Raw genomic sequence first — 56,970 nt, forward strand, 5'->3', positions numbered from 1 at the left:
GACGCGTGAGCCTCAGAGCGGGCTGATCTCGGGGATAGGACCACAGGCACATCGCTGAATGGAGCGACGCAACAACACGCTTTAGCGTTTCGCATAGCGCCAAAGTTCCACGCAATCCAACCCTTCTGCAGTCATCCCCGCCTTGTGCGGGGATCCATGTAGCCTCTGTATCGACCGCGAAGTTTGCGGTGCCCGACCACGAAAGCTGGATCCCCGCACGAGGCGGGGATGACCCCGGTGTGATGTTCGTTCGCCGACATCGAATGCCGGGAACGACGCGTGAGCCTCAGAGCGGGCTGATCTCGGGGATAGGACCACAGGCACATCGCTGAATGGAGCGACGCAACAACACGCTTTAGCGTTTCGCATAGCGCCAAAGTTCCACGCAATCCAACCCTTCTGCAGTCATCCCCGCCTTGTGCGGGGATCCATGTAGCCTCTGTATCGACCGCGAAGTTTGCGGTGCCCGACCACGAAAGCTGGATCCCCGCACGAGGCGGGGATGACCCCGGTGTGATGTTCGTTCGCCGACATCGAATACCGGGAACGACGCGTGAGCCTCAGAGCGGGCTGATCTCGGGGATAGGACCACAGGCACATCGCTGAATGGAGCGACGCAACAACATGCTTTAGCGTTTCGCATAGCGCCAAAGTTCCACACAATCCAACCCTTCTGCGGTCATCCCCGCCTTGTGCGGGGATCCATGTAGCCTCTGTATCGACCGCAAAGTTTGCGGTGCCCAACCACGAAAGCTGGATCCCCGCACGAGGCGGGGATGACCCCGGTGTGATGTTCGTTCGCCGACATCGAATGCCGGGAACGACGTGAATTCAAACGATGGGCCTTTAGAGGAACTGGTTCGTCAAGGCCATGGCCCCAAACGGCGAACCCCAAATACAAAAACCCCGGCGTTGCCACCGGGGTTCTGCATTTCAGAAGACCTGTGCTGATCAGGCCTTGAGGATCGAGCGGCCGGCATAGCGGGCCTGAGTGCCCAGTTCCTGTTCGATGCGCAGGAGCTGGTTGTACTTGGCAAGCCGATCGGAGCGGGCGAGCGAGCCGGTCTTGATCTGGCCGCAGTTGGTGGCGACCGCCAGGTCTGCGATGGTCGCATCTTCGGTTTCACCCGAACGGTGCGACATCACGGCGGTGTAGCCAGCCTTGTGCGCGGTCTCGACGGCATCGAGTGTCTCGGTCAGGGTGCCGATCTGGTTCACCTTGACGAGGATCGAGTTGGCCGTGGCGCTGGCAATGCCCTGGCGAAGGCGTGCGGTGTTGGTGACGAAGAGATCGTCGCCGACGAGCTGGACGCGGTTGCCGCAGAGCTCGGTAACGGCCTTCCAGCCAGCCCAGTCGTCTTCGGCCATGCCGTCCTCGATCGAGATGATCGGGTAGCGGGCGCTGAGATCGGCGAGATAGGCGGCCATCTGGTCGGAGTCCAGCGTCTTGCCTTCGCCTTCCAGAACGTACTTGCCGTTCTTGTAGAACTCGGTCGAAGCCGCATCGAGGGCGAGGTAGATGTCTTCGCCCGGCTTGTAACCGGCCTTTTCGATTGCCTTCATGACGAAGCCGATGGCTGCATCAGTGGATTCTAGGTTCGGCGCAAAGCCGCCTTCGTCGCCGACGTTGGTGTTGTGGCCAGCGTCCTTCAGCGCCTTCTTCAGCGTGTGAAAGACTTCCGCGCCCATGCGCAGGGCCTCGGAGAAGCTCTCCGCGCCGACCGGCATGATCATGAATTCCTGGAAGTCGATCGGGTTGTCGGCGTGAGCGCCGCCGTTGATGATGTTCATCATCGGAACCGGCAACAGACGGGCAGATGCGCCACCGACATAGCGGTAGAGCGGCAGACCCGAAGACTGGGCAGCGGCCTTGGCAACGGCCAGCGACACGCCAAGAATGGCGTTGGCGCCAAGGCGGGCCTTGTTCGCGGTGCCGTCCAGCTCGATCATGGTCTGGTCGATATGGATCTGGTCTTCCGCATCGAGGCCGCCGATCGTATCGAAGATCTCGCCATTGACCGCATCGACGGCCTGCAGCACGCCCTTGCCGAGATAGCGCGACCCGCCGTCGCGCAGCTCGACGGCCTCATGGGCGCCGGTCGAGGCACCGGAGGGAACGCCGGCGCGGCCAAAGGCGCCATCTTCCAGAAGAACATCCACTTCAACAGTCGGGTTGCCGCGGCTGTCCAGGATCTCCCGGGCCGTGATGTCGACAATGGCGGTCATATGCATCTCCCTGTGATGAGCCCGCAGGTTGGAGGCTGCGGGAAATTATCTGCGCGGGCTCTCCCGCAAACTGACGGCGAAGGATCAGACCCGAGCGGCTTTTACCACACGGTCGATGTCACGCACCTGACGCAGCAGCGCTTCGAGATCCTTGATCGGCACCATGTTCGGACCATCGGACGGTGCGTTGTCCGGATCGTCATGGGTCTCGATGAAGAGGCCAGCAATGCCGGCAGCGGCCGCGGCTCGGGCCAGCACCGGCACCATGGTCCGGTCGCCGCCCGTCGAGGCGCCCTGCCCGCCCGGCTGCTGCACGGAATGGGTCGCGTCAAACACGACCGGCGCGCCAGTCCGCGCCATGATCGGCAGCGCGCGCATGTCAGTGACGAGCGTGTTGTAGCCGAAGGATGCGCCGCGTTCGGTCAGGAGCACATTCGGATTGCCGCTCTCAACGATCTTGTCGAGGACGTTCTTCATGTCCCAGGGCGCCAAGAACTGCCCCTTCTTCACGTTGACAACACGGCCCGTGCGGGCTGCGGCGATCAGAAGATCGGTCTGGCGGCAGAGAAACGCCGGGATCTGTAGGATGTCGACGGCTTCGGCCACCGGCGCGCACTGGTCCTCGGTGTGGATGTCCGTGATCACCGGCATGCCGAAAGTCTCGCGAATCTCGGCAAAGATCGGCAGCGCCTCCTTGAGGCCGATGCCACGCTTGCCCTTGAGCGACGTGCGGTTGGCCTTGTCGAAGGAGCTTTTGTAGACAACGGAAATGCCGAGTTTGCCCGCAATCTCCTTCACCGCCGCTGCCATTTCCAGCGCGTGGTCGCGGCTTTCCATCTGGCAAGGCCCGGCAATGAGGCTGAACGGCGCCTGGTTGGAGAAAGTTACATTTCCAACGGTGACGTCCGTGTTGGCACTCAGCATGGGGGATCCTTCAAGCTATCCTTTTGTCGGAGACCCGACGAAGGTTGCATACCCGCCTTTTCGGTCGCCCGCAACTCAAGAACTACGCCACAAAGAAGGCACTTTTAGCAGTCTCAGTCATCGAATATGACTACGGAAGAATCGGCGGTTGTCAGAACGTGTGGTGGTCCTCACATCAGTCGCCAGGCGCAGGAGATTGAAGAAAATGTTCAGGCCAATCCGCAAGGCAATTCTGCCGGTCGCAGGTCTGGGAACCCGGTTCTTGCCCGCCACCAAGGCGGTGCCGAAAGAAATGCTGACCATCGTCGATCGCCCGATCATCCAGCATGTGGTGGATGAAGCGCGCGAAGCTGGCATCGAGCACATTGTTTTCGTGACGGGCCGCAACAAGCAGGTCATCGAAGATCACTTCGACATGGCCTATGAGCTGGAAGACACCCTGCGCCGCCGCAACAAGATCGCAGCCCTCGAGCTGCTGAACTCCATGCGCCCGCAGGCCGGTGGCACCAGTTTCACCCGCCAGCAGGAGCCGCTCGGCCTTGGCCATGCCATCTGGTGCGCCCGCGATATCATCGGCGACGAGCCTTTCGCCATCCTGCTGCCGGACGTGATCGTCAAGTCTGAGAAGAGCTGCCTTGCCCAGATGGTCGAGGTCTATAACCAGACCGGCGGCAACATCATCGCCGTTGAGGAAGTGCCGGAAGACCAGACGCACCAGTATGGCATCGTCAAGCTGGCCGATGGCCCGCGCAAGGCCGCCATGCCAATCACCGGCATGGTCGAGAAGCCCGCGCCAGGCACGTCTCCATCGAACCTCATGATCACCGGTCGCTACATCCTGCAGCCGGAAATCTTCGGCCTTCTGTCCAGCCAGGACAAGGGTGCCGGCGGCGAGATCCAGCTGACCGACAGCATGATCAAGCTGATGGGCCAGCAGTCCTTCACCTCGCTCGCCTTCGAGGGCCGGTCCTATGACTGCGGCTCGAAGATCGGATTCCTCGCCGCCAACCTCGCCTTCGGTCTCGACCAGCCGGATCTGGCCGCTGACCTGTTGCCGATGCTGCAGGACGTGATCAAGGCCAAGACCGGCGCGTGACGGCACGGCCCTTGCCTTGGCAGAAGGCCGCATTCTAAACAGATCGGGCCGGGCCGGCACAACGGCCCGGCTCTTCGTCTTTTGAGAGCACCCCAGCAGAGGCGGTCTTGCCCATGTCCTCCCCCGATGCGCGCCCCACCCTTGCAATCATTGGCCTCGGCTATGTTGGCCTGCCGGTGGCGGTCGCCTTTGCAGCGGCGGGCTATCCGGTCATCGGCTTCGACATCAACGCGCAGCGGATCGGCGAGTTGCGGGATGGACATGACCGCACCGGATCGGTTGCCAGTACTCAGTTAGCCAACGAAACATTACGTTTCACCGGCGAAGAAACGGCATTGAAGGCGGCCGATGTGGTGATTGTCGCCGTGCCAACGCCGGTTGACCGGGCGAAACGTCCCGACTTCGGCCCCTTCCTGTCGGCAGCCCGGGTCGCAGGCCGCAATCTGAAACCTGGCGCGATCATCGTCTTCGAATCGACCGTCTATCCGGGGGCCACGGAAGAACTGGCCGTGCCCGAGATCGAGGCCGCATCCAGCGGACGGCTGCACACCGATTTCCATGTCGGCTACTCCCCCGAGCGGATCAACCCCGGCGATACGGAACGTGGCTTTGCCGACATCACCAAGATCGTCTCCGGCAGCTCCGAGGCCGTCACCGACCGGCTCGTCGCGCTCTATGGCAGCGTGGTGACGGCCGGCATCCACCGCGCGCCGTCAATCCGCGTGGCCGAAGCGGCAAAGGTGATCGAGAACACCCAGCGCGATCTCAACATCGCCCTGATGAACGAGCTGTCCGTCCTGTTCCACGCCATGGGCATCGACACGCGCGATGTGCTGGCGGGGGCGGCTACCAAGTGGAACTTCCTGCCATTCCAGCCAGGCCTTGTCGGCGGCCACTGCATCGGTGTCGATCCCTATTATCTCACCCACAAGGCGCATGAAATCGGGCTGACGCCGCAGGTGATCCTGGCCGGGCGCGGCACAAACGAGCACATGCCGGCCTTCGTCGCCGGCAAGATCATCCAGGCCTGCGTCCGACTTGGCAGGACCATGCCGCCGAAGATTGCCGTGCTCGGCCTGACCTACAAGGCCAATGTGCCCGATACGCGCAATTCCAAGGTCGTCGACCTTATCACCGAGCTGCAATCCTTTGGCGCGGATGTGCGGGTGCATGATCCGCTGGCCGACGCAGACGAAACGGCACACGAGTATGGCCTCCGCCTGTCCGCGCTGGAGGATCTCGCAGGTGCCGATGCGGTGGTCCTCGCGGTCCCTCACCGGGGTTTTGTCGCTGGCGGCTGGGACTTCGTCAGCGGCCTCCTGCAAGACGGCAAGGGCCTCGTGGCAGACCTGCCGGCAACACTGGACCGGACGGCATGCCCGGCCGGGATCACGCTGTGGCGCCTTTGATGGGGACAGTCAAGCAAACGTGATCTCTGGCAAGATCCCGTAGAGGAATTCAGGCGTATGCTGATTTTGTGTCACCTCGAAGGAGACCAGTCATGCGCATGGGTACCTCACTTCTTGCTTTGGTGGTGTGCGGATTTCTTGGATTATCTGCAGGTTTAACGAGTGTTCGCGCGGAAGGCGGCCTTGATGGTGCCGAGTTCCGCAAGCTGATCCAGGGACAAATGGCGGCCTTCCGCCGCAATGATGCGGCTGGCGCCTTCGCTTTTGCCACCAGCGGTCTCCAGAAACAGTTCCAGAGCCCGGATATCTTCATCGCCATGGTGAAACAGGGCTATCTGCCGGTGTTCCAGCCGAAGGACGTGAGCTTCGGACGCCTTAAGGAAACCCCACAGGGCCCGGTGCAAGAGGTGTTTGTCACCGGACCTGACGGTGACAACTGGGTCGCGCTCTACAGCTTTGCCCGGCAGGACGACGGAACCTGGGGCATCTCGGGCTGCGTCCTGCGCAAAGACAGTGGCTCGGCCGCCTGACGCCCAGACGCCCAGACGCCAAGCCTGTCAGAGCGGGGCGATGTCGCCCCGCGCCCAACCGTCCTTGACCGATGCACGGTAGTCCTGGAACCGGCCTGCCTCAATGGCATCCCGCATGCCCTGCATCAGCTGCTGATAGTAGGCAAGGTTGTTCCAGGTCAGCAGCATGGCCGCCAGCCCCTCGCCGGCCTTCACCAGATGGTGCAGATAGGCACGTGAATACTGCCGTGCCGCCGGGCAATTGCTTTCCTCGTCCAGGGGACGGGGATCGTCAGCGTGGCGGGCATTCTTCAGGTTGATCTTGCCACGGCGGGTAAAGGTGAGACCATGGCGGCCGGCGCGGGTCGGCATGACGCAGTCGAACTGGTCGATGCCACGGGCGACGCTCTCCAGAATGTCTTCTGGCGTTCCAACGCCCATCAGGTAGCGCGGCTTGTCGACGGGCATGGCCGGGGTTGTGACCTCCAGCATCCGCAGCATAACCTCCTGCGGCTCGCCGACAGCCAGACCGCCGACGGAATAGCCTTCGAACGGCATGGCAGCCAGGCTTTCGGCGGAGCGCACCCGCAGGTGCGGCACGTCACCGCCCTGCACGATGCCATAGAGCCCCTGCCCGTTGTCGACCCCGCCCATGGCCTCGAACTTCGCCCGCGACCGCTCCGCCCAGCGAAGCGACAGCTGCATCGCGCGTTCGACTTCCTTTTCCGGGGCTGGCAATGCGATGCATTCGTCAAGCTGCATCTGGATGTCAGAGCCCAGCAAGCCCTGGATCTCGACGGAGCGTTCCGGCGTCAGGTGATATTTCTGGCCGTCAATATGGCTCTGGAAGCGGACGCCGGTCTCGTCGAGCTTGCGCAGCTGCGCCAGCGACATGACCTGGAAGCCGCCGGAATCGGTCAGGATCGTATGCGGCCACTGCATGAAATGATGAAGTCCGCCGAGCCTTGCCACCCGTTCGGCGCCTGGCCGCAGCATCAGATGATAGGTGTTGCCGAGGACGACATCGGCACCGAGCGCGCGCACCTGATCGGTGTACATCGCCTTCACTGTCGCCTGCGTGCCGACCGGCATGAAGGCCGGCGTGCGCACCTGACCGTGCGGCGTGGTGATTTCACCGCGCCGGGCCATGCCATCGGTCGTGATCAGTTGGAACGAAAAACGCTTCGGCGCATCGGTCATGAATTCAGCTCTTCCTCGGATGCGATGCTGCCGCTGGCGGGAAACAGCAGCGAACTGTCGCCGTAGCTGTAGAAGCGGTAGCCTGTCTCGATTGCATGGGCATAGGCCGCGCGCATCGTGCCGAGCCCGCTCAGCGCGGACACAAGCATGAACAGCGTCGAACGCGGCAAGTGGAAATTCGTCATCAACGCATCAACCGCGCGGAAGCGATAGCCCGGCGTGATGAAGATGCGGGTCTCACCGGCAAAGGCAGCAAGCCCGCCCTGCCCCCGGGCCGCGCTCTCCAGAATGCGCAAGGACGTCGTGCCAACCGCAACCACCTTGTTGCCCCGCGCCCGCACCGCTTTCAGGGCGGCTGCCGTCTCTGCGGAGATCTCGCCCCATTCGGCGTGCATTTCATGCGCGTCGGTGTCGTCTGCCTTGACCGGGAGGAAGGTGCCGGCGCCGACATGCAAGGTCACGGTGTGACGTTCGATGCCCCGCGCATCCAGCGCGGCAAACAGCCGGTCGGTGAAGTGAAGACCGGCGGTCGGGGCGGCAACGGCTCCTTCCCGCTCGGCGTAGATTGTCTGATAGTCAGTGCGGTCCTGCGCATCCTCACCGCGCTTGGCCGCGATGTAAGGCGGCAGCGGGATATGACCGACGCCATGAATGGCGGCTTCAAGATCGGGCCCGGCAAGGTCAAACACGAACAGGATCTCGCCTGTTTCCTTTTTCTCGGCCACGGTGGCATCGAGCACGCCGGACAGGCAGGCTGTGCCTTCTGTTGACTGCCCGAAGCGGACGCGATCCCCCACCACAAGCTTCTTGGCCGGCCGGACGAAGGCCCACCAGCGATCGGGACCGGCGCGCAGATGCAGCGTCGCGCCAATGCCGGCAACCGCGTCTCCGCGTGTCCGCGTGCCCTCAAGCTGTGCCGGGATGACCTTGGTGTTGTTGAAGACCAGCGCATCGCCCGGGGCCAGAAGCGATGGCAAATCGAGCACGCCGAGGTCTTCCAGTTGCGCGTGTTCTGACGGGCGCACGACAAGCATCCGCGCCGCATCCCGAGGACGCGCCGGCCGCAAGGCAATCCGCTCCGGCGGAAGATCGAAGTCGAAGTCGTCTACGCGCATGTCTGTAAGTCCAGCCTGATCAGGCAAAAGCACTCGAAACCGGTTGCCATCAGCCAAGCGGGCGCGGCGGTTGATCCGCCACGCCCGCAATCGTGAAACCGTTGACCGGCAGATAGGCCAATCAGGCGTCTGCTGCAACCTTCAGCGAGACGATCTTGTCCGGGTTCTTGACCGGCTCGCCGCGCTTGATCTTGTCGACGTTTTCCATGCCGGAGGTGACTTCACCCCAGACCGTGTACTGATTGTCGAGCCAGGGCGCATCGGTGAAGCAGATGAAGAACTGGCTGTCGCCCGAGTTCGGATCCATCGCGCGGGCCATTGAGCAGGTGCCGCGCTTGTGCTTTTCCTTGCTGAACTCGGCCTTGAGCTTCTTGCCGGAGCCGCCAGTGCCGGTGCCCTGCGGGCAGCCCGTCTGAGCCATGAAGCCATCGATCACGCGGTGGAAGACGATGCCGTCGTAGAAGCCTTCGCGCACCAGTTCCTTGATGCGGGCGACATGGGCCGGAGCCAGGTCCGGGCGCATCTCGATGACGATCGGGCCCTGGGTCGTCTCCATGAGCAGCGTGTGCTCGCTGTCCTTGTATTCAGCCACTTCGTTCTCCAGTTCTGTGGTCTGTGATCCGGAGGCAAAGACGCCTCCTTCTGTGGCCCGGCAATCCGGTCCACGCGAAAAATCAGCTGGCGTCGGCCGCCAGTCGCATCTTGATGATCTTGTCCGGGTTGGTCACAGGTTCGCCGCGCTTGATCTTGTCGACAAACTCCATGCCGTCCACCACTTCGCCCCAGACGGTGTACTGGCCATTCAGCCAGTCGCCGTCGTTGAACATGATGAAGAACTGCGAGTTGGCGCTGTCCGGATCGGAAGCACGCGCCATGCCGAGCACGCCGCGCTTGAACGGCGCCTTGGAGAACTCTGCCTTCAGATCAGGTTCATCCGAGCCACCGGTGCCGGTGCCGGTCGGGTCGCCGGTCTGGGCCATGAAGCCGTCGATCACGCGGTGGAAGACGACACCATCGTAAAAACCGGCCTTGGCGAGCTTCTTGATGCGTTCGACATGCGCAGGGGCCAGGTCAGGGCGCAGGCGGATGGTCACCCGGCCGTCCTTCAGGTCGAGATAGAGCGTGTTCTGCGGATCGAGGGTTTGGGCACTTGCGGCAGCCGGCAGGAATGCCAGGGGCAGCAACAGGGCGATGAGAGCAAAAAAGCGCTTCAATCGAAACTCCATTAAAGGGCAAGGCGGCGCAGGGTCGCCGCAGGGTCAGGCGCTGGCGCGGGCCACCAAGGGACCTGCCACATGCGCGGGAACGAAAGCGGTGATGTCCCCGCCCATGCGCGCGATCTGGCGGACAAGCGTGGCGGTGATGTGGCGGACTGGCGGAGAAGCGGGGAGAAACACGGTCTTGATATCGGGCGCCAGAGTCCCGTTCATGCCCGCCATCTGCATTTCGTAGTCGAGGTCGGTGCCGTCGCGCAGACCGCGGACGAGAACAAGAGCCCCCTCTTTCCGCGCGACGTCGATCACGAGTGTGTCAAAGGCGATCACCGAGATACGGGCCGTCACATCCGCGCCGAAGGCGGCAAGTGACGAGGCCCGGATCAGCCCGACCCGTTCCTCGAAGGTGAACAGCGGCTGCTTGCCCGGATGAATGCCGATGGCCACGACAACCTTATCGGCCAGCGAGAGCGCCTGGCCGAGGATGTCGATATGGCCGTTGGTCACAGGATCGAAGGATCCCGGGTAAAGTGCGGTGCGGATCATGAGAGTTTGATAGCGCCGATGCACAAATGCCACAAGCGCAGACATTCAATTCGCTGCTGGACATTCGTCTTGATGCCCACGCCGTCCAGGGGCCCATTCAAGGCTGGGATCGTTCACACAGGGGTGACAGACCATTTACCAGCACCCCATGGACCTTTTGCCGGCAAAGGCCCATATGGGCTGCATGATGAACACGTTCCTTCGATTCAAGATGCCAAGTGCACCCGTCCTCGCCTGGTTTGCCGCTGTTGGCGCCTTCATTCTCCTCGTTGGCGCCAGTGCCGCCCAGATCGAGGCGCTCGCGCCCTCCGTCCCGGAACCGGCGAAGACCGAATATGTGCCGAATGATCCCTATGGTTGCTACGAGCTTGAGTTTCTCGGGGAAGATCCGGCCTGCGCCCGGCCCTATGCGCCGATGCCGATGCCCGGCCCGATGGCTAGCATTTTGGGCACTGCAAACGCCTGAAACGACGACTTTACGCAGTGTAAACAGCAAAAGGAACGCGGATTGCCGCGTTCCTTTGTTCGTTTTCACCGGGGCGGTAAAGTCATCAAGGCGCAAACCTGTGACCTTCATCACGGAACAAAACACGGCAACATGGTGTTCTAGCCTCACAACCTGACCAGTCCGGCGGGGGAGACAGAGCCATGAAGATCGAGAAAATCAGCAGCCCGAAACGTTCGTCCGATGCCTACAGCCTGGCCGGGATCGCAGCCCTGCTTGCCGTTGCCATCGTCACCGTGATCGCTTCGGCCGCACTCGCTTTCGCCCAGATGCCGGCAAACGGCGGATCCATGACCAAGGGCAATCGCCTGTCTTCCGAGCTTCCCATGTCCTGCAAGGGCCAGACCTGGGGCAACTGGAACGCCAGCTGTCTGGAGAGCCTGTCCGGCAAGACCGGTCTGCGCATGGTTGGCGCAACCACGGCGGCAGACCAGCCGGAAGCGAACACCACCGTCCTGGTGCGTCAGGCGCCGGCGAGCTGACCGACAAACATCTGCCAAACTCGCCCCAAAACACCGCCCAATCCCTCCCAACTTACGACAAAAGGCGCCCCGGTTTCCCGGAGCGCCTTTTTTACTGTCAGGAGCCGCCTGACCGGCTTATTCGCCGCCCTCGGAGGGGCTGCCAGCAGTGACTGCATCGTCGCCTTCGGCGTCACTGTCGCTGTCGTCCTCACTGACCCGTTCCACGGCGACCACCTGCTCGTCATCGGCGGTGTTGAACACGATGACGCCCTGGGTGGCGCGGCCAGCGAGACGGATGCCGTCGACCGGGCAGCGGATCAACTGGCCACCATTGGTGACGAGCATGATCTGGTCCTTGTCCTCGACCGGGAAGGAGGCGACCAGCGGACCGTTGCGCTTGGTGACCGCCATGGCCGTGATGCCCTTGCCGCCGCGACCGGTCACCCGGTACTCGAAGGACGAGGTGCGCTTGCCATAGCCGTTTTCCGAAACGGTCAGAATCACCTGCTCGGCCGCGCCCATTTCGGCATAGCGCTCCTGCGGCAGGTCGCCGGCTTCAGCGCTCGCCTCTTCGGCATCGTCGGAGCCGGTAGCGGCCTCGTCGGTTTCACCGCGCATCAGGCGGCTGAGCTTGAGATAGGCCGCGCGTTCCTCGGAGGTGGCTTCGAAGTGGCGCAGGATCGACATGGAGATGAGCCGGTCGTCATCGGCGAGGTTGATGCCGCGCACACCGACCGAGTTGCGGCCGGCAAAGACGCGCACTTCGGTGACGGCAAAGCGAATGCACTGGCCGGCGGCCGTCGTCAGCATGACGTCGTCGTTCTCGGTGCAGGTCTCGACCGAGACGATGCCATCGCCCTCGTCGAGCTTCATGGCGATCTTGCCGGCGCGGTTGACCTGGGTGAAGTCCGACAGCTTGTTGCGGCGAACGGTTCCCTTGGTCGTTGCGAACATCACGTCAAGATCGGCCCAGCTGTCCTCGTTTTCCGGCAGCGGCATGATCGACGAGATCTGTTCGCCCGGCTCCAGCGGCAGCATGTTGATGAGCGCCTTGCCGCGCGAGGTCGGGCCGCCGAGCGGCAAACGCCAGACTTTCAGCTTGTAGACAATGCCGCGCGAGGAGAAGAACAAGACCGGCGTGTGCGTGTTGGCCACGAACAGGCGGGTGACGAAATCCTCGTCCTTCGTTGCCATGCCAGAGCGGCCCTTGCCGCCCCGGCGCTGAGCCCGGTAGGTGGCCAGCGGTACGCGCTTGATGTAGCCGGTGTGGCTGACCGTGACGACCATGTCCTCGCGCTGGATCAGGTCCTCGTCCTCGAGGTCCGCACCGCCTTCGACGATCTGGGTCTTGCGCGGCGTTGCGAATTCCGTGCGGATCTCGATCAGTTCCTCGCGGATGATCTGCTGAATACGCTCGCGGGAGCGCAGGATTTCGAGGTAGTCTGAAATTTCAAGGCCGAGCTTGTTCAGTTCGTCAGCGATTTCATCGCGGCCAAGGGCTGTCAGACGCTGCAGGCGCAAGTCGAGAATCGCGCGGGCCTGCTCTTCGGACAAGCGATAGGACCCATCGGCATTGACCGTGTGGCGCGGGTCGTCGATCAGCAGGATCAAGGGCTCGACATCCCGCGCTGGCCAGTCACGGCCCATGAGCTGGGCCCGGGCAGTGGCCGGATCCGGCGCGGTGCGGATGAGATGGATGACCTCGTCGATGTTGGCAACCGCAATGGCCAAGCCCACCAACACATGCGCGCGGTCGCGGGCCTTGGCCAGCAGGAAGCGGGTGCGACGGCCGATGACCTCTTCGCGGAAGGCGATGAAGGCCTTCAGCATGTCGGTGATGGTCATCAGTTCCGGGCGGCCGCCATTCAGCGCCACCATGTTGCAGCCGAAGCTCTGCTGCAGGGCCGAGAAGCGGTAGAGCTGGTTGAGAATGACGTCGGCGACCGCGTCCTTCTTCAGCTCGATAACGACGCGCATGCCCGAACGGTCGCTTTCGTCGCGGATGTCGGAGATGCCTTCGATGCGCTTGTCCCGCACCAGCTCGGCAATCTTCTCGATCATCGTCGACTTGTTGACCTGATACGGGATCTCCGTGACGATCAGGGCCTCGCGGCCGGCACGGATTTCCTCGATATCGACCTTGCCGCGAATGACAACGGAGCCCCGGCCCGTCTCATAGGCCGAGCGGATGCCGGACCGGCCGAGGATAATGCCGCCGGTCGGGAAGTCAGGGCCGGGGATAATCTCCAGCAGTTCACCAAGCGTCATCGCCGGATTGGCCATGATGGCGATGGCCGCATCGATCACTTCACCGAGGTTATGCGGGGGAATGTTGGTGGCCATGCCGACCGCGATGCCGCCGGCGCCATTGGCCAGGAGGTTCGGAAACTTCGCCGGCAACACGACGGGTTCGGTTTCCGAACTGTCGTAGTTCTCCTGGAAGTTGACCGTGTCCTTGTCGATGTCGTCGAGCAGCTTGTGCGCGACCTTCTGCAACCGGCACTCGGTGTAGCGCATGGCTGCCGCCGGATCGCCGTCGACCGAGCCGAAGTTGCCCTGTCCGTCGATCAGCGGCAGGCGCAGCGAGAAGCTCTGCGCCATGCGAACCAGGGCGTCATAGATCGCACTGTCGCCATGGGGGTGGTATTTACCCATCACATCGCCGACCACACGGGCCGACTTGCGGTAGGGCTTGTTCCACTCGTAGCCATTCTCGTGCATCGAATAGAGAATGCGCCGATGCACAGGCTTCAGGCCATCGCGCACATCAGGAAGGGCGCGGCTGACGATCACGCTCATCGCGTAATCGAGATAGCTGCGCTTCATCTCGTCGGTGATGGAGATGGGACGAATGTCGGAAGGCGAAGCGCCACCCGACGGGGGGGAATCCTGTTCGGCCAAGGATGCGTTCCGTATGCTTTTTATGTTGTTCTGCTTATAGCCGATTCCGCCCCATCCACCAAATTGACTGGACAGATTCGGGAGGTATTTTTTTCATTAAAACCAATGGCTTGCGAAGATAATTCACAGCAGCACGAAAACAATGGGGCTAAAAGGCGGCAATCGGTCAAAAGCCTCTGATATAAGGGACCCGCTGACCGGACGCTGCCCCGAGGTGGACCATGACCGAATTTCTTCTCAATGCCTTCGCCACCTTGTTCGTGACCATCGATCCGGTGGGTCTGGCACCGATGTTCCTGGCGCTGACCGCCGGTGTTTCAGCCGCCGACCGCAAACGGATCGCCTACCGTGCAACGATCACCTCGGGCATCGTGCTGTTCGTGTTTTTCTTTTCCGGCAAGACAGTCCTCGACGTCCTCGGCATCTCCGTGTCGGCCTTCCGGGTTGCCGGCGGGATCCTGCTTTTTGTCATTGCATTCGAAATGGTCTTTGACCATCGCAACAAGCGCAAGAGCGAGACCGCCGAAAAAGTGGTCGAACATCACCCGTCCGACCTCAATGCGATGGCCGTGTTTCCGATCGCCATTCCGCTGATTGCCGGGCCGGCGGCGATTTCGGCGATCATCCTCTTGTCAAGCCAGGCCCCGTCCCAGGTTGCCTATGCCGGCCTTGCCGGCGTCATCGCGACCATCCTGCTCAGCTGCCTGCTCGCCTTCCTGCTGGCCGACAAGATCGAACGGATGATGGGCGACACGGTGCAGATGGTGGTGACCCGGCTGCTCGGCGTGCTGCTTGCCGCGCTCTCGGTTCAGTTCATTGCCGACGGCATCATTGCCTTTGCCTCGGGTACGCCGGGCTGACCTGCCCCCCGGCGTCCGAGCCGTGTGTGATGGTCAGCGCGAAGTCTCCGACCGACCATCATCGCGCAAGGCGATGTAGATCGCCGGGATCACCAGAACCGTCAGCAGCGTTGACGAGGCGAGGCCGAACAACAGCGAAATCGCCAGTCCCTGGAAAATCGGATCGGTCAGGATCACCACCGCGCCGATCATCGCTGCGAGTGCCGTCAGCAGGATCGGCTTGAAGCGGATCGAGCCCGCCTCCAGCAGCACATCGCGCAAGGGACGCTCCGGGCTGCGGGCGTGGCGGATGAAGTCCACCAGCAGGATCGAATTGCGGACGATGATCCCGGCGAGCGCGATAAAGCCGATCATCGAGGTGGCCGAGAACGGGGCCGCAAACGCCCAGTGCCCAAGCAGGATACCGATCAGCGTCAGCGGCACCGGCGTGAGGATCACCAGGGGCAGTGCGAAGGACCGGAACTGCGCCACCACGAGAAAATAGATCCCGAGCAGGGCCACGGCGAATGCGGCGCCCATGTCGCGGAAGGTGATGTAGGTCACCTCCCACTCGCCGTCCCACAGCAGCACCGGCGCCGCATCGCTGATCGGTTGGCCATGGTAGGCAATCTCCGGCCGGGACAGGCCGGCCCAGTCCGCGCCGGCGATGGCGTCTGCGACCGCAAGCATGCCATAGACCGGAGCTTCGAAGTCGCCAGCGAGTTCTGCGGTCACCAGTTCCGCTGGCCGGCCATTGTGGCGATAGATGAGATGGGAGGCCGGCTCGCGCGTGAGGCGCACCACATCCCCAAGTTCAACGACGCCGCGACTGCCCGGCAGCGCATTTGCCGGAACCGGTGTGGCCAGCAGGCGCTGACCAAGTGTCCGATCTGATTTGGGCAGGGCCAGGACGATCCCGAGTGGCGCCCTGCCCTCGCCCCGATGCGAGTAGCCAACCGGGGTCGTGCCGAGCAATGTCTCGATGGCGGCAAAGACGTCCCGCTCGCTGACGCCATGAAACTCGAGATTGTCGCTGTCAATGGCAATCCGGATGCGCTCGGACGGCTGCCCCTGGCTGAGGTCGATGTCCACGATAAAGGGCACCGAGCCAAACAGGCCGGCCACTCTGGTGGCGATGGCACGGCGGGTGTCCGGATCGGGACCGTAGATCTCGGCCTGCAGGGTCGACATCACCGGCGGGCCCGGCGGGACTTCGACGACTTTCACGGAGGCACCGTCCGGCAGCTGAAGCGCCTTCAGCCTGTCACGGATCTCCAGCGCGACGGCATGGCTTTCGCGCGTGCGGTCGGCTTTCGGCTTCAGGTTGACCTGAAGATCGCCCTGCTCCGGGGCGTCGCGCAGGAAGTAATGCCGAACCAGGCCGTTGAAATTGAAGGGGGCAGCTGTCCCGGCATGGGCCTGGATCGAGGTGATTTCCGGCAGGTCCTGGACCAGGCGCACGGCCTCGGACAGCGCCCGCTCGGTCATCTCCAGTGCCGTGCCCTCCGGCATGTCGATGACCACCTGCAACTCGGACTTGTTGTCGAAGGGCAGAAGCTTGACGGTCACGTCACGGGTGTAAAGCAGACCCATGCTGGCAAGCGTGGCCACGCTGACGATGAGCAGGAACACCCAGGACCGGCCGCGACTGGCCAGAACCGGCCGTGCAGCGCCGCGAAACAGCGTGCCGAGCCGCCCGCCGTCAGAGGCCTCGTCATGGCCATGCGCGGCGCCGCGCCCGGCAATGCGAAGCATGGCCCAGGGCGTCAGCACCACGGCGACGAAGAAGGAGAACAGCATCGCGGCGGAGGCAACCGCCGGGATCGGGCTCATGTAGGGGCCCATCAGGCCGGAGACGAACATCATCGGCAGGAGCGCTGCCACCACCGTCAGGGTTGCCACGATGGTCGGATTGCCGACCTCGGCCACTGCCGCAATGGCTGCATCCGCCCGACTGCGGCCGTCGTTCATGGCCCAGTGGCGGGCGATGTTCTCGATCACCACGATGGCATCGTCCACGAGGATGCCAATGGCAAAGATCAGGGCGAACAGGCTGACCCGGTTGATGGTGTAGCCCATCATCTGCGCGGCAAACAGCGTCAGCAAGATTGTCGTCGGGATGACGATCAGGACGACCAGCCCGGCCTGCCAGCCGATCGCCAGTGCCACCAGGACGACAATCGACACGGTGGCGAGCGCCAGATGGAACAGCAGTTCATTGGCCTTTTCGTTGGCCGTCTCGCCATAGTCGCGGGTGATGTGGACGGTGACGCCGTCCGGGATCATGGTGCCTTTCAGGCTTTCCAGCCGGCTGCGCACCTCTTCCGATATGAGGACCGCGTTGGCCCCGGCCCGTTTGGCAACCGCAATCGACACGGCGGGAACTGCGGTGAAATTGCCGGTGCCGTCCGGCCCATAGTGCCAGATGCGCCGCTCGGCAGTGCCGCCATCGACCGTGATCCGGGCGACATCCTTGACATAGACCGGCCGGCCGTCGCGGCTGGTCAGCAGGAGGTTTCCGATCTCACCGATGCCGCCAAGCGTCTGCCCGGCCACGACCTGGACCGATTCGCCGTCCTGCCGGACGGTTCCAGCCAGGAAGGAGCGGTTGGCGCCCTGCAGCTTGGCCAGAAGCTGGTCGAGCGTGATGCCAAGTCTCGACAGATCTTCCGGATCCGGCTCGACGCGGATCTGGGCCGGTCCCGTGCCGACCAGATAGGTCAGCCCGATGTTGTCCAGCCGGGCCAGTTCGGAACGCACCTCCTGCGCCAGGCTGTAGAGGGCCGGAGCATCCCAGCTGGCCGCACGGGCGGGATCAGGCGCCAGCGTTGCCACCACGATGGCGACATCGTCGATGCCGCGACCAACGACGAGTGGTTCCGGAATGCCCACCGGGATCCGGTCGAGGTTGGCGCGGATCTTTTCGTGAACGCGCAGGATGGCGCTGTCGGACGGGGTTCCGACAAGAAACCGCGCCGTGACCATGACCCGGTCATCCAGGGTCTGGCTGTAGACATGCTCGACGCCGTCGATGGCCTTGACGATGGTCTCCAGCGGTTCTGTCACCAGCTTGACCGCGTCGGGCGCCTTCAGGCCGTTGGCCGGCACCAGAATATCGACCATGGGCACCGAAATCTGCGGTTCTTCCTCCCGTGGCAGGGTCGCCAGCGAGATCATCCCGACAACCAGCGAGGCCAGAAGCAACAGCGGTGTCAGGGGCGAGGCAATGAAGGCGGCTGTCAGACGGCCGGACAGACCGAGACCAGAACCGGAGCTGGGCGCAGTCATGGCAACACCACGATATCGCCAGCCGCAAGGCCGCTCAGGATCTCGACCAGATCGCCCTGCGGCATTGCCACCACGCTGCCGCGCTGGACCACCACCTCGGTGACCGCTCCTCCCCCCATTTGGCGCAGCGACACATAGTCGAGGCCGTTGCGGGTGGTCAGCGCTGCCGCCGGGACGGCAAGAACCGGGCGCTTGCCTGTTCCGATTTCAACTGGCACCCGCTCGCCGACGAAGAAGTCTCCGAGCCCGTCGGCCGTTGCATCGGCAATCACGCGGCCCTGCTGCAGTTCCGGATAGACCTTGACGATCCGCCCGTCCCGGGCAGTGCCTTCTGCAAAGGCCTGAATGCGGACGAGGTCACCGTGGCGGGTCGTCGCGGCATGGCGTTCAGGAAGCTGCAGGCGCAGCAGGAAACCGTCTTCCGCGATCTCGGCCACCGTCTCTCCGGGCAAGATCACGGAGCCGATCGTGACGGGGACGGACAGAACCCGACCGCTTGTGGCCGCAATGACATCCCCCTCTCGTTCCTGCTGGTCCAGCACATTCCGCTCGGCCTCCGCCGCGCGCAGTCCCCCCCGGGCGACATCAAGCTGGGTCTCCAGCTGGTCGATCCGTGACTGGGAAATGGTGCCGCGCGCAAACAGCTGCCGGGCCCGGTTGACCTCGCTCTCGATATTCGCCGCCTCTGACGCAGTTGCCGCGATCCGTGCATCCAGGGCCTGCCGGCGCAGGGCCAGCTTCTCGTCCAGAATGCGGGCAATGCGGTCGCCCTGGCGCACGGCACTGCCCTCGTCGACTGACAATTCGATCACCGTGCCCGCATTGCGGGCCCGGGCAGGAACCCGCACCGAAGGCTCGACGGTGGCATAGACCGACTTCCAGTCGGTGACATCGAGGGGGGCGAGGATCAGGTCGGCAGCACCAGCCGGCCCCGGACAGACCGCACCGGCCAACGCCAGCACCAGGGCAACACGGGAGAGACGGGCACGCCAGGAGCCGTCAGGGTCGGGCAGGATCACGGGCTTCATCCTTAGTTTCGATTTTTTGAAAGAATAGGGTGATCCGTAGTTCGGCGCCAGTGTGTAGTTTCCCGAAAGCCACCAAGGCCGGGGCCGGGGGCCGGGCGCAGGAAACAGAAAGGCCCTCCCCGGCTTTCCGCCAGAGAGGGCCTTTCAACTTGGGCATACAGTGACCCGGCAGGCGGGCAAATTCAGGCGCGGACGCCGCCCCTCGCCTTGCGGGTTGCCTCCAGCGCCTTTTGCACAAATGAGTCCCGGTCATAGATGTCGTCATGATAGCCAATGCTGCCATCATCCTCGGGCCAGGCCGTGAAATAGACGAGATAAACCGGGATCCGTGCCGTCACCGGTTCGGAATTGTTCTTGCCGGTGGCGATCCGCTCGGCGATATGGCCGACGGGTTTGCCAAGCACGGCGGCGGCCATGGCGCGCGGATCGGACAGGCGGACACAACCGCTGGAAAACGCCCGGACATCCTTCTTGAACAGGTGCCGAGACGGGGTGTCATGCATGTAGATGGCATGCTTGTTGGGGAACAGGATCTTCAGTTCGCCAAGCGCATTGTCGTCGCCCGGACGCTGGCGGACATTGACATTCATCCGCCCCTGCGCGACCGCGACCCAATCGACATCCGCGGACGAAAGCCGCTTGCCAGAGACAGTTGTCACCTCGAAGCCGGCCCGGTCGAAATAGCCGGGGTCCTTGGCCAGGATCTCCAGCTTCTGGTTCACCAGAATGGAACGCGGCACGCCCCAGAACGGATTATACTCAACGGTTTCAAGCTCGTCATAGAACACGGAGGTCTGCGTGCTCTTGGTGCCGATGACCGTGCGCATCGACAAAGGCGCCTTGCCCGGCTCGTAATAGACGGCGGTAAACGATGGCTGGTTGATGAACACCCGGCGCGCGCCGAGATCCTCCGGCAGCCAGCGGATCTGTTCCAGCGCCAGTTCCACCTTGGCCGTGCGGGCCGCGAGGCTATCGCCCGTCAGGGCGCGGATCGTGCCAGCGCCGACAACACCGTCCGGATTGAGACCCGCCTCGGCCTGATAGGCCTTGACCAGGGCGACCAGGTCCGGCGTGAACTCCGGCGTATCGGCGTAATTCCCGAGTGTCTCGATATGCGCTGCCTCCAGCGCCGGGGAAGCGCGATGGCGAATGGCGGAGACAACATTGCTCAGTTCAGCGCTGGACTGGCCCGGCTTGATCAGCGTGCCGGCAGCAATGCTGATCTTCGGTCCTTGATCCTTGGCCGCGCGCAGATGTGCCAGTTCCGCAACCAGCGCGGCGAACTGCGGCGAGGCCGGCTGCCTTGCTTCAAGCGCCACGCCCGGAGCCGACGCCTGCTTCAGGGTTGTCAGAACATCGTCCAGAGCCACCTTCTGGCGCGGCAGGTCGTGATAGCCGGAAATCCGGTTCGGATCGATCCGGCCCCGTCTGGCGTCCAGCACATAGGTCAAGGCCGCAACCGACATTCGCATCTCGAAATCGATCAAGGCCGCGCGGGATGCCTCCTCGTCAAGCCCGGCCAGAACGGGCAGCTCGACCGCGTAGTCGGCGGGATCAAGGCCGAAGCGGCCAGCCTCGGCCAGTGTGGCGGCGACGGCCTGAGCCCGTGCATTGGACGCCCCGCCGGTCACCCAGATAAACTCCGGATTGTCGCGGTAATGCGTCTTCAGCGCGGCACCGACTTCCGGCAATGCCTTGAATTTCATCGATTTGAGCGCCGGTCGCGCAAGGTCGAACTCGGACAGTTCGGCTGTGACGGATGCGACAGTCGCAGTGGCAGCGGCAGTGGTGTTGTCCTGGCCTGAGGCCTGTCCCTCAGCCGCAGCTGTCTGGACGTCTGCAAGACCTGCCAGCGACACGGTCTCATAAGAATCGGCCTTGTAGGTGTAATATTTCGGCCCCGTCACCTTGTTGGCAGTGATCGTCGCACGGTCGAGCGACTGCGCGCGCGGTGCCGGAGCGACGGGTTCCAGACGCTGTGCAGGTTGATAGTCCGGATTGAAGAACCGGTCGAGAAAGGACTGGGCCGATGCCGGGCCCGCCGCGCACAGGCAGGCCAACGCGGCGCCCGCAAGCAACACGTTGCGAGGAAAAAGGCGCCCGGTGGCGCGGTTGAGATCCGGACGGCAAACCGAACGCATGTGTCTAAAAACCTCTGCTCAAATCATGTCGCGGCACCACAACCGGCAGCAAACCCTGCCGTATGTGTCCAATCCCTTCATGGCGAATATCGGGCGCATGGAAAGATACTAGCGCAACCCCAACGCAAAAGTTAACGCAAAGATACTTTTCATCACGACCTGGTGACAGGCCCGGGGCCGCGACAGGCGCTGAAAACCAAGATCCAGCGCGGTGTCCCCGCGCCCGGGCCGGACGGGCCTGCCGCCCGGAGGCCGCGCCTGAGCCCCGCCCCCGCCGCGTTCGGCCACTCCGACCCTGTGCGACATCGTCCTTGGTTCAGACAGCCAGGGCTTCAAGCGGTGAAGACACCCCACAGGGGCAGCACACAGGACCAGCACACAGGAGCAACACACAGGGGGAGCGCACAGGGGGAGCGCACAGGGGGAGCGCCGGAGAGCCAAACGGTCGCCGACTGCCACTGCCCCGACCAGCCCGGTCAGTCGCAAGACCGGACGCCGGTGCCGGACGTCTGCGGTCAGAACGGGATTTCGTCGTCCATGCCGCCGCCGAAGCCGCCGCCAGATCCCCCACCGGACCCGCCGCCAGAACCGCCAGACGAACCGCCGCCGTAGCCACCGCCAGAACCACCCGATGATCCACCAGCATAGCCGCCGCCGGACCCGCCGCCATAGCCGCCAGACCCGCCGTCATAGCCACCACCCGAGGAGCCGTAATCGGACTGGCCACCGCCGCCGCCTTCACCGCGCCCGTCGAGCATGGTCAGGGCCGAATTGAAGCCCTGCAGCACCACTTCAGTGGAAAATCGCTCCTGGCCGCCCTGGTCCTGCCACTTGCGGGTCTGCAACTGGCCTTCGATATAGACCTTGGCGCCCTTGCGCAGATACTGCTCGGCGATCTTGCACAGGCCCTCATTGAAAATCACGACCCGGTGCCATTCCGTGCGCTCGCGCCGCTCGCCCGACCCACGGTCACGCCAGGTCTCGGACGTCGCGATCCGCAGGTTGGCAACCGGCTTGCCATCCTGGGTGCGGCGAATTTCCGGATCGGCCCCGAGATTGCCGACCAGAATGACCTTGTTGACGCTTCCCGCCATGTTCCGGGCTCCTCTTTATCTTGCTCACGCAAGGGCCCCGATCCGGTGTGCCCCCGGCGGAGTCCTGACTGCTTTTCTTCCGCCTCAAGGACGGTATGATCGGGCGGACCCTAGCGCCTAATCAATCCCGCCGCATCCGCGCTTTGCCTTTTCCACAAAGGGAAGCAGCGACCCGGCGGGTCAAGACACTGCAAAATGGCCGCAAAGGATCTTGTTCTTTCTTTGTTCTTGTTGTAGCAAAGTCCCCGGCGCCATGCAACGGCCTCAGGTTCTCCGGTCTGGTCCAAGCACTGCGTTTTCGCGTAAGGGCACTCATGCAAGCTCGTCCGGTTCGGGCCGTGGTGGCCCGAACCTGCCTCCCCTCGCGCCTCCCTGCGTCCAGCCGCCACAGTTTGGCGGTTGAGGCAGCGGCTGCGTTGCGTATAACAGCTGAGACTTTTGCCCGGGTTCCGGGCCAGCCAGGATCGATCTGATGTCCGAGGACGCCAAGCCTTCCCTCCCGACCACCATTTCCCGGGCGATTCCGCCCGAGCGTGGCAAGTATCTGTCGATCCGCGGCGCGCGGGAACACAATCTCAAGAACGTTGACCTGGACCTGCCCCGCGACCGGCTGATCGTCATGACCGGCCTGTCCGGATCGGGCAAATCCTCGCTTGCCTTCGACACAATCTACGCCGAGGGGCAGCGCCGCTATGTCGAGAGCCTTTCGGCCTATGCGCGCCAGTTCCTCGAGATGATGCAGAAGCCTGATGTCGACCAGATCGATGGCCTGTCACCGGCGATCTCGATCGAGCAGAAGACGACGTCACGCAATCCGCGGTCGACCGTGGGCACGGTCACCGAGATATATGACTACATGCGCCTTCTCTTCGCCCGGGTCGGCGTGCCGCATTCGCCGGCAACCGGGCTGCCGATCGAGAGCCAGACCATCAGCCAGATGGTGGACAAGGTGATGGCGCTTGAAGAGGGAACGCGGCTGTTCCTGCTGGCGCCAATCGTGCGCGGACGCAAGGGCGAGTACAAAAAAGAACTCGCCGAGCTGATGAAGAAGGGCTTCCAGCGCGTCAAGATCAACGGCACGTTCCACGAGATCGCCGAGGCCCCGGCGCTGGACAAGAAATACAAGCATGACATCGATGTGGTGGTTGACCGGATCGTGGTGCGTCCCGATATCGCCGGGCGGCTGGCGGATTCCTTCGAGACCGCGCTGAAACTCGCCGATGGCATCGCCATTGCCGAACTGGCGGACAAGCCGCTGCCGGACCTGCCCTCCGACAAAGATGCCGTGCTGCAGAACCGCAACGAGACGCATGAGCGGATCATCTTTTCGGAGAAATTCGCCTGTCCCGTCTCGGGCTTCACGATCACCGAGATTGAACCACGGCTGTTTTCCTTCAACAATCCGTTCGGCGCCTGCCCGTCCTGCGACGGTCTCGGCACCACCCTCGCCTTCGAGGCCGAACTGGTTGTGCCCGACGAAGGACTGTCCCTGCGCGATGGCGCCATCCTGCCCTGGGCCAAGACCGGCGCGACCTCGCCTTATTATGCCCAGACGCTGGAAGCGATCTGCCGCCAGTTCAAGGTGTCGATGGCAACGCCCTGGCGCCAGTTGCCGGAGGAGGTCCGCAGCCTGATCCTGCACGGCTCGGGCAAGACGGAGATCGAATTCGTCTATGACGACGGCGTGCGCAGCTACAAGGCGCGCAAGACCTTTGAAGGGGTGATCGGCAACATCGAGCGGCGCTGGCGCGAGACGGATTCGGCCTGGGTCCGGGAGGAACTGTCCCGCTTCCAGTCCAACCACCCCTGCCCGGCCTGCGGCGGCTATCGCCTGAAGCCGGAGGCGCTTGCGGTGAAGATCGGCGGCTGCCATATCGGCCAGATCTCGAACCAGTCGATCCGCGAGGCGGCGGTCTGGTTCGAGGCGCTGCCATCCCGCCTGACCGACAAGCAGCAGGAAATCGCCGGGCGGATCCTCAAGGAAATCCGCGAGCGTCTGCGGTTTCTCAACGATGTCGGGCTGGAATATCTGTCGCTGTCGCGCAATTCAGGAACCCTGTCTGGCGGTGAGAGCCAGCGCATTCGCCTCGCCTCGCAGATCGGCTCCGGCCTGACCGGCGTGCTTTATGTGCTCGACGAGCCCTCGATCGGCCTGCACCAGCGCGACAATGCCCGGCTTCTGGAGACGCTCCGGCATCTGCGGGACCTCGGCAACACGGTGATCGTCGTCGAGCATGACGAGGATGCGGTGATGACGGCCGATTATGTGGTCGATGTCGGCCCCGGCGCCGGAGTACACGGCGGAGAGATCGTGGCAGTCGGCACGCCGGCAGAGATCATGGCCAACCCGGCGTCCCTGACCGGACAGTACCTGTCGGGCGCCCGGGGCATTCCGGTGCCGGCCGAGCGACGCAAGATCAACAAGAAGCGGCAGATCAAAGTGATCGGCGCGCGCGGCAACAATCTGAAGAGTGTCAGCGCCGACATTCCGCTCGGCACCTTCACCTGCATCACCGGCGTGTCCGGCGGCGGCAAGTCGACCTTCCTGATCGACACGCTGTTTCGCGCGGCGGCCCGCCGGCTGAATGGAGCACGCGAGAACCCGGCACCGCACGACCGTATCGAGGGCCTGGAACATCTCGACAAGGTGATCGACATCGACCAGTCGCCGATCGGACGCACGCCGCGCTCCAACCCGGCCACCTATACCGGCGCCTTCACGCCGATCCGCGAGTGGTTTGCCTCGATGCCGGAGGCCAAGACCCGTGGCTATCAGCCGGGCCGGTTCTCGTTCAACGTCAAGGGCGGACGCTGCGAGGCCTGCCAGGGCGACGGCGTCATCAAGATCGAGATGCACTTCCTGCCCGACGTCTATGTCACCTGCGATGTCTGCAAGGGCCGGCGCTACAACCGGGAAACCCTGGAGGTGCTGTTCAAGGGCAAGTCGATCGCCGATGTGCTCGACATGACCGTGGAGGAAGCGGCGGAGTTCTTTGCGGCCGTTCCGGCGGTGCGCGACAAGATGGAGACGCTGGCGCAGGTCGGCCTCGGCTATATCAAGGTCGGGCAGCAGGCGACCACCCTGTCAGGCGGCGAGGCGCAGCGCGTCAAGCTGGCCAAGGAACTGGCGCGGCGTTCGACGGGACGCACGCTCTATATCCTCGACGAACCGACGACAGGCCTGCATTTCCATGACGTCGCCAAACTGCTCGAGGTGCTGCATGAACTGGTCGACCAGGGCAACTCGGTCCTGGTCATCGAGCACAATCTCGAGGTCATCAAGACGGCGGACTGGCTGATCGATTTCGGTCCCGAAGGCGGCGATGGCGGCGGCATGGTCGTGGCGACCGGGCGGCCGGAAGATGTGGCGGATGTTGCGGCCAGCCACACCGGCCGCTTCCTGCAGGAGTTGCTGCAACGCCGGCCGCAGCGGCGGACCACCGCCGCAGAGTGAACGCCTCGGCATGACCGGCGGAATTATAGTGCGCCGCATCATTTAACGATTCGATCGATTTAAATGCGACGGGAGCGGGGCAGAACCATCTGTCCCGCTTTATTTTTTCGCCTTGCGTGAATTGCATGCCAGTCATGCAGACCCGGCTCTTCTCGCAAATGCGAAGAAGGCGTAGATAGTCGTCATCGGAACGGCGCTGCACCGCACAACGGAAAGCTGGCAGCCGCTCCAGAAGGTTCAAGGATCGGACAAATGATCAATTCCGTCGTTCGCAAGTACAACTCGTGGGTCAACTACCGCCGCACGGTCGAAGAGCTGTCCCGCCTGTCCAACCGCGAGCTGAGCGATCTGGGCATCGGCCGCGGCGACATCGAGTTCATCGCCCGCCGCGCCAGCCGCTAAGCGGTTCGCACGACAAGAATCGCGATCCCGGGCTTTCCTCCTCCCAGGCCCCGGATCGTGTGAGACGGCGGGTTCTTCTCCTCCCAGCCCGCCTGACTAAACGACGCCCGCCGGTACCTCCTCCCACCGGCGGGCGTACGTTTTTCAAACACCCTATCTGCAATGGCCGCGCCCGTCTCCGGGCTGCGGCCTTTTTGTTGCCTTGCCGGGGACGCGGCGGCGCCAGGATGTCACCGCACTGGCTAACGGGCCTTAACGACGCCCTGCAGGGATCGCAGGGCTGTCATGACGAGCCGGCACTGGCAAGACGGCTAAAGATCACCTATCTGTATCTCAACGAATTGAGGACAGATGCCTCAGTCAAATACCCTGATCACAACAAGCAAGAAGAAAGGTAACATCATGCTTCATGATCTCGTATCCAAGTACCGCTCGTGGAAAAAGTACCGCGAAACCTATGATGAACTGGCCCGCATGTCCTCGCGCGAGCTGAATGATATTGGCATTTCGCGTGCCGACATCGGTTCCATCGCCCGTCAGGTGATGCGCTGACATCGAGCCGGGGGTGTATTGCCCCCTGGTGAAGGGGCGCGTTCCCCGACACGCGATCACGGTTCACAGGTGAGCCGCTGATGCAGGAACTCCAGATACTCCGGACCCAGGCAGCGCCGCACGTGCTGCTCTGCAACATGAACAGGGCAGGCATGCAGAATTGTGCATGGCGCGCCGGCTCCGGACAAATTATCAAGAAAACAACACGGGCGGCGCCGAGCTGCCCCGTTTTTCGGGCCAAAGGATTCCTCCTCCCACCTGCGGCCCGGCTTCGACCGATCCACCTCCTCCCGGATCGGCCATCGAAAGAGCGCTTGCCGGTACCTCCTCCCACCGGCGAGCGCTTTTCGATTCTTAGGGGCTTTTCGATCCCCGGGGGTGGCTTTCAACTCGCAGCGCGTGAGCGAAACCAGTCGTCCAGTGGCTGGACAACCGGCGGCAAGCCGTTGGCTTTCGGCCAGCTGTCGATGGCGTAGTCCCTGCCCTTCGTTTCCCTCAGCACAGCGGTGGCATGCGGATAGCGGCCATCGAGCAGGAAGCCGCGTGCGACGGGTGCGCGGACCGAATGGTGGCGCAACCAGCCCCGCGCCTCGACCAGCAGCAGCAGGCTTGTCGTATTGGTCGCCTCGTCGATGCAATCCATCTGGCCCGGCACTCCAGCCCCCTGCAGGTCGAGCCCGCCGCGATCGTTTTGCGAACCGACCTGCACAGCGACCCGGCTTTCCATCCAGGCGACAGCGCGGGCGACTGCGGCCCGCTCCGCCGCCGGCGATGCCGCTCCGGACCGCAGAAACGCCTGCAGCCGGTTCAGATCGCGGCGGCCAAGGTCAACGGGGGTTTTGCGGGCGCAGCCGAAGGCGTGACAGATGTAGACCCGTTCCGGTCGGGGCATTACCCCGTTCTGGCTGTCGTACCAACCAGTCGCCGACGAACTTGACTGAGCGGCACATCCGGCAAGGCCGAAAACCGGCAGCAGGGCCAGAACCAGCCTGCGGACACGCCGGACACGGGCTTCCATGTGGCTCAGCGCTGCGGCCCCGCTTCCACTGTTCATCCGCAAGCCCCCTTTTCCGGACATCCCCTTGCGGCAGCATACGGCCCGCATTGCATCAGAGCCATCGAAACGATATCAGGCATCTTCCTGTTTTCATCGTCCGACGCGGTTCTAAGGCGCTGCAGACGACAGGCGCGGGCCTTCGGTCCCGGCCGTTCCACACGAGGCAAACCCTGATGACGAAACCCGTTCACGTGATCGGCGGCGGCCTGGCCGGGTCCGAGGCCACCTGGCAGCTGGCCAAGGCCGGCATTCCGGTGGTCCTGCACGAGATGCGCCCGGTGCGGGGCACCGATGCGCACAAGGGCGATGGACTGGCTGAACTCGTCTGTTCCAACTCGTTCCGGTCGGATGATGCCGACTACAACGCGGTCGGGCTGCTGCACGCTGAACTGCGCCGGGCCGGCTCCCTGATCATGACCGCAGCCGACAAGCATCAAGTGCCGGCAGGCAGCGCGCTGGCGGTGGACCGTGACGGATTTTCCGAGGCCGTGACGCAGACGCTGGCCACCCATCCGCTGGTGACGCTGTCCCGCGAGGAACTGACCGACCTGCCACCTGAGGACTGGGACAGCGTCATCATTGCCACCGGTCCCCTTACCTCCCCCGCCCTGTCCGAAGCAATCCTCAAGCGAACGGGCGAGGATTCGCTGGCATTCTTCGACGCCATCGCGCCGATCGTGCATTTCGATTCGATCGATCTTGACGTCGCCTGGTTCCAGTCGCGTTATGACAAGGTCGGGCCTGGCGGCACCGGCAAGGATTATATCAATTGCCCGATGGACAAGGCGCAGTATGACGCCTTCATCGACGCGCTGATTGCCGGCGACAAGACCGACTTCAAGGAATGGGAGGCCAACACGCCCTATTTCGATGGTTGCCTGCCGATTGAAGTGATGGCGGAACGCGGGCGTGAAACCTTGCGCCATGGTCCGATGAAGCCGATGGGCCTGACCAATGCGCATAATCCAACGGTCAAGGCCTATGCCGTTGTGCAACTGCGCCAGGACAATGCGCTCGGCACGCTCTACAACATGGTCGGTTTCCAGACGAAGCTGAAATACGGCGAACAGGCCGAGATCTTCAAGATGATCCCGGGGCTGGAGAATGCCGTCTTTGCCCGGCTTGGCGGCCTGCACCGCAACACGTTCCTCAATTCGCCGAAGCTGCTGGACGGCAGCCTGCGGCTCAAGGCCGAACCGCGGCTGCGCTTTGCCGGCCAGATCACCGGATGTGAGGGTTATGTGGAATCGGCCTCTGTCGGTTGCATGGCGGGTCTGTTCGCTGCGCGGGAAAGACTTGGGCTGGAGGTGGTCACGCCGCCGGAAACCACAGCCATGGGGGCGCTGCTGGCGCATATTACCGGCGGGCATATCGCCCGTGACGACGAGGACGGCCCGCGCTCGTTCCAGCCGATGAACGTCAATTTCGGCCTGTTTCCGTCGGTTGAAGCCCCGGCCAAGGCCGAGGACGGCAAGCGGCTGCGCGGCGCTGACAAGGCGAAGGCACGCAAGCTGGCCATGACCCAGCGGGCACGGGCGCATTTCGAGGACTGGATCGGAGCGAACCGGCTGGCGGCGTCCTGAACAGGCTGCTGCGGCGGATGGCTACCTGAGCGCCCGCCGCGCTGCCCGCCAGATGATCCACTGGCGGTAGATCTGGGACAGTTCCGCGCTGTCGCGAAAGGGGTCGAACCCCTTGCGCTCCATGACTTTCAGGAACGGCTCAACAAGGCAGACCGGCAGGAAGGCTGGCGCTACCTCGGGACGGATACAGGCTATCTGTGCGCGGGTGCGATCCAGATGATGCCGGGCATGGGCCCGCATCTCCGCCAGTGCGGCCCCCAGTTCCGGCGTCATTTCGCCCCTGAACATGGTCTCGCGATCAACCCCGTGCCGATCAAGGACATCGGCGGGCAAAAACAACTGGCGCCGCGCTGCATGCCAGGGCAGCGCGCGCAGAAGACCGGTGAGCCCATAGGCGACCCCGGCATGACCGGCTGCGTCACAGGTTCCCGGTTCCTCGCCGCCGGCAAGAATGATCGAGCCGAGCTGCATCAAGGCCGATGAGGTTTCGCCGGCATAGCCCTCAAGATCCGTCAGTGTCGGCATCGGATCATCGTAGAGATCGAACACCCGCGCATCGAGAAGTGCGATCAGGGCTTCTACGGGCAGATGATACTGCCTGATCGTGCTGGCAAGCGCCGCAGCAACAGGGTTGGCGGAAGCCTCGCCATGCTCGGTCCCGGTGAGGAAGTCGCGCCACCATTGCAGGCGAACCTCCCCCGGCAGCGGATCATTGACCAGATCGCGGACACGGGCGACTTCACTGTTGAAGGCGTAGAGCGCCAGCAATCCGCCCCGGTGTTGCGGCGCGGCGAACAACGCCGTCAGATAGCGATCGATATCATGGTCCCGCACCAGGGCCTGAACATGGTCGAAGGGATTTCCCATCGTCCTACTCGAACGCAAGCAGGACCGCAGCCACAGCGCGGTCTTCTGACAACATCACATTAAGCGTACGAACGGCCGCGCCCGTCGACATGGGATCGGCCAGGATACCGGCCTCGCGGAAGGCTGCCCGCCATTCCGGCTTGAGAGGGCGCAGGTCTATCCCCGTCCCGACCAGCAGCACTTCGATGTCCTCGGCCTGGTCCAGAACCCTGACGAAGCTGCCGAGTGTAATCTGGCTAAAGTCCGCGACGTCCCAGCCGTGAATGCCAGAGGGAAGACAGAGGATCGAGCCGTGGTGCGACATTCCGGCAAACCGGAACCCGCCGCCGCCATAGGCGTCGACGGGCGCGCGGCCGGGGAAATGCGCCTTGCGGATTTCCATCGCTGTTCCTGTGTTGGCGAACCGGCTCAGGCCGTCTTCGCAGCATCCGTCCCGGTCGCTTTCTTCTCATCCGTATCATTTCCGCCCTGGCGGAGGTTGAAGAGAATCAGCATGGGAGCAGCGAGGAAGATGGATGAGTACGTGCCAATGACGATGCCGAAGATCATGGCCAGCGTAAACGACTGGATGACCTCACCACCAAACACATAGAGCGCAGACAGGGCAATCAAGGTCGTCACCGACGTCATGGTCGTGCGGGCCAGTGTTTCGTTGATCGACAGGTCCAGAAGATCTGTCAGCGACAGCTTCTTGTAGCGACGCAGGTTCTCACGAATGCGGTCATAGACGACGACCGTGTCATTCAGCGAATAGCCGATGATCGTGAGGATTGCGGCGATGCTCGACAGGGTAAAATCAAGCTGCAGAACGACGAAAAGCCCAAGGGTGACAATGACATCGTTGAGCGTCGTCAGGATCGCGCCGACGGCAAACTGCCATTCGAAGCGAAACCAGACATAGAACAGGATGCAGATGAGCGCGACAGTGATGCCGATGCTGCCCGCCGTCGCCAACTCACCCGAGACACGGGGGCCGACGATCTCGACGCGGCGGAACTCCACCTCATCGGCGAAGGCCGAGCGAACCGCGTTGATGGCGAGCTGCTGGGCCTGTTCGCCGCCGTCCTGCTGCTCCATGCGGACGAGGACTTCATCCGGAGAACCGAACTGCTGCACCTGGACATCGCCCAGATTGAGGGTGCCGAGCTTGCCACGGATCGCGGCAATGTCTGCCGGGCCTTCGGTCTTCATTTCGATCAGGCTGCCGCCCTTGAAATCAATGCCGAAATTGAGGCCAACCGAGAAGAAGAGAACGGCGGAAAGCACTGCGACCGCAATCGACAGCGGGAAGCTGTACTTGCGAAACCACATGAACTTGTAGGTCGTGTTATCGGGAATAAGCCTGAGCAGGCGCATGATGATGTCCCTCCCGGTTCACAGGTTGATGCGCGTGGGACGCGCATAGCGAACCCAGGTCGCGACAAGGAACCGGGTCAAGGTGTAAGCGGTAAAGACGGTCGTGAAGATGCCGAGTGCCAGCGTCACGGCAAAGCCCTTGACGGGACCAGACCCAAGCTGGAACAGCACAACGGCCGCAATCAGTGTCGTGATGTTGGCATCGAGGATGGTGCCGATGGCCCGGCTGAAGCCGGCATCAATCGCCGAGATGGCCGAACGGCCATTGCGGACTTCCTCGCGGATGCGCTCATAGATCAGGACGTTGGCGTCCACTGCCATGCCGATGGTGAGCACGATGCCAGCGATGCCTGGCAGGGTCAGCGTCGCCTGCAGGATCGTCAATGCGGCAAAGATCAGGGTGATGTTCACCGCCAGGGCGATGTCGGCAAAAAGGCCGAAGCGGCCATAGGCGAGAATCATGAAGATCGCGACAGCTGCAGCGCCGATCAAAGACGCCAGCTGGCCGGCGTCAATCGAATCCTGACCAAGGCCCGGGCCGATCGAGCGTTCCTCAATGACGGTCAACTTTGCAGGAAGCGCACCAGCGCGCAACAGCACAGCCAGGTCATTGGCGCTTTGCACCGAGAAGTTGCCAGAGATCTGGCCAGAGCCGCCAGTGATCGGTTCATTGATGCGCGGGGCGGAGATCACCTCGTTGTCGAGCACGATGGCGAAGGGACGGCCGACATTCTGGGTCGTCACCGTCGCAAACTTGCGTGCGCCCGAGGTGTTGAGGCGGAAGCTGACGACGGGCTCGTTGGTCTGCGGATTGAACGAGACCTGTGCGTCGACGAGATCCTCACCGCCCATCAGCGGAACTTCTTCGACAAGATAGGGGATCGACGGCTCGTCGACGGAGTTCAGTATGATCGTTCCCACCGGCGGGCGGCTTTGCAGCGCCTGGTCGGGGGACATGGTCACGTCGACAAGATGGAAGGTCAACTGGGCGGTCTGGCCGACCAGCGCCTTGAGTCGCTCGGGATTCTGCTCGCCGGGAGCCTCCACAAGAATCCGGTCGGAGCCCTGGCGCTGGATGTTCGGCTCGGTCGTGCCGATTTCATCGACACGGCGGCGGATCACCTCGATCGACTGCTGCACGATGGAGGCCATCCGCTGCTCGAGGCCCTGGTCGGTGAAGGCATAGCGGACAAGCCCGTCACCGGAGACGGTCATTTCGAATTCATTGACAGCCTGCCCTGAGAACAGCGAACCGGCGAGCGGATTGACCAGCGGCGCCAGACGCGTCCGAGCTTCCTCGATCTTGTCCGCATCGCGGATGCGAACCTGGACAGTCTCGCCCTGGATCGCAAGCCCGGTATAGCCGATGCGCGGTTCCTTGCGCAGCTCGTTGCGGATTTCGCCGGTCAGCGTGGCCAGGCTCTTGTCGATGTAGTCGCGCTTGTCGACCTCATAGAGAAGATAGGCACCACCCTGCAGGTCCAGGCCCAGCACGATCTGCGTCTTGGGGAGCCAGTTTGGCCAGCTCCGGAGTGTTTCGGCAGACATGAAATTCGGCAGGATCGAAACGATCCCCCCGAGGATCACTGCAAAGATCAGGGCGATCTTCCAGCGTGCAAAATAGAGCATGAGTGATTGCCTGTGTTGGCTGTGCCACCTGATGCGGGGCGCCTCTTGACCGATGGGCTTGCCTCCGGGCGCGGTGAACGCGCCCGGGTGCCAGATGCGGCTTATTCGCCGTCCTTCACCGGTTCCGACTTGGAACGGACTTCCGCCACCATGGCGCGAACCAGACGCGCCTTGACGCCTTCAGCCAGTTCGACCTGGATTTCAGAATCGTCAACGACCTTGGAGACCTTGGCAATCAGGCCGCCAGATGTGACCACGACATCGCCCCGGCGCAGGTTCGACACCATTTCCTTGTGGGCCTTGACCCGCTTCTGCTGCGGGCGAATGATCAGGAAATACATGATCACGAAGATCAGGATGAACGGCGCAAAGGACAGCAGCGAGCTCGGATCCGACAGGGAGCCGGTCTGGGCGTAGGCAGGGGTGATCAACATCAAGGACTCCTCAGGGATGGGCGGCAGGACGGGCCGGTGCGGCCGGATCATCACTTTTCGCCCCATTCAGGTCGCGCGGACTATAACCACGGGGCCTTGCATTTCAAGTCACACGGCGGGTTTCAGCGTACCGATCCGGGCAAAACCGGCATTTCGGCCCCTCCCCCCACATGTTAATCCTGACAGCAGGACCTTTTGGTTCGCCCCCATATAGGCATTCGACAATCCGGTAACAGTGTTCTCATGACAAAAGCAGCGCCCGAACCATCCCAGGCCGTCCTTTCTGAGGTCGCGGCGAAGCTTGACCAGCTGATCGCCCTGATTGCCCGGGCGGTGCCTCCGGCCCCCATGGCGCCGGATTTTGCCGGCGCCGACGCCTTCATCTGGCAGCCGGTGCCGGGCAATCTGGTGCCCGTGCCCAAGGTCAACCGGGTGGAGATTGAACTCCTGTGCGCCATCACCCGCGTCCGCGATCTCCTGGTCGACAACACACGGCGCTTTGCCAGGGGATTGCCAGCCAACAACGTGCTTCTGTGGGGCGCGCGCGGCATGGGCAAGTCGTCCCTGGTCAAGGCCGCGCATGGGGCGATCAACGCTGGCGGCGAGACGGCCCCGCTCAAGCTGATCGAAATCCACCGCGAGGACATCGAGACACTGCCCGCCCTCATGGGCCTGATCAAACCGGCGCCGCACCGCTTCATCGTGTTCTGTGATGACCTCTCCTTCGACCACGATGACACGTCCTACAAATCGCTGAAGGCCGTGCTGGAAGGCGGCATCGAGGGGCGACCGGAGAATGTGCTGTTCTATGCCACCTCGAACCGGCGCCATCTGCTGCCACGCGATATGATCGAGAACGAGCGCTCCACCGCGATCAATCCGGCAGAGGCCGTCGAGGAGAAAGTGTCATTGTCGGATCGCTTCGGCCTTTGGCTCGGCTTCCACAATTGCTCGCAAGACGACTATCTGGACATGGTCGGGGGATATGTCCGGCATTATGGGCTGAGCGTTCCGGCTGACATTCTCAGGGCGGATGCACTCGAATGGGCGACGACCCGTGGAGGCAGGTCAGGCCGCGTGGCGTTCCAGTTCATCCAGGATCTGGCCGGCCGGCTCGGCGTCGCCCTCAACGCCCGGTAAACTGCAACAAATAGGGCGGTCCTTGCGGATCGCCCGAGGTTCATGACAATTCCACACTCAATCGTCCCGGCTCGGCGCTTCGCTGCGCCCGGGATGACGATAGAGGGTTTGTCAGCAGTCTGAAGGCGGCCACTGGCCGCCTTTTGTATTTCTGATTGCCCGGCTTATCCCCGCGGAAGGTATCGCAGCGGATCGACCGGCTTGTTGTCCTTGCGCAGTTCGAAATGCACCTGCGGCTGGGTCACCGAGCCGGTTGCACCAGCTTTGGAGATGACCTGACCCCGCTGCACGGTCTCGCCGCGCTTGACCAGGATCTCGCTGTTATGGGCATAGGCGGACACCCAGCCGTCATCATGGCGGATCAGGACGAGGTTGCCGAAGCCCTTGAGTTCATTACCGGCGTAAAGCACCGAACCGTCTCCGGCCGACTTGACGGGCGTGCCTTCCGGGACAGCCAGGTTGATGCCGTCGTTGCGGGTGCCACCGGGCTTGGAGCCATATTCGGAGATGACACGACCGCGCACCGGCCAGCGGAACATCGGGCCGCCCACGCTCTCCTGGGCATCGGCAGCCGCTGTCTGAAGCGGTTTGGAATCCTGCGCTGCGCCGGCAAGCGCCTCGATCGCCGGCTTGTCCGTCGCCGGAAGCGTCGAGGCCGGAGCTTCACGCAGCGCCGTCACGGGCGTTGACTTGGGCGGAACCGGCTTTCCGGCGACCAGGGGCGCAGACGGGCGCGCATCGGTCAGGGTCGGCTTGGCAGGAGCCACGGCGGCAAAGGACTTGCCCGACGTCGGCTTGCGCGCCGGAGCCTGAACAGTGGCAATCATGTTGGTAGCCGGAGAAATCGATCCGGTTGTCGCGGGGGCTGCCCCGGCGGGCGGCAGGGTCACCGGACGCGCGGCGGCAGCGGACGAACTCGAATTGTTCGCCGCATAGACATAGGTCGGAATGATCACGGACTGGCCGGGACGAACCTGTGACGAGGAGTCGAGCCCGTTGACGGCCATGATGGCTTCGGTCGGCACGCCATAGCGGCGGCCGAGCGATGCAACAGAATCGCCTTCACGCAGCTGGATCCGGGTGCCCCCGGTCGAGGTCCATCCCTTCCAGGAGTTTTCTCCCGCCGATACGGCAGAGGCAACCGGTGCGGGAGCCGCAGGCACGGCAGGACGCGCGATCACCGGCTCGCCTGTCGGCGACAGCTTCACCGGCGGCGGAGCAGAAGACGTGACCGTGCCGGCAACCGGCGGCAACTTGCTGGACGCAATCGACCCCGTCGTCCGGGGGGTAGCGCCCGCGGCCGGCAGGTTTCCTGCAACCTTTCCAGGCCCGCTCACGATGTCCTGATAGCTCGGCTGATTGGACTTGGCTCCGCCGAGGATGGAGCGCTGATTGGCGGTTCCGCCCGTGTAGACGGGACCATCCGCAAATCGCTCCATGCTGCCGCTGCAGCCGGCGCCAAGACCTGCCAGGAGGCCAATGGCGGCGACCCGTGTCCAAGGGGACTTGCGATCGTTACGCATCCGACTGGTCATTGCCCTGCTCGACCCACTCTCAGTTACCATGCGACCAGTAAAGAGCAGTAAGGTTGACAAAGCCTAAACACAGATACGGAACGGCAGAATTCCGCCGAGAGATCAAGGGCTAAAGAAAATTTGCCCGGCCGGGCCGCAAGGAAACGAGGCGCAACTCGCCCAAATGTTCCTCAACGTCCGATTCTGTGCCGCGCCGGAAACGCACCAGGGTCTGCACCTTGCCGGGCCACCCGACCGTCGCGACAAGAACGCCCTCGCTGGTCAGCTGGCTCTTCAGGACATCAGGGATCGAGGGCACGGAACCGGTCAGGACGATTCGGTCGAAGGGCGCCCGTTCGCGCAAGCCCTGCAGACCGTCGGCATGATGCAATTCGCAATTGACGATCTTGAGGGCGGCCAGCCGCTGGCGGGCAAGGCCAATCAGTGTCTGGTAGCGCTCGACGGTAAAGACATGCTGGCACAGATGCGACAGCACGGCCGACTGATAGCCGGAGCCGGTGCCGATCTCCAGCACCCGGTGACCAGGCTGGATTTCGAGTGCTTCGGCCATTTGAGCGACCAGCGACGGCGCGCTGACCACCTGGCCACATTCGATTGGCAGCAGGCAGTCTTCATAGGCATAGCGATGCAGCCGCGCGGAGAGAAACAGCCGGCGCGGCACCCGCTCGATGGCCGAGAGAACGCGCCGGTCGTTGATGCCACGCCGGCGCAGGGACAGGACAAGGGACGCACGCGCTTCGAACTCGTCATGCGTGACAACCGGTGCATCCGCCCCGCCCGTGTCAGCCATCCCCGCCCCCTTGCTGCCCTGCGATATGCTGCAAGGCGTTGATCCGGTCAGTCCAGTTCCGCCGCCAGCAAGCCGACCAGGTCATGGGCCGTCAGATCCAGTCGCAGCGGCGTGACGGAAATGTGGTTCGAGACGATCGCATTCAGGTCGCTGTTGCCGACCGGATCATGCGAGCGCTCCTGGAAGCCCAGCCAGTAATAGGCGTTGCCGCGCCGGTCCGTGCGCTCGTCGATGACGAGACCGCCCTGTTCATGATGTCCCTGCACCGTGACCTTCACCCCGGCCACCTGGTCCGGCGGACAGTCGGGAAAATTGATGTTGAGCAAGGTGAAGCGCGGCAGGTGGAAGCGCATCAGTTTGCGGAACAGGTCCGGTCCGAGCACTTCAGCCGGTGAATAGTCCGGCTCGGTGCCGACGGCAAAGCTCCAGGTCTGCGACACGGCGAAGGACGGAATACCAAGGATGGCGCCTTCCATCGCGCCGGCAACCGTGCCCGAGTAGGTCACGTCATCAGCCATGTTCTGACCCCGGTTGATGCCGGAGAGGATCAGGTCCGGCAGCCCCGGCAGCACTTTGCGCACGCCCATGATGACGCAGTCGGTCGGCGTCCCGCGCAGCGCGAAGTGCTTCTCGGATATCTGACGCAACCGCAGGGGATCGCTGAGCGTCAGGGAATGGGCGACCCCGCTCTGGTCCGTTTCCGGGGCGACAACCCAGACATCATCGGACAGTTCACGCGCAATGCGCTCCAGCGCCTTGAGGCCTTCGGAGTGAATGCCGTCGTCATTTGTGATCAGAATACGCATGTCAGCTGATCCGCTCCAGTCCGCCCATGTAGGGCCGCAAAACATCCGGAACGGTAATAGAACCGTCCACGTTCTGGTAATTTTCCATGACCGCGATCATCGCGCGGCCCACTGCAATGCCGGACCCGTTCAAGGTGTGAACATGGCGCAGGCCCTTGGCATCAGCCGGGCGATAGCGCGCATTCATCCGCCGGGCCTGGAAATCGCCGCAAACCGAGCAGGACGAGATTTCGCGGAACATGTCCTGCCCCGGCAGCCAGACCTCGATGTCATAGGTCTTCTGCGAGCCAAAGCCCATGTCGCCGGTGCACAGCGTCATGACGCGGTAATGGAGGCCGAGTTTCTGCAGCACGGCTTCGGCGCAGCCGAGCATGCGCTCAAGTTCAGCGGCCGAGTCTTCCGGACGGGTAACCGAGACCAGCTCGCATTTCTGGAACTGATGCTGGCGCAGCATGCCGCGCGTGTCGCGGCCGGCGGAACCCGCTTCCGAGCGGAAGCAATGGGTCAGCGCCGTCACGCGCAGCGGCAGGACCTCCTCGCCGAGAATCTCGTCCGCGACCATGTTGGTCAGCGGAACTTCGGCGGTCGGGATCAGATAATGCCCCTCCCCTGCCCGGAACAGGTCTTCCTCGAACTTCGGCAGCTGGCCGGTGCCGTAGAGCGCCGAGCCATTGACCAGCAGCGGCGGCGACACTTCCATGTAGCCGTGTTCAGTGGTGTGGAGATCGATCATGAACTGGCCGAGCGCGCGCTCCAGACGCGCCAGCTGACCCTTGAGCAGGACAAAGCGCGAGCCGGACATCTTGGCAGCGGTGCCAAAGTCCATGCCGCCGAGCGCTTCGCCCAGTTCGAAATGTTCCTTCGGCTTGTTGATCGCGGGAAGCACCGGCTTTGCGCCGTGAACATGCCGGACGACATTGCCTGCCTCGTCGGCGCCATCTGGAACATCGGCGAGCGGCAGGTTGGGGATAACACACAGCGCCTGATCCAGCGCCTCGTTGAGGCGGCGTTCCTCTTCCTCGCCATCCTGGATCATCGACTTGATCTTGGCGACCTCGTCGATCAGGGCCTGGGCTGCGGCATCGTCTTTCTGGGCCTTGGCCTTTCCGATCTCCTTGGAGGCGGCGTTGCGGCGCTCCTGGGCCTCCTGGAGCCGGGCGATATGGGCGCGGCGGGCATCATCGAGGGCGATCAGACGGGCGGAGGCAGCTTCCACGCCGCGGCGGGCAAGGGCAGTGTCGAAGGCTTGCGGGTTATCCCGGATCCATTTGATGTCGAACATGTGGGCTTCCGATGGCAATTGGGCCGATTGACCTGCACCGGATCGCCGTCAGGGCGGCAAGGGCCTGGAAGGTCAGGCGTCCTCGTCCTTAGCCCGTTCCGCGCGCCGGCGCTCGATCAGTCGTACCGAAACGATGGAAACTTCGTAGAGAAGCAGCGTTGGCAGCGCAAGGCCGATCTGGCTGATCGGATCAGGCGGCGTCAGGATGGCGGCCAGGATAAAGGCGATGACGATAGCGTATTTGCGCTTTTCCTTGAGCGACTGGGCCGAGATCAGACCGGCCCGCCCCAGGAGCGTCATCACCACCGGCATCTGGAACACCATGCCGAAGGCGAAGATCAGCACCATGATGAGGTCGAGATATTCGCTGACCCGTGCCAGATGCTGGATCGCAACCTTTCCCTCCCCTCCGGTCTGCTCCATCGACAGGAAAAAGCCCATCGCCAGCGGCATGACCAGGAAATAGACGAGCGAGGCCCCCATGATGAACAGCACAGGCGTTGCCGCCAGAAAGGGCAGAAACGCCTGCCGCTCGTTCTTGTAGAGGCCCGGCGCCACGAACATGTAGATCTGCGATGCGACCACCGGGAAGGCCAGGAACAGCGCGCCGAACAGCGCCAGCTTCATCTGGGTGAAGAACCATTCCTGCGGCGCCGTGAAGATCATCTCCACCGGCTTGTCCCCCCCGACGGCCTGCAGATAAGGCACCGTCAGGATGTTGTAGATGTCGATGGCGAAATAGAAGCAGACCACGAACATCAGCATGATCGCGATCACGGATTTCAGCAGCCGGGAACGCAATTCGATCAGATGCTCGATGAGCGGCGCCTTGCTGGCGTCAATATCGTTCTCGCTCATGGCCTCGTCTCGGTTCCGGTAGCGGGCTCGGCTTGTCCGGTTGCGGCAGGGGGGGCCACAGTGACGGGCTCGGGCTCGGCAATGGCTGGTGCTGCGACCTGGACCTCTGCCGACGCGGTCACTGTCGGTTCAGCTGCCACAGCGACCTCGTCAGACGCGGCAGGAGCGGCCTTGCCGGCATCGGGTGCGGTGGATGGAGTTGCGATCACTGGCGCGATGGACTTCTTCAGATCGGCGAGCGGATCGAAGTCCTTGACCCCCTTGGCGGCCTCCTCGACGGTCTTTTTCATGTCGAGAACATCCGCCTCACGCTCGGCTTCCTTGAGCGCGTCGTTGAAGGTGGACTGAAATTCATTCGCCATGCGGCGCATCTTGCCGATGGTCTGACCAAAGGCGCGCAACATGCGCGGCAGGTCCTTGGGGCCCACCACGATGATCGCGACCACGGCGATCACCAGCAGTTCCGTCCATCCGATATCAAACATCAACGCCCGCCAGTTCTAGCAAAGCCGTGCAACGAACCGGTTCAGTTCGTGCGGGACTGGTCCTGGGTCTTTTCGGCAGCGACCTGCCCGGCCGGCTGATGATCGATGGTCTTGGGGGCTTCCGGTGCCTGCGGTGCAGGCGCTGCGGCCGTGTCGTCTTCGGACATGCCCTTCTTGAAGCTCTTGATGCCTTTTGCAACGTCGCCCATCAGATCGGAAATCTTGCCCCGGCCAAACAGCAGGATGACGATCACTGCAACGATGAGAAGCTGCCAGATACCGATGCTCATTCCTTCAACTCCCACTCGTGCCGGCAGCGAACCGGCGCGCCACTATTACAAAAAGACCCTGAGCCCGCAACCAGCCGGCTTTCTGCCTGTCTAACCCCTATCTAGTGGGCCGATTGCGACTTGGCAAAGACTAGTACATCTCTTTCATCAACTTCGATGCCGACATCCATGCCCGGCGTGACATGATCGCCCGGCCGCAGGCGCGCCTGCAGCGGCCTGTCAGAGCCCGGATAGGCCAGTTGCACCAGATCCACCGTGCCGATGAACCGCCGCGACAGCACCCGCGCCGGCAGCCCCTGCCCAAGCGGAACCAGACGGATGCCGTCCGGTCGCAGACAGACCTGAACAGCATCCCCCTCGGCCACATCCGGCCCGGGCGTGAAGGGCAACAGCCCGAGTGGACATTCCACCCGTCCGCCGCGAAGAATGCCGTCGAACTCGTTGACTTCCGAGAAGAACCGGGCGGCAAACGGATCGACCGGGCGCAGGTAGAGCTCTTCTGCCGTTCCATGCTGCACCAAGCGGCCGCTGCGCATCAGGGCGATCCGGTCGCCCATGCGCATGGCCTCTTCCGGATCATGGGTCACCATCACGCAGGTCGCCCGGGTTTCACGCAGTATCGCCAGGGTCTCCTCGCGCACATCATCGCGCAAACGGCGATCAAGGCCGGAGAATGGCTCGTCCATCAAGAGGATGCCCGGACGCGGGGCAATCGCCCGGGCCAGCGCCACCCGCTGCTGCTCGCCGCCGGACAGCGCATGCGGATAATCCTCGGCATAGGCAGCTAGACCAACCCGGGCCAGCATCTGGTTGGCGACATCGCGCGCGGCCGCCCGGGTCAACCGGGTCAGGCCGAACATGACGTTCTCGCGGTTGGTCAGATGCGGGAACAGCGCATAGTCCTGGAACATCAGCCCGACACCGCGCTGTTCCGGCGGCAGGAAGCGCCGGAGCCCGGCCACTTCCTCGCCGTTGATCAGCACCCGGCCGGACGTCTGGGTCTCCACACCGGCAGCGATGCGCATCAAGGTCGTCTTGCCGCAGCCCGAATGGCCAAGGAGGCAAAGGATCTTGCCCGGATCGACCTGTAGGGAAACGTCATGCAGCGTTTCCGCCGCGCCATAGGAATGATGGATCTTCTCGAACGCCAGACCCGACGCAAAGGTCGTGCCGGCGGTTCCCCGGGTGCCCCAACCGGCGGTGGCGGCGACACCGCCGCGCGGCTCATCCGGTCGTGATTGCGACTTCACTGCGCCTCGTCCTCTTCCAGGTCCAGAGCAAGTTCCTCGTGATCAAACAATTCGCCGTCCTCCAGCGGATCTTCATCGGGCGCCAGAATGTCCGAATCATTCGGCAAGGGCACATGGAAACTGGCCGGAATGGCGCTGTCGAGCAGGCCCGCCCCTTTCAGTTCCTCAAGTCCGGGAAGATCGGCGATCAGGTCAAGCCCGAAATGATCGAGGAAACTTTCCGTGGTGCCGTAGGTAACGGGCCGGCCCGGCGTGCGGCGGCGGCCTCGCATGCGGATCCAGCCGGTCTCCAAGAGCACGTCGAGCGTGCCCTTGTTGGTCGAGACGCCGCGGATTTCCTCGATCTCGGCGCGGGTGACCGGTTGGTGATAGGCAATGATCGCCAGGGTTTCCAGCGCGGCGCGCGACAGCTTGCGCTGCTCGACGGCCTCGCGTTGCAACAGATAGGCAAGGTCCGGCGCGGTGCGGAAGGCCCATTTGCCCGCAACTGGCACGAGATTGACACCGCGCGTGGCGTATTGCCGCTCCAGCTCGTCAATGAGACCCGCCACATCGGTGCCAACGGGAAGCCGGGCGGCGATGTCCGCCACCGAAAGGGGATCGGCGGAGGCAAACAGCATTGCCTCGACCATGCGCAGCCCGTCGAGATCCAGTTCAGCCGCCATCGCGCGCCTCCTGCCGTCGGCGTAGATAGATCGGCGCGAAAGGATCACTCTGGCGCAGTTCGATCTGGCCCTCGCGCACCATTTCAAGGCTGGCCGAGAAGGTCGAAGCAATGACGGTTGCCCGCTCGCCTTCATCGGCCAGGTAGTCGATCAGATAGGCATTGATCGGTGTCCAGTCGGCCATGTCGCCAACAAGCCGCGCCAGCAGGTCGCGGGCTTCCTGCAGCGACCAGACCGTCCGCCGCCGCACCCGGACACTGGTGACCGACTGGCGCTGCCGCTGGGCAGCATAGGCCGTCAGAAGGTCATAGATCGTGGCGCTCCACACGCTCTTGCGCTGCACCGCGAGGGTTTGCGGAGCGCCACGGGCAAAGACATCGCGGCCCAGGCGGTTGCGCGCCATCAGGGCCTCTGCAGCCTTGCGCATGGCCTCCAGGCGCTGCAGGCGGAAGGCCAACGCAGCTGCCAGTTCCTCACCGCTCGGCTCGTCCTCGCCCTTCTGTTCCGGGATCAAAAGCCGGCTCTTGAGGTAAGCGAGCCAGGCCGCCATCACAAGATAATCCGCCGCCAGTTCAAGCCGCATCAGGCGGGCATCGGAGACAAAGGCGAGATACTGCTCGACAAGCGCCAGGATCGAGATGCGCGTCAGGTCGACCTTCTGGCTGCGCGCGAGCGTCAGAAGAAGGTCGAGCGGGCCTTCAAACCCGTCCACATCGACGACAAGCTGCGGGTCATCGCTCGCCCGTTCGGACGGCGGCTGATCCTCGAGAAAGTCGGTCTGGACGGGAGCCATGATCAGGCGGTCACCTCGACACGGGCCATGAGGGCATCGAACTCGGCACGGGCCGCCTTGGTGTCAAAGCCGGGGGCCGGATCCTGGCGCTGGGCAAGACCTGCAAGGCAGCGCTCCAGCGCCCGGCCGGAGAGCTCGGGCGTGGCGGCGGCCACCTGGCGCATTTCGTCCATGTCGCCGTTGCAGTGAAGGGCGAGATCAACGCCGGCGGCGTGGGCTTTTTCCGCCCGTTCGCCGAGGCTCCCGCCAAGGGCCTGCATCGACAGGTCGTCCGACATCAGCGCGCCGTCGAAGCCGATCTCGCCGCGGATGATGCGCTCGATAATGAGGGGCGACTGGGTGGCCGGGGCCGAGGGATCAATCGCCTCATAGAGCAGATGCGCGGTCATGCCGAAGGGGGCCTTGCTGTAGGCGCGGAAGGGCGCAACGTCGCGGGCAAGGATGTCCTCAAGCGAAGCGGTGATCCGCGGCAGGTCGAGGTGGCTGTCGACCTTTGCCCGGCCATGCCCCGGAATGTGCTTCATCACGGGCAGGACGCCGCCGGCCAGAAGACCTTCGGCGGCTACCATCCCGAGGGCGGCGACCATCTCCGGGTCCGGACCGTAGGAGCGGTTGCCGATGGCGGCGACCGTTTCAGGATAGAGCACATCCAGCACCGGCAGGCAGTCCATGGTGATGCCGATGGCCAGAAGGTCGCCTGCAATGAGGCGAGCGCCGAGGAAGGCGGCCCGCAGGCCGGCCGCCTGGTCCAGTTCATAGAGCAGACCATAGCCGCGACCGCTGGGATAGTTCGGCCACAGCGGCGGCTTGAGGCGCATGACACGGCCGCCTTCCTGATCGATCAGGACCGGCGCATCAGCGCGCCCGACGACGGCGCGGAACTCTGCCGACAGGGCGGCGATCTGTTCGGGTGACTGGCAGTTGCGGCCAAACAGGATCAGTCCGAACGGATCTTCTGCGCGGAAAAAGGCGCGCTCGTCGTCTGTCAGTTCCAGCCCGGCGCAGCCGCTGATGAAAGCCTTGGTCATAACCTGCCCTTACGTCCTGTTCGCCCCCCGGTCAACCACCGGTCAAGACCCGGCTTTCAGCGCAATTGCCTTGGCGGAGGGGCGCATTCTAATGTCAGTCCAATGTGCCAACCACAGGACAGGACGATGCGCAAGCGCCACGATATCCCAGCCGGAACGTTACACAGCCTCACGGTGGAAAGCGATCTCATCGCCGCCAACCTCCTTGGCGATCCTGCCGCCAGGGAGACGGTGGTTTACGTGCCACATGGTCATGACGGCCATGACCTGCCGCTGCTGATGGACCTTGCCGGTTTCACCGGGTCCGGCCCCGGCCATGTCGCCTGGAAGAATTTCGGCGAGAACCTGCCCGAACGGCTCGACCGGCTGATTCTCGATGGTGTCCTGCCGCCGGCCGTTGTGGCCATGCCGGATGCCTTCACCCGTCTCGGCGGCAACCAGTATATCGATTCTGCCGCCATGGGACTGTGGGGCCAGTATCTGACCGGCCCGGTGCTGGCCGCCGTCGAGGCGCGCTTCGGCTGCGGCGGCAAGGGACGGCGCGGCGTCTTCGGCAAGTCCTCGGGCGGCTATGGCGCGCTGGTCCATGCCCTGCTTTATCCGGATGTCTGGTCGGCCGCCGCGTGCCACTCCGGCGACATGGCATTCGAGCTGTGCTACCTGCCGGACATGCCGAATGTCCTGCGCGCACTGGCGCGCAAGGACATGTCGATCGAGAAATTCATTACGGATTTCGAAGCCGGGCCGAAGTTCTCGGGCGGTGACATCCATGTGCTCATGTCGCTGGCAATGGCGGCCTCCTATGATCCGGATCCGGACGCCTTCCTTGGCATTCGCCTACCGGTCGACAGCGCGACCTGCGAACTGATTGAAGACCGCTGGTCGGCGTGGCTGGCACATGACCCGCTCAACCTTGCTCCGTCCCGTCTCGATGCGCTGAGGTCCCTGAAGGCGCTCTGGATCGATTGCGGACGGATCGACCAGTATAACCTGGTCTATGGGGCAAGGCGGCTGACGCGGCTGCTGACGGCGGGCAATGTCACGCATACCTATGAGGAGTTCGACGACAATCACTCCTCGATCGACTACCGGCTCGACCACAGCCTGCCGGCGCTCGTGAAGGCGTTGAACGGGTAAGCCTAAGTGCCTGAAAACATGAACGGCGGGTATTAGCCCGCCGTTTTGTTTTTAACCGTGTCCTGTCGATTAGTTTCGCCGAACGAAACAGTCGCCGCCGGCCGCTTTCAGGCTTTCGCAGAAGGAAGTGGCAGCATCGCGCGTCCCGGCCGGAATGCTGACCCGGTAGAACGTGCCACGGTTGTCCAGGGTCGCTGCCTCGATCAGCGGAGACTGACCGCCGAGTACGGAGGGGAACTTACGCTGCAAAGCGGCGTAAGCGGCCTGCGCCTGGTCCTGGGTGCGCTGGGAGGTAACCTGGACAGCGAAGGCTCCCGCTGTTGCCGTAGCTGCTGGCGCAGCAGGCTGGGCCTGAGCCTGGGTCTGGGCCTGGGTCTGGGCTTGCGGCTGGGTAAGGTTCAGGGGACCGGATGTCGCGGATGGAGCTGTGCGTGGCGGTGCGGCCGGTGCCGGAGCAGGTGCCGGAGCGGCTGCCTGGGCCTGTGGTTGCAGCGGCGCGGGAACCTGCGGCTGAACGGCAGCCACCTGCTGAGAGGCAGAAGCGGGCTTGGGACGCGGAGTTCCTGCAGCCACAGTGCCAGGTTCCGAGGCATCACCATCAACCGCCTGCGGATCGAGAGCCGCAACGATGGCCGGAACACCGGACGTCGCCGGCGCGATGTCGCCAGTCAGAGGCGCGGTGGCACCAGCGGTCGGTGCTTCCGGCTGTGCCTGTGTGTCCGGGCGGGCTGTATTGACCACACGGACGCCGTTCGAGGTCCCAAATCCCGTATCGGATCCGCCGGAAATGATGGTGCCGTCCGGGCGGACGACGAGCGTGCGAACCTTCTTCGGCCCTCCGGCTGGCAACGGTTCGGCACCCGCCACATCGGCGGGCGCGGGCGGCAACTGGGCCGGGGCCGGTGTCTGAGGCACCAGCATCCGCTCCTCATTGCCAACCCGGTCATAGATGAGCTTTGCCGGCTGACCGGCATCAGCGGCGGCGGCTTCCTCGGCCGGAAACGTCTTCAACGGCTCCTCAAGCCCGGCTATTACCGGCGGTGCCCCATCCGTACGAATCGACGGACCTGTATCCATGAGGGCGAACAGAATGCCGCCAAGGCCGGCGACGCCCAGAACCGCTGCCGCAATGTAGAGGCCCTTGCGCGAGCCCTGCTCGCGCGGCGCCATGGTCGCTTCGGCCGCTGAATGCGGCGGCAGGACACCGGCGCCGGCCAGTGTCGGATCGCTCTCCTGCATCGCCCTTGCGACAGCATCAAGATCATATCCACCCGGCGGCGGGGGAGCCTCGTCATCATCATAGAGGACGTCGTTGAACGGCAGCTCGGAGGCAGACCGCCGCGGCGCAAAAGCAGCCTCGAACTCGTCATCGAGACTGTCTGTCTCCAGCGGACCTTCTTCCCGCGGCAGCACGTTCAGCGCATCGGGCCAGGCCATGTCATCGATGTCATCGGGCTGGGGGGCTGGCCGGGCCGCCGCCGTGTCGGCCTTACGGACGAGCCGCTCGTCCTCGAACAGCGATCCGACAAGATCATCCAGTTCGGCAAAGCCAGCGGAGGCTTCACGGGCATTGCGCAGCCTGGCATCCGGCGTCAGGGCCGACCAAGCGGCTGCATCCGGAACGAAAGGCGGCGGCGCAGCACCCAGCCTGCCGGCATCAGCGGGCTTGCGCGCATCAAACGGAAAATCCCCGGGCTGTTGCGCTGCCGAAACTGCGGCAGGAACCGGTTGTGGTTCGGCACGCCGCTCTGCCTGGAACGCACCCAGAAGTTCGTCCTCCAGTCCTGCGACCAGGTCTTTCTCGAGGTCGGCCGAAAGATCCAGGGACGGGCGCAAGGGTGCGTCCAGCGCCGCCGGCACCGGGTCAACGTCGAAACCGGAGGTTTGCGGGGCAACCGCGAAAGATGTATCGCGACCAGCCGACCTATGCAGCGGCTGGTAGGCACTTGCTGCTGGCGCGCTCCGGTGGGGCTCGGCAACATAAGGCTCATCAGCCGCCTCGACGTCGAAATCGTCAAGATTGTCGGCATCGAGCGTCGTGCCGTCCTGCAGATCCACCTCGTCCCACGCCTCCTGGGCGACCCGCGCTCCCTGCAGGTCTGCCGCGAAGCGGTCAAAGTCAAGGTCGAGATCAGACGCCGTAAAGGGTTCTGATGCGCTGGCTTCGTCCGGGTAAGCGTCATGGCTTGCCTGGGACGGTAGCTTCGGCAAATCGAAATCAAAGTCGAAGGCCGGCTCATTCGGAGATCCGCCCTGAACCGGGGTATAGGCGGGCGCCGAAGTGTAGGCAGGCGACGGGCTGGCGGACTCGCCCTGCCCTGCGGCGCGATCCGCGAACCGGCCGGGCGCGGACGTGGCGCTCGCCGGAGCGGCAGCTGGCGGCGCAAGCGGTTCGCCCCCAGGACCTTTCAGGAGATCTTCATCCTCAAGGCCGGCGAAATAGTCCGTCGCCTCGACTCTGCCATGGGCAGCAGACAACCGGTTGCGATTGACGATGCGGGCCAACTCGACGAGCGGATCCTCGGCTCCCTGCGTATCTGCCCGCTCCCGGTCGCCTGCGGCGTCCGGATGCAAGGTATCGGATCGGGGATAATCGGTGCGATGAGGCATATCCGTCCAGTTTTCCACCCAGGGCCCGACCGGACGCCTTCGGGCTCCGGACGGATATTCTCTCCCGCTTCAGCGCATTTCCCGAGGCGCATCCACGCCGAGGAGAGTCAAACCGGAAGCAAGAACCAAAGAGACTGCCCGTACAAGGGCAAGTCGCGCTAGCGTCAACTGTGTATTTTCAGGGTTAATAAAGCGTAATTGCGGCATTTCCTTGCCACGGTTCCAGTGCGCATGCAAGGAACTGGCCAGTTCGTGCAGGAAAAACGCCACCCGATGCGGCTCATGCGCCTCGGCTGCGGCAGCAACCACCTTCGGCCATTCCGCCATTTTGGCGATGAGTTCGAGTTCCCCAGAATCAGTGAGGCCCGAAAGATCGGTCGCCGACAGCACGGCGTCAGACAGGTCGGCGCCCTTCAGCTCCTCACCGGCCTGGCGCAACACCGAACAACAGCGGGCATGGCCGTACTGAACATAAAAGACAGGGTTGTCCTTCGACTGTTCAGTGACCTTCTGGAAATCGAAATCCAGCGCGGCCTCATTCTTGCGGAACAGCATCATGAAGCGGACCGGGTCACGGCCCACTTCCTCGACCACATCACGCAGGGTCACGAAATCGCCCGAGCGCTTCGACATGCGGACTGGTTCGCCGGCACGGTACAGCTTCACCAGCTGGCACAGACGGACGATGACACGCGATTCGCCGCCGGACACGGCCTTGCCGACCGCTTCGAGACGCTTGACGTAGCCACCGTGATCGGCGCCCAGGACGTAGACCATCTCCTTGAAGCCGCGCTCGTATTTCGACAGGAAATAGGCGACGTCTGCAGCGAAATACGTGTAGCTGCCGTCCGACTTCTTTAGCGGGCGATCAATGTCATCGCCGTAGTCCGTTGCCCGGAACAGGGTCTGTTCGCGATCTTCCCAGTCGTCCGGCAGTTCGCCTTTCGGCGGCGGAAGCGTGCCCTCATAGACGAGGCCGCGGGTGCGCAGCTTGTCGAGCATCCGGTCGATTTCGGACACCCCGTCGGCACTGCGGTCATGCAGTGTGCGTTCGGAGAAGAACACCTCGTGGCGGACGTTCAGCTGAGCCAGATCCTCGCGGATCAGCGCCATCATGGCGTCGATCGTTGCGGCCTTGACGATGGCCATCCAGGCGGCCTCGTCCATGGCCAGCAGCGCGTTGCCATGGGCGGCTGCAAGTGCGGCTCCCACCGGCTTCAGGTAGTCGCCGGGGTAAAGGCCGGCCGGGATCTCGCCGATGTCCTCGCCTAGCGCCTCGCGGTAGCGCAGGAAAGCGCTGCGGGCGAGCGTGTCGATCTGCGAGCCGGCGTCGTTGATGTAGTATTCGCGGGTGACGTCATGCCCGACATAGGCAAGCAGGTTTGCCAGCGCATCGCCGAAGACGGCGCCGCGCGTATGTCCGACATGCATCGGTCCGGTGGGGTTGGCCGAGACATATTCCACGTTGACCTTCGCACCTGCACCCTGGGCTGACCGGCCAAAGCCATCGCCCCGGGCAACAACAGCCGCCAGCACCCGGTGCCAGACCGCCGTGTCCAGGCGGATGTTGATGAAGCCGGGCCCGGCAACAGTGACTTCCGTGAACTCTGCGTCCAGCCGCAGCGCGGCGGCAATCTGCTCGGCCAGATCGCGCGGCTTCATCCCGAGCGGCTTGGCCAGAACCATGGCTGCGTTGGTGGCAAGGTCACCATGAGCCGGATCGCGCGGGCTCTCCACCGTGATACCGGCCAGATCCTGCGCGCCCGGCGCGGTTGCAAGGGCAAGACCGGCGACAGCGGCCTGCACGCGAGCGGTGTATTCAGTGAAAATATTCATTGTCTGCCCAGTCTGGCTGGAGTGTTCCGGTGGCGGCAGGCAAAGCCTGGACCGCGAGTTTGGCGGGCCTAGCCCAATTCCGGCGTATCGTCAAACAGCCGTCGGTGTTCCTCGATGGCGTAGCGGTCCGTCATGCCGGCGATAAAGTCGCAGACGCGGCGGGCCCGGTTGGCCCCGGTGAGAGTGGACATTGCATGCGCCCATTCGCGCGGCATGTCATCGGGCTGCTGCATGTAGTGACTGAACAGTTCACGAACGATCCGTGCCACCAGCTTGCGCACGGCCAAAACATCCGGATGCCGGTACATGCGGGCAAACAGGAACGTCTTCACTTGCCGTTCGGCGTCGGCCATCGCAGGCGAAAAGCCGACGACGCAATGACCGGCGGCGCGGATGTCCTCGGCGCTCTGCGGTTTCAACGCCTCGATCCGGCGAATGCCCTCCCCGATCACATCCTCGACCATGCGGGTGATCTGGCGGCGGACGATCTCGTGGATGCGCCGCTGCTCTTCCAGTCCGGGATAACGGCTGTCGACTTCCTCGAGGATTCCGGCCAGGAACGGCACTTCGGCAATGTCCTCGACCTTGAACAACCGGGCGCGCAGCCCGTCGTCCAGGTCATGCGCGTCATAGGCGATGTCATCGGCAATTGCGGCGGCCTGCGCCTCGGCGCTCGGCCAGGAGCTCAGCATCAGGTCCTGCTTCTCGGCGTAAGTGCGGATGGCAAAGGGCAACTCGCTGTTCTTGAACTTGCCGAGCGGCGCGCCGGTGCCATCGACCAGCGGGCCATTGTGCTTGACGAGGCCCTCCAGCGTTTCCCAGGCAAGGTTCAGTCCGTCGAACTCGGCGTAGCGGTGTTCGAGTGCTGTCACGACGCGCAAGGACTGGGCGTTGTGATCAAAGCCGCCGAAGGGCGCCATGCATTCATGCATGACATCCTCGCCCTCATGGCCAAAGGGGGTGTGGCCGAGGTCGTGGGCAAGGGCCAGGCATTCGGCAAGATCTTCATCAAGCCGAAGGGCGCGGGCGAGCGAGCGGGCGATCTGGGACACTTCAATGGTGTGGGTCAGCCGGGTCCGGTAGTGGTCGCCTTCGTGATACACAAACACTTGGGTCTTGTGCTTCAGGCGGCGGAAAGCGGTCGAGTGGATGATCCGGTCCCGGTCGCGCTGGAAGGGCGTACGGGTCGGACTTTCCGGCTCAAGGTGCAAGCGCCCCCGGCTCTGCCCCGGATCCTGGGCATAAACCGCCCGCTCCTGTGCGCCATAGCCCAATGTTGCCATGGTCATCTTCCCTTCGCTCCCTGGCTCGGCCGGATGCCTGGACAATTGACGTGCGGCCCTCGCGTACATACCTATGAAGGCAACCATGGCGCAACGGGGAAAGGCGGCGGCATCCGGGGTGAGCGCGCAAGAATCCGCTGTCCTGCCACCGAAGCGACTGGCGGAACGGCCCCTTGAGCCCAAAACCTGCGCCGAACCCGACATATCGAAGGAAGATCGACATGACCGTATCCACCGACGATTCGACCCGCATCCAGCCCGTCACGCTCAGCGTGAAGGCAGCGCGGCGGGTGGCCAAGATCCTGTCCGGCGAGGCTCCCGGGGCAATGCTGCGCGTCAGCGTCGAGGGCGGCGGCTGTTCGGGACTGCAATACAAATATGACATCGTGAGCGAGCGCGAGGCCGACGACCTGGTGCTGGAAGGCGAAGGCGCAACGGTGCTGGTGGATTCGGTATCGCTTCAGTACATGGACGGCGCCGAGATCGATTTCGTCGATGACCTGATGGGGCAATCGTTCCAGATCCGCAATCCGAACGCGGTCTCCGGCTGCGGCTGCGGCACCAGTTTCACCATCTGACCGTCCGGCTGATACCACTGAGCCCAAGTGAAACCCGAAAGCCGGACGCCCGATGAAAATCGCAACCTGGAACATCAACGGCGTCAAGGCACGCCTCGACACGGCCCTTGCCTGGTTCTCCGAGGCGCAGCCCGACATCGCCTGCCTGCAGGAAATCAAGTCGGTCGATGAAGGGTTTCCGGCTTCCGCCTTCGAGGACCTCGGCTATCACGTGGCCACCCATGGCCAAAAAGGCTTCAACGGCGTCGCCATCGTGTCGCGGCTGCCGCTGGAGGATGTCCAGCGGGGCCTGCCGGGCGATGACAGCGACGAACAGGCCCGCTTCATCGAGGCGACCGTATCGTCCGCCAAGGGCGCTGTCCGGGTCGGATGCCTGTATCTGCCGAATGGAAATCCGCTCGGCACGGAAAAATTCCCCTACAAGCTTGCGTGGATGGACCGGCTGATTGCCCATGCACACGGCCGCCTGGCCGAGGAAATGCCCTATGTGCTGCTTGGCGACTACAATGTCATCCCGCAGCCTGAGGATGCCCGCTCGCCGCAGGACTGGCTGGGCGATGCCCTGTTTCAGCCGGAAAGCCGCAGCCGGTTCCGCGCTCTGCTCAATCTCGGTTTCACCGAGGCGATCCGGGCGACCACGGATGCGGCCGGCACCTATACGTTCTGGGACTATCAGGCCGGTGCCTGGCAGAAGAACAACGGCATCCGCATCGATCACATCCTGCTGTCGCCGCAGGCCACCGACCTGATGCGGGGGACAGGCATTGATGCCCATGTGCGCGGCTGGGAGAAGCCCTCCGATCACGTCCCGGTCTGGGTCGACCTGGCAGCCTGAGCCGCTGCCCGGTCTTCGCAGCCCCTCGCAGGTCTTCACCTGCCTGCGGCCTTCACAAAAGCGGAGGGCGTGCTAACCTGTCTCTGTTCTGGCGGGGGCTCAGGCCATGATCGCGCAACAGGCAGGACGTTCCCACTCGTTGAAACCCGGCTTCGGCCGGTTTCGCTCGGTTGCGGGGGCAATCCTGCTTGTGGGCTGGTGGACACTGTTGCCGGCGAATGCCTCCGGCACCGCGCCGGATGGCAGGACACCTCAGGTCCCAGCAGCGACCAGCGCGGCCACGAAGCCCGGATCTTGTATCTGTCGGGCACAGGGGATCGATCATGAGCTCGGCACCACCATCTGCCTGCGCGGCCCCAAAGGTCCCCGCATGGCGCAATGTGTGATGGTGCTCAACAACACCTCGTGGAAATTCAGTGATGCTCCCTGCGCGCTTGCCAGCGCGGCGGAGCGGCCCGCAACCTTGAGCCACGCGGGAACGCGGTCGCTGTCCCTCGCCCTTAGGGCCAGGTGACAGAGAGCCAGACGGCAGGAGTGACGCCGCTACAGGTGTTGGCGCCAGCCTGAGGAAGCGGTGATTGCCTTACTGCAACTGCAGGGACGACGCCGTGGTCGCGGTTGCGGTGCCGTTGCGGGCGATCCAGGCTTCGGCCTTCTTGGCGGCAGCCCGGCGAACTTCCTCGTCCGCCAGCGCGAAATACTGCTCCTGCAGATCCACGACCCAGCGCGTCTCCGGATCAAGGCCGGCATGCGACCTTGCGATGGTGAGCCACATCAGACCGCGCTCGCGGTTGCCTTCGGCCGAGCCAAGGTTGAACAGGGTCTCGCCCAGAAGCGCCTGTGCGCCGACATGCCCCTTGATCGCCGCGAGGTTGAACCAGCGGACAGCTAGCAATTCGTTGTTCTCACGATAGAGGCGTCCCAAAGCATATTGCGCTTCAGCATCGCCATAATAGGACGCAGCATGGGTAAAAATCTGCCGGGCCCGGGCCTGGTTGGCCTTGACCGAAGAGTTCTTGATGCCGGTCAGATAGTAGTTTCCGAGCGCGACAAAGGCGCTGGCAACAAAAGGCGCCTGCGGCGACGACGGGCTGTCTTCGCCGTGCAGGCTGACAACCTGGCTATAATAGTCGAAGGCCTTAACGTCATCTTCGGTGACACCATCGCCCTCAGCATACATGCGGCCAAGCTTCCAGGCGGCCATCGGCTGGCCGTTCTCGGCGGCGTAGCGCAGGGAATCGAGCGCCGCGCGCTTGTCACCGGCGTAATATTTCTTGGCGCCCAGACGAAGGGCTTCGCTGGCCGTCATCTTTTCCGGCGTGATCTGTTCGTTGCGCGCGGGCGTGCCGTCAAAAGCGGACGCTGGCGCCAGAAGAGCCAGATACAGACCTACAACCACAAGACACTGCATGCTGCGCATGATGACGGAACCTGCTTCGGAGCGGCGCGACTGCGGCCAACCCTGCCTTGCAAATGCAGCCAGCCATCGGGCCGGCGCACTCGGGGCTTTTCCGGACCGGGCAGCGGGCTGCCCGGCTGAATTTCTTAAAGTGTAGGCAATCATTTCGGCGGCACTTGGGCCAAGACCGCCTGGATTGTGGCGAATCGGGGACATCCTCAATGTGAGGCTGCCTCCATCCTTAACGCTCGCACCGGTCGATACGCGCACGCCTTTACCCCTGTTTTGCCCTTGCGGCCTGCCGCATTTCCGCCCCGTCCGGAACTGCAGCCGCCTTGCCGTGACATTGGCTGGCCGGATGACCTGACCGCAGTCACGTCGTCCTACCTGCCCTGCCTCCTGCTTCCTGCCAGCGGTGATGCCCAATCGTGGCCGAACAGCGGCAAGTTTTGCCTGGTTCCGTTTTAGCGCAGCTGTTGCCGATTGGCTGTTGCAGCCGCGCCACAACTTTGCGCTTCCGCTAGCCGGCAACCAATGTGCATGCCGCACAGACCATCAGCAGACCGGCACAGACAAGATCGATCCGCGCACGCACCGCACGCAGGCTGAAAGAACGGGCCACGAGTGCCTCCCCGAGTTTTTGAGTTTCCATCCCCTGGACCGGCGCAACGACCGATGCGCCAAGAAGACCACAGACCGGTTGAGATTCGGTTGCGAGCGCAGATCAAAAGCAGTGCTTCACAGATTTTGCCGATCCACAGGGACCAGAGGCTAGGCGACCCGGTTGCGGGCTGAGACAATTGACCGCGAATCGGCTTGGGCGCATAAGGCGCTGCACCGGGCCTCAAAAAGCGATGCCCTTTCACGAGATTGCATGACAGGTCAGCTGGATCGATGAACGCAGACAAGGATCTTTTCGCCCGACAGCAGATCGCCGCCGCCCCGGCTCCGGCAGCTGCAACGGGACAGTCTGCCGTCTCCCCGCCGGCCAAGCCCGCAGCGCCCGTGCTGAAGCCGGTGCCGCAGGACAAGCCTGCCGCCGGACGCGCCGACCCAAAGGCCGCCGCCGGCGAAGACTACACCGCGGCCGACATCGAGGTGCTGGAGGGGCTTGAGCCGGTCCGGCGCCGTCCGGGCATGTATATCGGCGGGACCGACGAAAAAGCGCTGCATCATCTCTTCGCCGAGATCATCGACAATTCGATGGACGAGGCTGTCGCCGGTCATGCGACCTGGATCGACGTCTCGCTCGATGCTGAAGGTTTCATCACCGTCATCGACAACGGTCGCGGCATTCCTGTCGATCCGCATCCGAAGTTCAAGGACAAGTCCGCCCTCGAAATCATCATGACGACGCTGCATGCGGGCGGGAAGTTCGACAGCAAGGTATATGAGGCTTCGGGCGGCCTGCACGGTGTCGGTTCATCGGTGGTGAATGCGCTGTCGGAGGAAATGGTTGTCGAGGTGGCGCGGGCACGCAAGCTCTATCGCCAGACCTTCCAGCGCGGCCGTCCGGCCGGGCCGCTGGAACTCGTCGGCGATGTGCAGAACCGGCGTGGCACGCTGGTGCGCTTCAAGCCGGACTGGCAGATCTTCGGCAAGGACGCCCGGTTCGAGCCGGCGCGGCTTTTGCGCGTTGCCCGGTCCAAGGCCTATCTGTTCGGCGGCGTCGAGATCCGCTGGCATTGTGATCCGGCGCTGATCGGGGACAAGGACAAGACGCCGGCCGAGGCGGTGTTCCACTTCCCCGGCGGGCTCAAGGATTTTCTGTCAGAGCGCCTCGGCACCGAGCGCAAGGTGATCGACGACATCTTCGCCGGCAAGGTCGGCCAGCCAGGCAAGCATGGCTCGGTCGAATGGGCCGTGACCTGGTTTGCCGGTGACGGTTTCCTGTCGTCCTATTGCAACACGGTCACAACGCCCGAGGGCGGCACCCATGAAGCCGGCCTGCGCTATGCCCTGCTGCGCGGCCTGAAAGGCTATGCCGATCTCGTCGGCAACAAGAAGGCCGCGATCCTGACATCGGACGACGTCATGACCTCGGCGGCAGGCATGTTGTCGGTGTTCATCCGCGAGCCGGAATTCGTTGGCCAGACCAAGGACCGGCTGGCGACCAACGAGGCAACGCGCATCACTGAAAACGCCCTGCGCGACGCCTTCGACCATTGGCTGGCCGCCTCGCCGACCCAGGCCAACAAGATCCTCGAATGGGTGATCGACCGGGCCGAGGAACGGCTGCGCCGGCGACAGGAAAAGGATGTTGCGCGCAAAACGGCGGTGCGCAAGCTGCGACTGCCCGGCAAGCTCGCCGACTGTTCCGCCAACCAGGCGGAAGGCACGGAACTGTTCATCGTCGAGGGCGACTCGGCCGGTGGCTCGGCCAAACAGGCGCGCAACCGCATGAACCAGGCTGTGCTTCCCTTGCGCGGCAAGATCCTCAATGTCGCCAATGCCGGCCGCGACAAGCTGGCCGCCAACCAGCAGTTGGCCGACCTCGTGCAAGCGCTCGGCGCCGGCACACGGTCACATTACAAGGA

At 63.6% G+C, this 56,970-nt stretch carries 48 protein-coding genes (1 of these 48 only partly in view); 15 read left to right on the plus strand and 33 right to left on the minus strand.

The features are described 5' to 3' along the window. Positions 1-951 precede the first annotated feature (951 nt). Positions 952-2,226 carry a phosphopyruvate hydratase gene (gene eno, locus ACTIFE_RS10710; RefSeq protein ID WP_439529143.1) on the minus strand — a complete coding sequence of 425 codons (1,275 nt, stop codon included), beginning with the start codon at positions 2,224-2,226 and terminating at the stop codon, positions 952-954. A gap of 84 nt (positions 2,227-2,310) precedes the next feature. Continuing rightward, the gene (gene kdsA, locus ACTIFE_RS10715; protein WP_439529144.1) at positions 2,311-3,150 is read right to left on the minus strand and encodes a 3-deoxy-8-phosphooctulonate synthase; all 840 of its coding nucleotides are present in this window, start codon (positions 3,148-3,150) and stop codon (positions 2,311-2,313) included. 205 nt (positions 3,151-3,355) lie between these two features. Here kdsA and galU point away from each other — a divergent pair, with 205 nt between their 5' ends. The 3 genes from galU (at position 3,356) to ACTIFE_RS10730 (ending at position 6,185) form a co-directional block, all read left to right on the plus strand. Continuing rightward, positions 3,356-4,246, plus strand: coding sequence for a UTP--glucose-1-phosphate uridylyltransferase GalU (gene galU, locus ACTIFE_RS10720; RefSeq protein ID WP_439529145.1), 891 nt, complete (start codon positions 3,356-3,358; stop codon positions 4,244-4,246). 113 nt (positions 4,247-4,359) lie between these two features. Beyond that, entirely contained in the window at positions 4,360-5,655 is a 1,296-nt protein-coding gene (locus ACTIFE_RS10725; RefSeq protein ID WP_439529146.1) for a nucleotide sugar dehydrogenase, read from the plus strand. A gap of 92 nt (positions 5,656-5,747) precedes the next feature. Continuing rightward, the gene (locus ACTIFE_RS10730; protein WP_439529147.1) at positions 5,748-6,185 is read left to right on the plus strand and encodes a DUF4864 domain-containing protein; all 438 of its coding nucleotides are present in this window, start codon (positions 5,748-5,750) and stop codon (positions 6,183-6,185) included. Between the two features lie 27 nt (positions 6,186-6,212). Here the strand turns inward: ACTIFE_RS10730 and tgt are convergent, their stop codons facing one another. The 5 genes from tgt to coaD all read right to left on the minus strand — a co-directional run bounded on the left by tgt (position 6,213) and on the right by coaD (position 10,236). After that, positions 6,213-7,364, minus strand: a complete 1,152-nt coding sequence (tgt, locus tag ACTIFE_RS10735) for a tRNA guanosine(34) transglycosylase Tgt (RefSeq protein WP_439529148.1) — start codon at positions 7,362-7,364, stop codon at positions 6,213-6,215. Continuing rightward, positions 7,361-8,479: a tRNA preQ1(34) S-adenosylmethionine ribosyltransferase-isomerase QueA gene (gene queA / locus ACTIFE_RS10740; protein WP_439529149.1), complete on the minus strand. Its 1,119-nt coding sequence runs from the start codon at positions 8,477-8,479 to the stop codon at positions 7,361-7,363. Before queA ends, tgt begins: the two co-directional genes overlap by 4 nt. A 121-nt stretch (positions 8,480-8,600) precedes the next feature. Beyond that, positions 8,601-9,035, minus strand: a complete 435-nt coding sequence (locus ACTIFE_RS10745; RefSeq protein ID WP_439529238.1) for a peptidylprolyl isomerase — start codon at positions 9,033-9,035, stop codon at positions 8,601-8,603. A gap of 118 nt (positions 9,036-9,153) precedes the next feature. Next, a complete protein-coding gene (locus ACTIFE_RS10750; protein ID WP_439529150.1) occupies positions 9,154-9,693 on the minus strand; it encodes a peptidylprolyl isomerase in 540 nt (179 codons plus the stop codon). A 45-nt stretch (positions 9,694-9,738) separates the two neighbouring features. Further along, complete coding sequence (gene coaD / locus ACTIFE_RS10755; protein WP_439529239.1) at positions 9,739-10,236, minus strand: pantetheine-phosphate adenylyltransferase; 498 nt, start codon at positions 10,234-10,236, stop codon at positions 9,739-9,741. Positions 10,237-10,387: 151 nt separating this feature from the next. Here coaD and ACTIFE_RS10760 point away from each other — a divergent pair, with 151 nt between their 5' ends. After that, complete coding sequence (locus ACTIFE_RS10760) at positions 10,388-10,705, plus strand: hypothetical protein (RefSeq protein ID WP_439529151.1); 318 nt, start codon at positions 10,388-10,390, stop codon at positions 10,703-10,705. A gap of 182 nt (positions 10,706-10,887) precedes the next feature. Next, entirely contained in the window at positions 10,888-11,226 is a 339-nt protein-coding gene (locus ACTIFE_RS10765) for a hypothetical protein (RefSeq protein ID WP_439529152.1), read from the plus strand. 117 nt (positions 11,227-11,343) lie between these two features. Here the strand turns inward: ACTIFE_RS10765 and gyrA are convergent, their stop codons facing one another. Continuing rightward, a complete protein-coding gene (gyrA, locus tag ACTIFE_RS10770; protein ID WP_439529240.1) occupies positions 11,344-14,034 on the minus strand; it encodes a DNA gyrase subunit A in 2,691 nt (896 codons plus the stop codon). Positions 14,035-14,330: 296 nt separating this feature from the next. Between gyrA and ACTIFE_RS10775 the strand changes: the two genes are divergently transcribed. Then, on the plus strand, positions 14,331-14,969 hold the full coding sequence (locus ACTIFE_RS10775) for a MarC family protein (protein ID WP_439529153.1): 639 nt from the start codon (positions 14,331-14,333) through the stop codon (positions 14,967-14,969). Positions 14,970-15,002: 33 nt separating this feature from the next. On the opposite strand, the gene ACTIFE_RS10780 is transcribed toward ACTIFE_RS10775, so the two are convergent. From ACTIFE_RS10780 to ACTIFE_RS10795, 4 genes are all read right to left on the minus strand, one after another. Continuing rightward, positions 15,003-18,236 (minus strand): efflux RND transporter permease subunit, encoded by a 3,234-nt coding sequence (locus ACTIFE_RS10780; protein ID WP_439529154.1) that lies wholly within the window; start codon positions 18,234-18,236, stop codon positions 15,003-15,005. After that, complete coding sequence (locus ACTIFE_RS10785) at positions 18,233-19,255, minus strand: efflux RND transporter periplasmic adaptor subunit (RefSeq protein WP_439529155.1); 1,023 nt, start codon at positions 19,253-19,255, stop codon at positions 18,233-18,235. Before ACTIFE_RS10785 ends, ACTIFE_RS10780 begins: the two co-directional genes overlap by 4 nt. A 191-nt stretch (positions 19,256-19,446) precedes the next feature. Continuing rightward, positions 19,447-21,405, minus strand: coding sequence for a L,D-transpeptidase family protein (locus ACTIFE_RS10790; protein ID WP_439529156.1), 1,959 nt, complete (start codon positions 21,403-21,405; stop codon positions 19,447-19,449). Positions 21,406-21,920: 515 nt separating this feature from the next. Next, positions 21,921-22,499: a single-stranded DNA-binding protein gene (locus ACTIFE_RS10795; protein ID WP_439529157.1), complete on the minus strand. Its 579-nt coding sequence runs from the start codon at positions 22,497-22,499 to the stop codon at positions 21,921-21,923. Between the two features lie 472 nt (positions 22,500-22,971). Between ACTIFE_RS10795 and uvrA the strand changes: the two genes are divergently transcribed. The 3 genes from uvrA to ACTIFE_RS10810 all read left to right on the plus strand — a co-directional run bounded on the left by uvrA (position 22,972) and on the right by ACTIFE_RS10810 (position 26,907). Then, a complete protein-coding gene (gene uvrA, locus ACTIFE_RS10800; protein ID WP_439529158.1) occupies positions 22,972-25,953 on the plus strand; it encodes an excinuclease ABC subunit UvrA in 2,982 nt (993 codons plus the stop codon). A 252-nt stretch (positions 25,954-26,205) separates the two neighbouring features. Then, entirely contained in the window at positions 26,206-26,355 is a 150-nt protein-coding gene (locus tag ACTIFE_RS10805) for a DUF1127 domain-containing protein (protein ID WP_106753173.1), read from the plus strand. Between the two features lie 402 nt (positions 26,356-26,757). Continuing rightward, positions 26,758-26,907: a DUF1127 domain-containing protein gene (locus ACTIFE_RS10810; RefSeq protein WP_106753353.1), complete on the plus strand. Its 150-nt coding sequence runs from the start codon at positions 26,758-26,760 to the stop codon at positions 26,905-26,907. 385 nt (positions 26,908-27,292) lie between these two features. Here ACTIFE_RS10810 and ACTIFE_RS10815 read toward each other — a convergent pair whose 3' ends face one another. After that, on the minus strand, positions 27,293-27,961 hold the full coding sequence (locus ACTIFE_RS10815; protein WP_439529159.1) for a hypothetical protein: 669 nt from the start codon (positions 27,959-27,961) through the stop codon (positions 27,293-27,295). A 176-nt stretch (positions 27,962-28,137) separates the two neighbouring features. On the opposite strand from ACTIFE_RS10815, the gene trmFO reads away from it, so the two are divergent. Further along, positions 28,138-29,547: a methylenetetrahydrofolate--tRNA-(uracil(54)-C(5))-methyltransferase (FADH(2)-oxidizing) TrmFO gene (gene trmFO / locus ACTIFE_RS10820; RefSeq protein ID WP_439529160.1), complete on the plus strand. Its 1,410-nt coding sequence runs from the start codon at positions 28,138-28,140 to the stop codon at positions 29,545-29,547. Positions 29,548-29,568: 21 nt separating this feature from the next. Here trmFO and ACTIFE_RS10825 read toward each other — a convergent pair whose 3' ends face one another. From ACTIFE_RS10825 to yajC, 5 genes are all read right to left on the minus strand, one after another. Then, the gene (locus ACTIFE_RS10825; protein ID WP_439529161.1) at positions 29,569-30,414 is read right to left on the minus strand and encodes a phytoene/squalene synthase family protein; all 846 of its coding nucleotides are present in this window, start codon (positions 30,412-30,414) and stop codon (positions 29,569-29,571) included. A 4-nt stretch (positions 30,415-30,418) separates the two neighbouring features. Continuing rightward, positions 30,419-30,796 (minus strand): Mth938-like domain-containing protein, encoded by a 378-nt coding sequence (locus ACTIFE_RS10830; protein ID WP_439529162.1) that lies wholly within the window; start codon positions 30,794-30,796, stop codon positions 30,419-30,421. A 26-nt stretch (positions 30,797-30,822) separates the two neighbouring features. After that, a complete protein-coding gene (gene secF, locus ACTIFE_RS10835) occupies positions 30,823-31,770 on the minus strand; it encodes a protein translocase subunit SecF (RefSeq protein ID WP_439529163.1) in 948 nt (315 codons plus the stop codon). Between the two features lie 18 nt (positions 31,771-31,788). Beyond that, a complete protein-coding gene (gene secD, locus ACTIFE_RS10840) occupies positions 31,789-33,399 on the minus strand; it encodes a protein translocase subunit SecD (RefSeq protein WP_439529164.1) in 1,611 nt (536 codons plus the stop codon). Positions 33,400-33,500: 101 nt separating this feature from the next. Then, entirely contained in the window at positions 33,501-33,833 is a 333-nt protein-coding gene (yajC, locus tag ACTIFE_RS10845; RefSeq protein WP_439529165.1) for a preprotein translocase subunit YajC, read from the minus strand. Positions 33,834-34,076: 243 nt separating this feature from the next. Between yajC and ACTIFE_RS10850 the strand changes: the two genes are divergently transcribed. Continuing rightward, the gene (locus ACTIFE_RS10850; protein WP_439529166.1) at positions 34,077-34,973 is read left to right on the plus strand and encodes an ATP-binding protein; all 897 of its coding nucleotides are present in this window, start codon (positions 34,077-34,079) and stop codon (positions 34,971-34,973) included. Between the two features lie 164 nt (positions 34,974-35,137). Here the strand turns inward: ACTIFE_RS10850 and ACTIFE_RS10855 are convergent, their stop codons facing one another. The 11 genes from ACTIFE_RS10855 to nagZ form a co-directional block, all read right to left on the minus strand. Continuing rightward, a complete protein-coding gene (locus ACTIFE_RS10855; protein WP_439529167.1) occupies positions 35,138-36,496 on the minus strand; it encodes a peptidoglycan DD-metalloendopeptidase family protein in 1,359 nt (452 codons plus the stop codon). Between the two features lie 121 nt (positions 36,497-36,617). Further along, complete coding sequence (locus ACTIFE_RS10860; RefSeq protein ID WP_439529168.1) at positions 36,618-37,298, minus strand: protein-L-isoaspartate(D-aspartate) O-methyltransferase; 681 nt, start codon at positions 37,296-37,298, stop codon at positions 36,618-36,620. A 47-nt stretch (positions 37,299-37,345) separates the two neighbouring features. Then, positions 37,346-38,104 (minus strand): 5'/3'-nucleotidase SurE, encoded by a 759-nt coding sequence (gene surE / locus ACTIFE_RS10865; RefSeq protein ID WP_439529169.1) that lies wholly within the window; start codon positions 38,102-38,104, stop codon positions 37,346-37,348. 1 nt (position 38,105) lies between these two features. Then, complete coding sequence (gene serS, locus ACTIFE_RS10870; RefSeq protein WP_439529170.1) at positions 38,106-39,386, minus strand: serine--tRNA ligase; 1,281 nt, start codon at positions 39,384-39,386, stop codon at positions 38,106-38,108. Between the two features lie 72 nt (positions 39,387-39,458). Beyond that, positions 39,459-40,244, minus strand: coding sequence for a twin-arginine translocase subunit TatC (gene tatC, locus ACTIFE_RS10875; protein ID WP_439529171.1), 786 nt, complete (start codon positions 40,242-40,244; stop codon positions 39,459-39,461). Further along, positions 40,241-40,729, minus strand: coding sequence for a Sec-independent protein translocase protein TatB (gene tatB / locus ACTIFE_RS10880; RefSeq protein WP_439529172.1), 489 nt, complete (start codon positions 40,727-40,729; stop codon positions 40,241-40,243). Before tatB ends, tatC begins: the two co-directional genes overlap by 4 nt. Before the next feature lie 41 nt (positions 40,730-40,770). Next, a complete protein-coding gene (locus ACTIFE_RS10885) occupies positions 40,771-41,019 on the minus strand; it encodes a twin-arginine translocase TatA/TatE family subunit (RefSeq protein ID WP_439529173.1) in 249 nt (82 codons plus the stop codon). 101 nt (positions 41,020-41,120) lie between these two features. After that, positions 41,121-42,269, minus strand: a complete 1,149-nt coding sequence (locus ACTIFE_RS10890) for an ABC transporter ATP-binding protein (RefSeq protein WP_439529174.1) — start codon at positions 42,267-42,269, stop codon at positions 41,121-41,123. Then, complete coding sequence (gene scpB, locus ACTIFE_RS10895) at positions 42,266-42,934, minus strand: SMC-Scp complex subunit ScpB (protein WP_439529175.1); 669 nt, start codon at positions 42,932-42,934, stop codon at positions 42,266-42,268. The genes ACTIFE_RS10890 and scpB overlap by 4 nt, the downstream gene beginning before the upstream one ends. Further along, entirely contained in the window at positions 42,924-43,727 is an 804-nt protein-coding gene (locus ACTIFE_RS10900; protein ID WP_439529176.1) for a segregation and condensation protein A, read from the minus strand. Before ACTIFE_RS10900 ends, scpB begins: the two co-directional genes overlap by 11 nt. Positions 43,728-43,729: 2 nt before the next feature. After that, positions 43,730-44,755: a beta-N-acetylhexosaminidase gene (gene nagZ / locus ACTIFE_RS10905; protein ID WP_439529177.1), complete on the minus strand. Its 1,026-nt coding sequence runs from the start codon at positions 44,753-44,755 to the stop codon at positions 43,730-43,732. Between the two features lie 126 nt (positions 44,756-44,881). Between nagZ and ACTIFE_RS10910 the strand changes: the two genes are divergently transcribed. Continuing rightward, positions 44,882-45,892, plus strand: a complete 1,011-nt coding sequence (locus tag ACTIFE_RS10910; RefSeq protein WP_439529178.1) for an alpha/beta hydrolase — start codon at positions 44,882-44,884, stop codon at positions 45,890-45,892. A gap of 69 nt (positions 45,893-45,961) precedes the next feature. On the opposite strand, the gene ACTIFE_RS10915 is transcribed toward ACTIFE_RS10910, so the two are convergent. The 3 genes from ACTIFE_RS10915 to ACTIFE_RS10925 form a co-directional block, all read right to left on the minus strand. Next, complete coding sequence (locus ACTIFE_RS10915; protein WP_439529179.1) at positions 45,962-48,502, minus strand: SPOR domain-containing protein; 2,541 nt, start codon at positions 48,500-48,502, stop codon at positions 45,962-45,964. A 69-nt stretch (positions 48,503-48,571) separates the two neighbouring features. Next, positions 48,572-50,338 carry an arginine--tRNA ligase gene (gene argS / locus ACTIFE_RS10920; protein ID WP_439529180.1) on the minus strand — a complete coding sequence of 589 codons (1,767 nt, stop codon included), beginning with the start codon at positions 50,336-50,338 and terminating at the stop codon, positions 48,572-48,574. Positions 50,339-50,406: 68 nt separating this feature from the next. Continuing rightward, positions 50,407-51,627 carry a deoxyguanosinetriphosphate triphosphohydrolase gene (locus ACTIFE_RS10925; protein ID WP_439529181.1) on the minus strand — a complete coding sequence of 407 codons (1,221 nt, stop codon included), beginning with the start codon at positions 51,625-51,627 and terminating at the stop codon, positions 50,407-50,409. Between the two features lie 215 nt (positions 51,628-51,842). On the opposite strand from ACTIFE_RS10925, the gene erpA reads away from it, so the two are divergent. Both erpA and xth read left to right on the plus strand, forming a co-directional pair. Beyond that, positions 51,843-52,199 (plus strand): iron-sulfur cluster insertion protein ErpA, encoded by a 357-nt coding sequence (gene erpA, locus ACTIFE_RS10930; protein ID WP_439529182.1) that lies wholly within the window; start codon positions 51,843-51,845, stop codon positions 52,197-52,199. A 52-nt stretch (positions 52,200-52,251) separates the two neighbouring features. Continuing rightward, entirely contained in the window at positions 52,252-53,034 is a 783-nt protein-coding gene (gene xth, locus ACTIFE_RS10935; RefSeq protein ID WP_439529183.1) for an exodeoxyribonuclease III, read from the plus strand. Between the two features lie 583 nt (positions 53,035-53,617). Here xth and ACTIFE_RS10940 read toward each other — a convergent pair. After that, a complete protein-coding gene (locus tag ACTIFE_RS10940) occupies positions 53,618-54,454 on the minus strand; it encodes a tetratricopeptide repeat protein (protein WP_439529184.1) in 837 nt (278 codons plus the stop codon). Positions 54,455-55,327: 873 nt separating this feature from the next. On the opposite strand from ACTIFE_RS10940, the gene parE reads away from it, so the two are divergent. Then, positions 55,328-56,970 carry the 5' portion of a DNA topoisomerase IV subunit B gene (gene parE, locus ACTIFE_RS10945; RefSeq protein ID WP_439529185.1) on the plus strand. Its footprint extends 463 nt past the window's final position, so 1,643 of the gene's 2,106 nt are visible here — the first part of the coding sequence; it begins with the start codon at positions 55,328-55,330; the stop codon falls past the right edge of the window.

The sequence above is a fragment of the Pannonibacter sp. genome, from assembly GCF_051860505.1.
In the GTDB taxonomy this organism is placed as follows: domain Bacteria; phylum Pseudomonadota; class Alphaproteobacteria; order Rhizobiales; family Stappiaceae; genus Pannonibacter.

What these genes read in the sequence shown, in the direction of transcription:
- eno (WP_439529143.1), bottom strand. Translation starts at nt 2,226, where the DNA reads ATGACCGCCATTGTCGACATCACGGCCCGGGAGATCCTGGACAGCCGC.
- kdsA (WP_439529144.1), bottom strand. Translation starts at nt 3,150, where the DNA reads ATGCTGAGTGCCAACACGGACGTCACCGTTGGAAATGTAACTTTCTCC.
- galU (WP_439529145.1), top strand. Translation starts at nt 3,356, where the DNA reads ATGTTCAGGCCAATCCGCAAGGCAATTCTGCCGGTCGCAGGTCTGGGA.
- ACTIFE_RS10725 (WP_439529146.1), top strand. Translation starts at nt 4,360, where the DNA reads ATGTCCTCCCCCGATGCGCGCCCCACCCTTGCAATCATTGGCCTCGGC.
- ACTIFE_RS10730 (WP_439529147.1), top strand. Translation starts at nt 5,748, where the DNA reads ATGCGCATGGGTACCTCACTTCTTGCTTTGGTGGTGTGCGGATTTCTT.
- tgt (WP_439529148.1), bottom strand. Translation starts at nt 7,364, where the DNA reads ATGACCGATGCGCCGAAGCGTTTTTCGTTCCAACTGATCACGACCGAT.
- queA (WP_439529149.1), bottom strand. Translation starts at nt 8,479, where the DNA reads ATGCGCGTAGACGACTTCGACTTCGATCTTCCGCCGGAGCGGATTGCC.
- ACTIFE_RS10745 (WP_439529238.1), bottom strand. Translation starts at nt 9,035, where the DNA reads ATGGAGACGACCCAGGGCCCGATCGTCATCGAGATGCGCCCGGACCTG.
- ACTIFE_RS10760 (WP_439529151.1), top strand. Translation starts at nt 10,388, where the DNA reads ATGGACCTTTTGCCGGCAAAGGCCCATATGGGCTGCATGATGAACACG.
- ACTIFE_RS10765 (WP_439529152.1), top strand. Translation starts at nt 10,888, where the DNA reads ATGAAGATCGAGAAAATCAGCAGCCCGAAACGTTCGTCCGATGCCTAC.
- gyrA (WP_439529240.1), bottom strand. Translation starts at nt 14,034, where the DNA reads ATGAAGCGCAGCTATCTCGATTACGCGATGAGCGTGATCGTCAGCCGC.
- ACTIFE_RS10775 (WP_439529153.1), top strand. Translation starts at nt 14,331, where the DNA reads ATGACCGAATTTCTTCTCAATGCCTTCGCCACCTTGTTCGTGACCATC.
- ACTIFE_RS10780 (WP_439529154.1), bottom strand. Translation starts at nt 18,236, where the DNA reads ATGACTGCGCCCAGCTCCGGTTCTGGTCTCGGTCTGTCCGGCCGTCTG.
- ACTIFE_RS10790 (WP_439529156.1), bottom strand. Translation starts at nt 21,405, where the DNA reads ATGCGTTCGGTTTGCCGTCCGGATCTCAACCGCGCCACCGGGCGCCTT.
- ACTIFE_RS10795 (WP_439529157.1), bottom strand. Translation starts at nt 22,499, where the DNA reads ATGGCGGGAAGCGTCAACAAGGTCATTCTGGTCGGCAATCTCGGGGCC.
- uvrA (WP_439529158.1), top strand. Translation starts at nt 22,972, where the DNA reads ATGTCCGAGGACGCCAAGCCTTCCCTCCCGACCACCATTTCCCGGGCG.
- ACTIFE_RS10805 (WP_106753173.1), top strand. Translation starts at nt 26,206, where the DNA reads ATGATCAATTCCGTCGTTCGCAAGTACAACTCGTGGGTCAACTACCGC.
- ACTIFE_RS10810 (WP_106753353.1), top strand. Translation starts at nt 26,758, where the DNA reads ATGCTTCATGATCTCGTATCCAAGTACCGCTCGTGGAAAAAGTACCGC.
- ACTIFE_RS10815 (WP_439529159.1), bottom strand. Translation starts at nt 27,961, where the DNA reads ATGAACAGTGGAAGCGGGGCCGCAGCGCTGAGCCACATGGAAGCCCGT.
- trmFO (WP_439529160.1), top strand. Translation starts at nt 28,138, where the DNA reads ATGACGAAACCCGTTCACGTGATCGGCGGCGGCCTGGCCGGGTCCGAG.
- ACTIFE_RS10825 (WP_439529161.1), bottom strand. Translation starts at nt 30,414, where the DNA reads ATGGGAAATCCCTTCGACCATGTTCAGGCCCTGGTGCGGGACCATGAT.
- ACTIFE_RS10830 (WP_439529162.1), bottom strand. Translation starts at nt 30,796, where the DNA reads ATGGAAATCCGCAAGGCGCATTTCCCCGGCCGCGCGCCCGTCGACGCC.
- secF (WP_439529163.1), bottom strand. Translation starts at nt 31,770, where the DNA reads ATGCGCCTGCTCAGGCTTATTCCCGATAACACGACCTACAAGTTCATG.
- secD (WP_439529164.1), bottom strand. Translation starts at nt 33,399, where the DNA reads ATGCTCTATTTTGCACGCTGGAAGATCGCCCTGATCTTTGCAGTGATC.
- yajC (WP_439529165.1), bottom strand. Translation starts at nt 33,833, where the DNA reads ATGTTGATCACCCCTGCCTACGCCCAGACCGGCTCCCTGTCGGATCCG.
- ACTIFE_RS10850 (WP_439529166.1), top strand. Translation starts at nt 34,077, where the DNA reads ATGACAAAAGCAGCGCCCGAACCATCCCAGGCCGTCCTTTCTGAGGTC.
- ACTIFE_RS10855 (WP_439529167.1), bottom strand. Translation starts at nt 36,496, where the DNA reads ATGCGTAACGATCGCAAGTCCCCTTGGACACGGGTCGCCGCCATTGGC.
- ACTIFE_RS10860 (WP_439529168.1), bottom strand. Translation starts at nt 37,298, where the DNA reads ATGGCTGACACGGGCGGGGCGGATGCACCGGTTGTCACGCATGACGAG.
- surE (WP_439529169.1), bottom strand. Translation starts at nt 38,104, where the DNA reads ATGCGTATTCTGATCACAAATGACGACGGCATTCACTCCGAAGGCCTC.
- serS (WP_439529170.1), bottom strand. Translation starts at nt 39,386, where the DNA reads ATGTTCGACATCAAATGGATCCGGGATAACCCGCAAGCCTTCGACACT.
- tatC (WP_439529171.1), bottom strand. Translation starts at nt 40,244, where the DNA reads ATGAGCGAGAACGATATTGACGCCAGCAAGGCGCCGCTCATCGAGCAT.
- tatB (WP_439529172.1), bottom strand. Translation starts at nt 40,729, where the DNA reads ATGTTTGATATCGGATGGACGGAACTGCTGGTGATCGCCGTGGTCGCG.
- ACTIFE_RS10885 (WP_439529173.1), bottom strand. Translation starts at nt 41,019, where the DNA reads ATGAGCATCGGTATCTGGCAGCTTCTCATCGTTGCAGTGATCGTCATC.
- scpB (WP_439529175.1), bottom strand. Translation starts at nt 42,934, where the DNA reads ATGGCGGCTGAACTGGATCTCGACGGGCTGCGCATGGTCGAGGCAATG.
- ACTIFE_RS10900 (WP_439529176.1), bottom strand. Translation starts at nt 43,727, where the DNA reads ATGGCTCCCGTCCAGACCGACTTTCTCGAGGATCAGCCGCCGTCCGAA.
- nagZ (WP_439529177.1), bottom strand. Translation starts at nt 44,755, where the DNA reads ATGACCAAGGCTTTCATCAGCGGCTGCGCCGGGCTGGAACTGACAGAC.
- ACTIFE_RS10910 (WP_439529178.1), top strand. Translation starts at nt 44,882, where the DNA reads ATGCGCAAGCGCCACGATATCCCAGCCGGAACGTTACACAGCCTCACG.
- ACTIFE_RS10915 (WP_439529179.1), bottom strand. Translation starts at nt 48,502, where the DNA reads ATGCCTCATCGCACCGATTATCCCCGATCCGATACCTTGCATCCGGAC.
- argS (WP_439529180.1), bottom strand. Translation starts at nt 50,338, where the DNA reads ATGAATATTTTCACTGAATACACCGCTCGCGTGCAGGCCGCTGTCGCC.
- ACTIFE_RS10925 (WP_439529181.1), bottom strand. Translation starts at nt 51,627, where the DNA reads ATGACCATGGCAACATTGGGCTATGGCGCACAGGAGCGGGCGGTTTAT.
- erpA (WP_439529182.1), top strand. Translation starts at nt 51,843, where the DNA reads ATGACCGTATCCACCGACGATTCGACCCGCATCCAGCCCGTCACGCTC.
- xth (WP_439529183.1), top strand. Translation starts at nt 52,252, where the DNA reads ATGAAAATCGCAACCTGGAACATCAACGGCGTCAAGGCACGCCTCGAC.
- ACTIFE_RS10940 (WP_439529184.1), bottom strand. Translation starts at nt 54,454, where the DNA reads ATGCGCAGCATGCAGTGTCTTGTGGTTGTAGGTCTGTATCTGGCTCTT.